The 57,671-nt window shown below is 60.2% G+C and carries 42 protein-coding genes, 4 pseudogenes and 1 riboswitch (2 of these 47 only partly in view); of the genes and pseudogenes, 30 read left to right on the top strand and 16 right to left on the bottom strand.

Going from position 1 to position 57,671, the window contains the following annotated elements:
• The 11 genes and pseudogenes from phnD to ACQ4OE_RS10035 form a co-directional block, all read left to right on the top strand.
• Window positions 1-358, top strand: partial view of a phosphonate ABC transporter substrate-binding protein gene (gene phnD / locus ACQ4OE_RS10085; protein WP_430946551.1) — the end only. The gene continues 509 nt to the left of window position 1, outside the view; the window shows 358 of its 867 coding nt (coding positions 510-867); the start codon falls outside the window, past its left edge; the stop codon is at window positions 356-358.
• A complete protein-coding gene (gene phnC, locus ACQ4OE_RS10080) occupies window positions 355-1,146 on the top strand; it encodes a phosphonate ABC transporter ATP-binding protein (protein WP_430946550.1) in 792 nt (263 codons plus the stop codon). The genes phnD and phnC overlap by 4 nt, the downstream gene beginning before the upstream one ends.
• Window positions 1,147-1,148: 2 nt before the next feature.
• A complete protein-coding gene (phnE, locus tag ACQ4OE_RS10075; RefSeq protein WP_430946549.1) occupies window positions 1,149-1,967 on the top strand; it encodes a phosphonate ABC transporter, permease protein PhnE in 819 nt (272 codons plus the stop codon).
• A gap of 110 nt (window positions 1,968-2,077) precedes the next feature.
• Entirely contained in the window at window positions 2,078-3,169 is a 1,092-nt protein-coding gene (gene psrA / locus ACQ4OE_RS10070; protein WP_430946548.1) for an iron-containing alcohol dehydrogenase PsrA, read from the top strand.
• A gap of 131 nt (window positions 3,170-3,300) precedes the next feature.
• The gene (locus ACQ4OE_RS10065) at window positions 3,301-4,596 is read left to right on the top strand and encodes an MFS transporter (RefSeq protein WP_430946547.1); all 1,296 of its coding nucleotides are present in this window, start codon (window positions 3,301-3,303) and stop codon (window positions 4,594-4,596) included.
• A gap of 10 nt (window positions 4,597-4,606) precedes the next feature.
• Window positions 4,607-5,476 carry a LysR substrate-binding domain-containing protein gene (locus ACQ4OE_RS10060; RefSeq protein ID WP_430946546.1) on the top strand — a complete coding sequence of 290 codons (870 nt, stop codon included), beginning with the start codon at window positions 4,607-4,609 and terminating at the stop codon, window positions 5,474-5,476.
• A gap of 72 nt (window positions 5,477-5,548) precedes the next feature.
• Window positions 5,549-6,376: a phosphonoacetaldehyde hydrolase gene (gene phnX / locus ACQ4OE_RS10055; protein ID WP_430946545.1), complete on the top strand. Its 828-nt coding sequence runs from the start codon at window positions 5,549-5,551 to the stop codon at window positions 6,374-6,376.
• Window positions 6,377-6,612: 236 nt separating this feature from the next.
• Window positions 6,613-6,873, top strand: a pseudogene (locus tag ACQ4OE_RS10050) (Ppx/GppA family phosphatase); the annotation flags it as partial.
• A 42-nt stretch (window positions 6,874-6,915) separates the two neighbouring features.
• A riboswitch (cobalamin riboswitch) is annotated at window positions 6,916-7,109 on the top strand.
• A 142-nt stretch (window positions 7,110-7,251) separates the two neighbouring features.
• Window positions 7,252-8,265 (top strand): ABC transporter substrate-binding protein, encoded by a 1,014-nt coding sequence (locus tag ACQ4OE_RS10045; RefSeq protein ID WP_430946544.1) that lies wholly within the window; start codon window positions 7,252-7,254, stop codon window positions 8,263-8,265.
• Window positions 8,262-9,278 (top strand): FecCD family ABC transporter permease, encoded by a 1,017-nt coding sequence (locus tag ACQ4OE_RS10040; protein WP_430946543.1) that lies wholly within the window; start codon window positions 8,262-8,264, stop codon window positions 9,276-9,278. The genes ACQ4OE_RS10045 and ACQ4OE_RS10040 overlap by 4 nt, the downstream gene beginning before the upstream one ends.
• Entirely contained in the window at window positions 9,275-10,036 is a 762-nt protein-coding gene (locus tag ACQ4OE_RS10035; RefSeq protein WP_430946542.1) for an ABC transporter ATP-binding protein, read from the top strand. The genes ACQ4OE_RS10040 and ACQ4OE_RS10035 overlap by 4 nt, the downstream gene beginning before the upstream one ends.
• On the opposite strand, the gene ACQ4OE_RS10030 is transcribed toward ACQ4OE_RS10035, so the two are convergent.
• Window positions 9,978-10,529 carry a GNAT family N-acetyltransferase gene (locus ACQ4OE_RS10030; RefSeq protein ID WP_430946541.1) on the bottom strand — a complete coding sequence of 184 codons (552 nt, stop codon included), beginning with the start codon at window positions 10,527-10,529 and terminating at the stop codon, window positions 9,978-9,980. The genes ACQ4OE_RS10035 and ACQ4OE_RS10030 overlap by 59 nt on opposite strands.
• 369 nt (window positions 10,530-10,898) lie before the next feature.
• Between ACQ4OE_RS10030 and ACQ4OE_RS10025 the strand changes: the two genes are divergently transcribed.
• The 3 genes from ACQ4OE_RS10025 to ACQ4OE_RS10015 all read left to right on the top strand — a co-directional run bounded on the left by ACQ4OE_RS10025 (window position 10,899) and on the right by ACQ4OE_RS10015 (window position 14,603).
• Window positions 10,899-12,275: a pyridoxal-phosphate dependent enzyme gene (locus ACQ4OE_RS10025; RefSeq protein ID WP_122594247.1), complete on the top strand. Its 1,377-nt coding sequence runs from the start codon at window positions 10,899-10,901 to the stop codon at window positions 12,273-12,275.
• Window positions 12,272-13,444: a cystathionine gamma-synthase gene (locus ACQ4OE_RS10020; RefSeq protein WP_430946540.1), complete on the top strand. Its 1,173-nt coding sequence runs from the start codon at window positions 12,272-12,274 to the stop codon at window positions 13,442-13,444. Before ACQ4OE_RS10025 ends, ACQ4OE_RS10020 begins: the two co-directional genes overlap by 4 nt.
• Window positions 13,445-14,144: 700 nt before the next feature.
• Window positions 14,145-14,603, top strand: coding sequence for a hypothetical protein (locus tag ACQ4OE_RS10015; protein WP_430946539.1), 459 nt, complete (start codon window positions 14,145-14,147; stop codon window positions 14,601-14,603).
• Window positions 14,604-14,884: 281 nt separating this feature from the next.
• Here ACQ4OE_RS10015 and ACQ4OE_RS10010 read toward each other — a convergent pair whose 3' ends face one another.
• On the bottom strand, window positions 14,885-15,883 hold the full coding sequence (locus ACQ4OE_RS10010) for a bile acid:sodium symporter family protein (RefSeq protein WP_430946538.1): 999 nt from the start codon (window positions 15,881-15,883) through the stop codon (window positions 14,885-14,887).
• An 85-nt stretch (window positions 15,884-15,968) separates the two neighbouring features.
• On the opposite strand from ACQ4OE_RS10010, the gene ACQ4OE_RS10005 reads away from it, so the two are divergent.
• The 3 genes from ACQ4OE_RS10005 (at window position 15,969) to ACQ4OE_RS09995 (ending at window position 19,731) form a co-directional block, all read left to right on the top strand.
• Window positions 15,969-16,757 carry an AraC family transcriptional regulator gene (locus tag ACQ4OE_RS10005; protein ID WP_064393003.1) on the top strand — a complete coding sequence of 263 codons (789 nt, stop codon included), beginning with the start codon at window positions 15,969-15,971 and terminating at the stop codon, window positions 16,755-16,757.
• A gap of 124 nt (window positions 16,758-16,881) precedes the next feature.
• Window positions 16,882-18,585: an amidase gene (locus ACQ4OE_RS10000; RefSeq protein WP_430946537.1), complete on the top strand. Its 1,704-nt coding sequence runs from the start codon at window positions 16,882-16,884 to the stop codon at window positions 18,583-18,585.
• Between the two features lie 171 nt (window positions 18,586-18,756).
• Window positions 18,757-19,731, top strand: a complete 975-nt coding sequence (locus tag ACQ4OE_RS09995) for a TerC family protein (RefSeq protein WP_122594240.1) — start codon at window positions 18,757-18,759, stop codon at window positions 19,729-19,731.
• 226 nt (window positions 19,732-19,957) lie between these two features.
• Here ACQ4OE_RS09995 and ACQ4OE_RS09990 read toward each other — a convergent pair whose 3' ends face one another.
• Window positions 19,958-21,058 carry a polyamine ABC transporter substrate-binding protein gene (locus ACQ4OE_RS09990; RefSeq protein WP_122594239.1) on the bottom strand — a complete coding sequence of 367 codons (1,101 nt, stop codon included), beginning with the start codon at window positions 21,056-21,058 and terminating at the stop codon, window positions 19,958-19,960.
• 251 nt (window positions 21,059-21,309) lie between these two features.
• Window positions 21,310-22,716 (bottom strand): cytosine permease, encoded by a 1,407-nt coding sequence (locus tag ACQ4OE_RS09985; RefSeq protein WP_122594238.1) that lies wholly within the window; start codon window positions 22,714-22,716, stop codon window positions 21,310-21,312.
• Window positions 22,717-23,040: 324 nt separating this feature from the next.
• Here ACQ4OE_RS09985 and ACQ4OE_RS09980 point away from each other — a divergent pair, with 324 nt between their 5' ends.
• On the top strand, window positions 23,041-23,526 hold the full coding sequence (locus ACQ4OE_RS09980) for a flavin reductase family protein (protein ID WP_122594237.1): 486 nt from the start codon (window positions 23,041-23,043) through the stop codon (window positions 23,524-23,526).
• 128 nt (window positions 23,527-23,654) lie between these two features.
• On the opposite strand, the pseudogene ACQ4OE_RS09975 reads toward ACQ4OE_RS09980, so the two are convergent.
• Window positions 23,655-24,251: pseudogene (locus ACQ4OE_RS09975) on the bottom strand (methyl-accepting chemotaxis protein); the annotation flags it as partial.
• 309 nt (window positions 24,252-24,560) lie between these two features.
• Window positions 24,561-25,445 (bottom strand): annotated as a pseudogene (locus ACQ4OE_RS09970) (cache domain-containing protein); the annotation flags it as partial.
• 361 nt (window positions 25,446-25,806) lie between these two features.
• On the opposite strand from ACQ4OE_RS09970, the gene ACQ4OE_RS09965 reads away from it, so the two are divergent.
• Entirely contained in the window at window positions 25,807-26,850 is a 1,044-nt protein-coding gene (locus tag ACQ4OE_RS09965; RefSeq protein WP_430946536.1) for an LLM class flavin-dependent oxidoreductase, read from the top strand.
• A gap of 90 nt (window positions 26,851-26,940) precedes the next feature.
• On the opposite strand, the pseudogene ACQ4OE_RS09960 reads toward ACQ4OE_RS09965, so the two are convergent.
• The 4 genes and pseudogenes from ACQ4OE_RS09960 to ACQ4OE_RS09945 all read right to left on the bottom strand — a co-directional run.
• Window positions 26,941-27,144 (bottom strand): annotated as a pseudogene (locus tag ACQ4OE_RS09960) (DUF6911 family protein); the annotation flags it as partial.
• A 144-nt stretch (window positions 27,145-27,288) separates the two neighbouring features.
• Entirely contained in the window at window positions 27,289-27,717 is a 429-nt protein-coding gene (locus ACQ4OE_RS09955; protein ID WP_430946535.1) for a hypothetical protein, read from the bottom strand.
• A 12-nt stretch (window positions 27,718-27,729) separates the two neighbouring features.
• Window positions 27,730-36,120, bottom strand: coding sequence for a DUF637 domain-containing protein (locus tag ACQ4OE_RS09950; RefSeq protein WP_430946534.1), 8,391 nt, complete (start codon window positions 36,118-36,120; stop codon window positions 27,730-27,732).
• 25 nt (window positions 36,121-36,145) lie between these two features.
• Complete coding sequence (locus ACQ4OE_RS09945) at window positions 36,146-37,852, bottom strand: ShlB/FhaC/HecB family hemolysin secretion/activation protein (RefSeq protein WP_430946533.1); 1,707 nt, start codon at window positions 37,850-37,852, stop codon at window positions 36,146-36,148.
• A gap of 266 nt (window positions 37,853-38,118) precedes the next feature.
• Here ACQ4OE_RS09945 and ACQ4OE_RS09940 point away from each other — a divergent pair, with 266 nt between their 5' ends.
• The 5 genes from ACQ4OE_RS09940 (at window position 38,119) to argE (ending at window position 42,949) form a co-directional block, all read left to right on the top strand.
• The gene (locus ACQ4OE_RS09940; RefSeq protein ID WP_430946532.1) at window positions 38,119-38,937 is read left to right on the top strand and encodes an alpha/beta fold hydrolase; all 819 of its coding nucleotides are present in this window, start codon (window positions 38,119-38,121) and stop codon (window positions 38,935-38,937) included.
• Window positions 38,938-39,209: 272 nt separating this feature from the next.
• Complete coding sequence (locus ACQ4OE_RS09935; protein ID WP_430946531.1) at window positions 39,210-40,529, top strand: flavin-containing monooxygenase; 1,320 nt, start codon at window positions 39,210-39,212, stop codon at window positions 40,527-40,529.
• Between the two features lie 59 nt (window positions 40,530-40,588).
• The gene (locus ACQ4OE_RS09930) at window positions 40,589-41,005 is read left to right on the top strand and encodes a RidA family protein (RefSeq protein WP_008086115.1); all 417 of its coding nucleotides are present in this window, start codon (window positions 40,589-40,591) and stop codon (window positions 41,003-41,005) included.
• 121 nt (window positions 41,006-41,126) lie between these two features.
• Window positions 41,127-41,804, top strand: a complete 678-nt coding sequence (locus ACQ4OE_RS09925; protein WP_430946530.1) for a DUF1028 domain-containing protein — start codon at window positions 41,127-41,129, stop codon at window positions 41,802-41,804.
• On the top strand, window positions 41,801-42,949 hold the full coding sequence (gene argE, locus ACQ4OE_RS09920) for an acetylornithine deacetylase (protein WP_430946529.1): 1,149 nt from the start codon (window positions 41,801-41,803) through the stop codon (window positions 42,947-42,949). The genes ACQ4OE_RS09925 and argE overlap by 4 nt, the downstream gene beginning before the upstream one ends.
• An 18-nt stretch (window positions 42,950-42,967) precedes the next feature.
• Here the strand turns inward: argE and ACQ4OE_RS09915 are convergent, their stop codons facing one another.
• On the bottom strand, window positions 42,968-43,879 hold the full coding sequence (locus ACQ4OE_RS09915) for a LysR family transcriptional regulator (protein ID WP_430946528.1): 912 nt from the start codon (window positions 43,877-43,879) through the stop codon (window positions 42,968-42,970).
• A gap of 235 nt (window positions 43,880-44,114) precedes the next feature.
• On the opposite strand from ACQ4OE_RS09915, the gene ACQ4OE_RS09910 reads away from it, so the two are divergent.
• Both ACQ4OE_RS09910 and ACQ4OE_RS09905 read left to right on the top strand, forming a co-directional pair.
• Window positions 44,115-45,530 carry a purine-cytosine permease family protein gene (locus ACQ4OE_RS09910; RefSeq protein ID WP_430946527.1) on the top strand — a complete coding sequence of 472 codons (1,416 nt, stop codon included), beginning with the start codon at window positions 44,115-44,117 and terminating at the stop codon, window positions 45,528-45,530.
• Between the two features lie 98 nt (window positions 45,531-45,628).
• Window positions 45,629-46,252: a glutathione S-transferase family protein gene (locus ACQ4OE_RS09905; protein WP_430946526.1), complete on the top strand. Its 624-nt coding sequence runs from the start codon at window positions 45,629-45,631 to the stop codon at window positions 46,250-46,252.
• 44 nt (window positions 46,253-46,296) lie between these two features.
• Here the strand turns inward: ACQ4OE_RS09905 and ptrR are convergent, their stop codons facing one another.
• The gene (gene ptrR, locus ACQ4OE_RS09900; RefSeq protein ID WP_430946562.1) at window positions 46,297-47,175 is read right to left on the bottom strand and encodes a putrescine utilization regulator PtrR; all 879 of its coding nucleotides are present in this window, start codon (window positions 47,173-47,175) and stop codon (window positions 46,297-46,299) included.
• Between the two features lie 103 nt (window positions 47,176-47,278).
• On the opposite strand from ptrR, the gene ACQ4OE_RS09895 reads away from it, so the two are divergent.
• Window positions 47,279-48,670, top strand: coding sequence for an aldehyde dehydrogenase family protein (locus ACQ4OE_RS09895; RefSeq protein WP_430946525.1), 1,392 nt, complete (start codon window positions 47,279-47,281; stop codon window positions 48,668-48,670).
• Window positions 48,671-48,788: 118 nt separating this feature from the next.
• Here ACQ4OE_RS09895 and ACQ4OE_RS09890 read toward each other — a convergent pair whose 3' ends face one another.
• Window positions 48,789-49,955: a DUF1624 domain-containing protein gene (locus tag ACQ4OE_RS09890; RefSeq protein ID WP_430946524.1), complete on the bottom strand. Its 1,167-nt coding sequence runs from the start codon at window positions 49,953-49,955 to the stop codon at window positions 48,789-48,791.
• Window positions 49,956-50,175: 220 nt separating this feature from the next.
• On the opposite strand from ACQ4OE_RS09890, the gene ACQ4OE_RS09885 reads away from it, so the two are divergent.
• Both ACQ4OE_RS09885 and ACQ4OE_RS09880 read left to right on the top strand, forming a co-directional pair.
• Complete coding sequence (locus ACQ4OE_RS09885) at window positions 50,176-50,772, top strand: paraquat-inducible protein A (protein ID WP_122594221.1); 597 nt, start codon at window positions 50,176-50,178, stop codon at window positions 50,770-50,772.
• Window positions 50,769-51,455 carry a paraquat-inducible protein A gene (locus ACQ4OE_RS09880; protein WP_122594220.1) on the top strand — a complete coding sequence of 229 codons (687 nt, stop codon included), beginning with the start codon at window positions 50,769-50,771 and terminating at the stop codon, window positions 51,453-51,455. The genes ACQ4OE_RS09885 and ACQ4OE_RS09880 overlap by 4 nt, the downstream gene beginning before the upstream one ends.
• On the opposite strand, the gene ydiJ is transcribed toward ACQ4OE_RS09880, so the two are convergent.
• A complete protein-coding gene (ydiJ, locus tag ACQ4OE_RS09875) occupies window positions 51,388-54,414 on the bottom strand; it encodes a D-2-hydroxyglutarate dehydrogenase YdiJ (protein WP_430946523.1) in 3,027 nt (1,008 codons plus the stop codon). The two genes, ACQ4OE_RS09880 and ydiJ, sit on opposite strands and share 68 nt — an antisense overlap.
• A gap of 158 nt (window positions 54,415-54,572) precedes the next feature.
• Here ydiJ and ACQ4OE_RS09870 point away from each other — a divergent pair, with 158 nt between their 5' ends.
• The gene (locus ACQ4OE_RS09870) at window positions 54,573-55,457 is read left to right on the top strand and encodes a LysR substrate-binding domain-containing protein (protein WP_430946522.1); all 885 of its coding nucleotides are present in this window, start codon (window positions 54,573-54,575) and stop codon (window positions 55,455-55,457) included.
• Between the two features lie 90 nt (window positions 55,458-55,547).
• On the opposite strand, the gene ACQ4OE_RS09865 is transcribed toward ACQ4OE_RS09870, so the two are convergent.
• Both ACQ4OE_RS09865 and ACQ4OE_RS09860 read right to left on the bottom strand, forming a co-directional pair.
• A complete protein-coding gene (locus ACQ4OE_RS09865; protein ID WP_430946521.1) occupies window positions 55,548-56,822 on the bottom strand; it encodes a glucarate dehydratase family protein in 1,275 nt (424 codons plus the stop codon).
• A 30-nt stretch (window positions 56,823-56,852) separates the two neighbouring features.
• Window positions 56,853-57,671: the 3' portion of an MFS transporter gene (locus ACQ4OE_RS09860; protein ID WP_430946520.1), read on the bottom strand. It continues 549 nt past the right edge of the window; only the last 819 of its 1,368 coding nucleotides appear in the window; its start codon lies beyond the right edge, outside the window; its stop codon occupies window positions 56,853-56,855.

Here is a 57,671-nt window from a genome sequence, read left to right as displayed (position 1 = left end):
CGTGATTTTCTCCGGTTCCCACGACGCCAGCATCCTTGCGGTCGAGAACAAGAAAGTCGACGCCGCCGCTGTGGCTGACCGCATCTTCGCCAGCGCCGTGGCCAAAGGCGTGGTCAAGCAGGATGACTTCGAAATTGTCTGGAGTTCCAAGCCGATCCCCGAATCGCCGATGGTCTGGCGCAAGGCGCTCGATCCGGAACTGAAGAAGAAAGTCGCCGACGCATTGGCCTCGATCAAAGACGTGCCGTGGGGTGATCAGGGTGTGCTCAATGGCTTCCAGCCCACCACCGACGCGTCCTATGACGTGGTGCGCGAAACCGCCAAGGTGCTCGATCTCGATTTGCGGAGCATGAAATGATCAGCATCCGCCAACTGAGCAAACACTACGGCAGCAACCCGGTGTTGCGCGGCATCGACCTTGAAGTCGCTGCGGGTGAGTTCGTTGTGGTGCTCGGTCAGTCCGGCGCCGGCAAATCGACCTTGCTGCGTTGCATCAATCGCTTGGCGCAGGCCGACAGCGGCACGCTGAGCGTGGCCGGTATCGATGCCCGCACCTGCCCTGACACCAGCATTTTGCGCCGTGAAGTGGCGATGATTTTTCAGCACCACAACGTCGTGCCGCGCCTGAGTGTGTTGAAGAATGTACTGACCGGTCGTCTCGGGTCCGTCGGCACCCTCGCCTCGATTCTGCAACTGTTCCGGAGTGACGATGTGGCGCTGGCCATGCAATGCCTGGAACGCGTCGAGCTGGCACACAAGGCCGGTGAGCGCACCGATTCGTTGTCCGGCGGGCAGAAGCAGCGCGTCGGCATTGCCCGCGCGTTGGCGCAACGGCCAAAGGTGATTCTCGCCGATGAACCGATCGCCAGCCTCGACCCGAAAACGGCACGGCTAGTGTTGCAGTACTTGCGCGATGCCACCCGCGAACTGGGCATCACCGTGCTGTGCAATCTGCACCAAGTCGAATACGCCCGCGAGTTCGGCGACCGTGTGGTCGGCCTCGCCCATGGCAGTCTGGTGTTCGATGGCAAAGCGTCGAGCATGACCGAGGCCGATCTGGCGCGAATCTATCCGGGGCAATCCGCGGAACACTCCGCTGAAGTCCCGGCGCCCACCCTGACCTATCGCGCTGCCTCGAGGGCCTGAACATGCAATCGCAAAATTATCAGTGGGTCGGCGAGCGGCCCCGTGGCACACGCGGTTGGCTGACCACCGCCGGCATCGTCCTGATCGTGCTGTGGACATTGAACTGGAGCGCACAAGGCGCGCAGCTCAGCCTCGGGGAACTGGCGGCGGGATTGCCGCAGATTGGTGACTTTCTCTCGCGCACCTTTCCGCCGGATCTGAGCATTCTTCCGCGCTTGATCGCACCTGCGGTGGAAACCTTGCAGATCGCCATCTGGGGCACCCTGCTCGGCGTGTTGCTGGCGATTCCGCTGTCGTTTCTCGCGGCGCGCAATCTGAGCCGCAACCGTTGGCTGTTTCATACGACACGTCAGGCGCTGAATTTCACCCGTAGCATCAACGAACTGATCCTCGCGCTGATCTTTGTCTCGGCGGTTGGGCTCGGGCCGTTCCCCGGTGTATTGGCGCTGGCGCTGCATGGCCTGGGCATGCTCGGCAAGTTCTTCGCCGAGAGTATCGAAGAGATCGACCAAGGCCCGATTGAAGCGCTGCAAGCGACCGGGGCGCGACCGTTGCAGGTCATCGTTTTTGGCGTCCTGCCACAGGTTATCACGGCGTGGATTGCCGTGATTCTCTATCGCTTCGAGGTCAATCTGCGCTCGGCCACGGTGCTCGGCATGGTCGGCGCTGGTGGCTTGGGTTTCGAACTGGTGAGCAGTCTGAAGTTGTTCAAATATCAGGAAACCGCGACCTGCATCATCGTTATCACCTTCATGGTGATCGTCGCCGACGCCATCTCCAGTCGCCTGCGTGCGGCGATCCAGAGCGGTTCGGCGCGCTGACGTCGAGCGGCTATCGGCTGAGCCGATTCAAACCTGCGAATTATCGATTTGAGCCGTTGTCGACGGGCGCTGAGTATGGCGCCACACGACAACAACAATAAGGATTCATCATGACTGCCCGCTTCCAGAACCCCGTCGATACCCGTTTCGGCTGGGGCAGCCTGCAAGACCTCGCTGCCATTACCGACCAGCAGACCGTGGCCCTCGTCACCTTCCCTGAGGCCCGTGGGCTGGGGCTGGTCGATCGCCTGCAAGCGTTGCTCGGTGAGCGTCTGGTCTACGTGTTCGAAGACGTTCAGCCCAACCCGGACGTCGCTCACCTGCGCAGCACTTATGAGCAGTTCTGGCAGCAGGCCGGCGATTGCGATGTGGTGCTCGCGGTCGGTGGTGGCAGCGCCATCGACACCGCGAAAGCGTTGATCGTCGGCACCGAATCCGGGCATTTCGATGAACTGTTGGCGCTGCTCGCAAGCGGCAAACCCTTCACGCCGCCATGCTGCAAACAGCTGATCGCTGCGCCAACCACCGCCGGCACCGGTAGCGAAGTCACACCGTGGGCGACCATCTGGGACAGCGCCAGCCAGAAGAAATACTCGCTGCACCTGGATTGCACCTGGCCGCGTGTGGCGATCATCGACCCGCAGCTGATGCTGACCGTACCCGCCGGCGTCACCGTGTCCACCGGGCTAGACGCGCTCTCCCATGCGCTGGAGTCGATCTGGAACGTCAACGCCAATCCGGTTTCCGACACCTTCGCCATCTCGGCGATCGAAGACATTCTCGAGTGCCTGCCGAGCCTGCAAAAAGACTTGTCGAGCCAGGAACTGCGCACGCGCATGGCACTGGCGGCGCTCAAGGCCGGCCTGGCGTTTTCCAACACCAAAACCGCGCTGGCGCATTCCATTTCCTACGAGATGACCTTGCGCCATGGCCTGCCCCACGGCATTGCCTGCTCCTTCACCCTGCCGCTGGTGCTCGGTCTGGCGTGGGGGCATGACGCTACCCGCGACCGCGTCTTGCAGCGGGTGTTCGGTGAAGACCTGCCCAAGGCTCAGCAGCAGTTGCGCGAATTCCTTCATGCCTTGGGCGTGAAAACCGAGTTTGCCGACTATGGCGTCTCGGCCAAGGACGCCGAAGACATCATTCACTTGGCGATGCAGGGCGCACGCGGCAAGAACTTCATTGGTTGCCAAGCCGCCTGACGCCGCCCCACACCTGAACAACCCAAGCACAGCCGGCGGCGCAAAACGCTGCGGTGATTTCCTGTCGCACCAAAAAAGAGTGCACCCGCCGACGACACCCAGCGGGAACCCACAACAATAAGGAAAAGATCATGAATCGTGCCCAAACAATGCCTGGTCTCGCCGTACGCTCTGCCTCGTTCCGGGTCGCGCAGTGGCGCATGCTGCTGGCAGCGATGTTCTGTTACCTGTTTTTCTACACCGGGCGGCAGACCTTCGGTTTCGCCATTCCGGGGATTCAGGCTGAATTCGGCTTGAGCAAGGAAACCCTCGGCTGGGCCTCCGCCGCGATGCTTTGGGCTTATGCGATTGGTCAGGCGATCAACGGCAACCTCGCCGATAAGTTCGGTGGCCGGCGCATCATGACCCTCGGCGCAGTGCTGTCTTGCGCGGCGAACTGGGTGACCAGTTTTGCCGGCGGTTTCACCAGTCTGATCCTGCCGTGGGGCGTCAACGGATACTTCCAGGCCTTGGGCTGGGCGCCGGGCGGTCGGCTGATTGCCAATTGGTGGGCGGCGGGTGAACGCGGCAAGGTCTATGGCTTTTACACCTTCGCCGCCGGTTGCGCGTCGATTCTGTCGTACGTTACCTCCATCGTCGTGCTTGAAGTGCTGCAACTGGAATGGCGCTGGATCTTCCGTTTGCCGGTGCTGCTGATGCTGGCCGGCGGGATCATTTTCTATCTAGTCGCCCGTGAACGGCCGCAGGATCTGGGCTTCGAACCGGTAGGCGATACCGGCGTGGCCAACGCTGACGACAAACATCAGGAAGCCGCGCATGGCGAAGTCGAGACCTCGGCGCAACGCTATAAAGCCGTTCTGAAGAATCCGCGCCTGCTGATCGCCGCGCTGTCACTGGGCTTTCAGAACGCGGCGCGCTACGGCTTGATCGTCTGGGTGCCGGTGCACTTTCTCGGCGCCAACTGGAAAAGCGGCGACAGCATGGTCGATCCGAAATGGATCACCGTCGCCCTCCCCGTCGGCATGGCGGTTGGCGCGTTGAGCAATGGCTGGGTGTCGGACAAGCTGTTCGGCTCCAAGCGTTATCTGGCGATCATGCTCTACATGTTCCTTGGCGCCGCGACGAGTTTGTGGATGTGGAGCCTGCCGCCCCAGAGCGTGATCGGCCTGGTGGCGCTGTTCCTTTGCGGCTTCTTCGTCTACGGCCCGGCCTCGAGTTTCTGGGCGCTGTGCCCGGATCTGGTCGGTGCCAAACGCGCCGGCACCGCGACCGGGATCATGAATTTTTCCTCCTATCTGTTTGCCGGTCTGGCTGAGCCGATGATTGGTCGTTTGCTTGACACCACGGCAAACACGTCTCTCATCTTCATAGTGGTCACCAGTGCCTGCCTGTGCAGCGCGGCGGTGGCATTGTTCATCCGACGCTGACGGGGCTTGCATGTACCAGTATCACAAGTGGTTGCGTTCGTTTCATGCGGTGGCCAAGACCGGCAGTTTTACCCTCGCGGCGGAATACCTCAGCGTCGGCCAGCCGACCGTCAGCGAGCAGGTCAACGCGCTGGAAAAAACCTTCTCGGTCGAACTGTTCCATCGGCGCGGGCGCTACATCGAGATGAGCGCTGCCGGGCACAAACTCTACGCGATCACTCAAGGCCTGTTCGGCCAGGAAGATGAGGCTGTGCAACTGCTGCAGAGCTTCAAGCAACGTAAAAACGGCATGCTGCGCCTGGGTGCGGTGTCGCCGCCGATTGCGATGAACCTGACCTACGAGCTGATGCAGCGCCATCCGGACATCGAGTTGGAAACCTCGTTTTCCTCGGAAAAGGAAACCCTTGCGCGGTTGTTCAACTTCGATATCGACGTGGCGATTCTGGCGTTGTCGGAATTCGATGAGCGCTTCCACACGCGGCTATATCACCGCTATCCGATTATTGCCGTGGTGCGCGATGACCATCCGTGGGCCAGCCAGTCGCAGGTTCACATCAGCGAAATCAGCCGCGAGAAATGGGTGATGCGCGAGCAAAGTGCGCGCACCCGGCAACTGGTCGAAGAAAGCTGCAAGCGCCTCGACATCGAACTCAATCGCGTCATGCAACTGAACAGCCGCGAAGCCATCGTGCATGCGATCGTCAAAGGCATCGGCATCGGGTTTGTCTCGGCGGTCGAGTACGCCGAAACGCCCGGCACCACGCCGATCACTTTTGTCGATCACCCGTTCTTCATCGAATACCACCTGTGTTGTCTTGGCATCCGTCGCAACCGACCGGTGATTGCCGAACTGTTCGACTCAGCGCCGCCCATGAATTGATCACCCCTGACGCCCACCGCCGACCCCTGCCTTGAGGGACGGCCAACGCTTACCTGAAAACGGAGATTGACCATGCAGTACCAACAACCGACTCACCTGCAAGCCGCGATCCTTGACTGGGCCGGCACCGTTGTCGATTTCGGCTCATTTGCGCCGACGCAGATTTTCGTCGAAGCCTTTGCCGAGTTCGGCGTCGCGGTATCGCTGGAGGAAGCGCGCGGCCCGATGGGCATGGGCAAATGGGATCACATCCGCACGTTGTGCAACCTGCCGCAGATCGCCGAGCGTTATCGCGCCGCGTTTGATCGCTTGCCGAGTGACGACGATGTGACAGCGATCTACGAACGCTTCATGCCGTTGCAGATCGAGAAGATCGCCCTGCATTCGGCGGTGATTCCCGGTGCGTTCGAAGCGATTGCGGCGTTGCGCGACAAGGGTTTGAAGATTGGTTCGTGCTCCGGGTATCCGGCGGTGGTGATGGCCAAGGTTGTCGAGCTGGCGCGAGAGAATGGTTATGTCGCTGACCATGTCGTCGCCACCGATGAAGTGCCCAATGGCCGGCCGTATCCGGCGCAGTCGTTGGCCAACGTGATTGCCTTGGGCATCGATGATGTGGCCGCGTGCGTCAAGGTTGATGACACCTGGCCGGGGATTCTTGAAGGGCGTAGCGCGGGGATGTGGACGGTGGCGTTGACTTGCTCGGGGAATGCGCTCGGATTGACCTACGAACAGTTCAAAGCGTTGCCGTCGGATCGTCTCGCGGAAGAACGTGAGCGCATCGGCAAGATGTTCGCGCCATCGCGTCCGCATTACTTGATCGACACCATTGCCGAGCTGCCTGAAGTCATCGACGACATCAACGCACGCCTGGCGCGCGGCGAAACCCCGCAAGCCTGCTGACACCTGATCGTTCCCACGCTCTGCGTGGGAATGCAGCCCGTGACGCTCCGCGTCACTGGACGCGGAGCGTCCCTAGAGCCGTTCCCACGCGGAGCATGGGAACGATCAGCGGTCTCGCTCAAATCCCAGGCAAAAAAAAGCTGCCAAAACTGGCAGCAGAAACTTTAAGAACACGCGATGTATTGACCTCAGCATAGGCGCTGAATCATGACAGTGTCATGACAGTCACACCTTCGCTCAAGGCCAATCGGCTCAATGACTACGGCCAGGACGGCATTACCTACGGCGGACTGCTGCGCCTGTCGCTGCTTCTGCTGAAGGTGAGCAACGTCCAACAGCTCAAAATTGCCGGCCTGCAACCCTATCGCCAAAGCATTCTGCCCGCCGGCCTGGTGCTGATGCTGGCCGCCTTCAAAGTCTTCGGCATCGCGCAGATGGCGCCGTCTGAACCGGGCCTGCGCCTGGGCGTATTGCTCGGGTTGATGAACCGCCATTAATCCTCGTCCCGACAGATTCGTCTCCCCTTCAGCGGCCTGATCGACTACCATGCCGCCGCCGGTTTCCACACGGGATTAATAGGGAATCCGAAATGCTTGCACAGCATCAATCGGAACTGCCCCCGCAACTGTAGGTGCTGAGCCTGCTCCACGACTGCCACTGGGTGAATCCCGGGAAGGCCGGAGCGCGGCGATGACGCATCAGTCAGGAGACCTGCCGGCACAGTGACTGACTAACCGGCGGGGTGTCCGGGAAGGACATCGTGCCGCGCGTCTTTGATCAAATGCCGGCCTTGCGCAGGTTTCCCTGACCGCGTTCGAAGGTGTGTTTCCAATCCGTACCCCCCCGCCCCGTACGGAACCCTTGGAGACTGCCCCATGCTGCTGCCTCGCGTTGCTACCCTCATCACCGGTCTGAGTCTTTGCGCCTTGGCTCATGCGGCACCGACGGTCTATCCCCTGACGCTTGAGAACTGCGGCAGCACGCTGACTTTTCAGCACGCCCCAGCACGTACGGTGACCATCGGCCAGGCCGGCACGGAAATGCTCTACGCCATGGGTCTGGCGGATAAAGTCGTCGGCACTTCGCTGTGGTTCAACAATGTGCTGGATAAATACAAGGCGCAGAACGACAAGATCGAACGCCTGGCGGATAACGAACCGAGCTTCGAAGCAGTCATCGGCAAGCGCCCGGAACTGGTTGCCGTGGAGCTGGAATGGATGGTCGGTCCGCAAGGCGCGGTCGGCACTCGGGAGCAGTTTCATGAACTGAAAATCCCCACCTACCTGCTGCCCTCCGATTGCGAGGCCAAGGACAATCTGGTCGGTGCCGACGGCACGCGGCTGGCGCCCTTCAGCATCGACAGCATTTACAAAAGCGTGAGCCAACTGGCGCAAATCTTCGATGTGCAGGATCGCGGTCAACAGCTCAATGGCCAGCTCAAGGCCAGCCTCGCCAAATCCATCGCCACCGCCCAAGGCAAACAGTTGAAGGACGCCAGCGCATTGGTCTGGTTCTCCAGCGCCGAAATGGACATCGAGCCATTTGTGGCCGGGCACAAAGGCATTCCCGATTTCATGCTCAGCACCCTCGGCGTGCGCAACGTTGTGAAGTCCGACGAAGAATGGCCGACCGTGGGCTGGGAAACCATTGCCAAGGCCAACCCGACCTTTCTGGTGATCGCGCGCATGGATCGCCGCCGCTTCCCCGCTGACGACTATGAAAAGAAACTCGCGTTCCTGCGCAGCGACCCGGTGACACGCAACATGGACGCGGTGAAAAACAACCGCATCATCATTCTTGATGCCATGGCGATGCAGGCCAGCCTGCGCATGTTCGATGGTCTGGAACAACTGGCCACGGCCATCAACGGCTATGACCTGTCGAAATGACTCAGCGATTGATCCGAGTACTGCTGGCGTTGGCGATCCTCTCGGTGGCACTGATCGCCGGCGTGGCCATTGGTGAAACCTCGATTGAACCGAGCATCGTCCTGCAAGTGCTGGCCAACAAACTGTGGGGCGCCGGACATGTGCTCGACCCCATCGACGAAGGCATTGTCTGGAACTATCGCCTGACCCGCGCGCTGGTCGCCGCGGCCTGCGGCGCCGGGCTCGCAACGTGCGGAGTGATTTTGCAGTCGCTGCTGCGCAACCCGCTGGCCGACCCGTATCTTCTGGGGATCTCCGCGGGCGCCTCGACCGGGGCGGTGATGGTCGCGTTGCTCGGCGTCGGCGCTGGCGTTATCTCGCTGTCGGTCGGCGCCTTCGCCGGCGCCGTGATGGCGTTCGTGCTGGTGATTCTGCTGGCGCGGGTCAGTGGTTCGGCCAGCGGCACCGGGCAAATCATTCTCGCCGGCATCGCCGGTTCGCAGCTGTTCAACGCATTGACCGCATTTCTGATCACCCGCTCGGCCAGCTCCGAACAGGCGCGCGGGATCATGTTCTGGCTGCTCGGCAATCTCGGCGGCGTGCGTTGGCCGTCGGTGTGGCTGGCGGTGCCGGCGGCTTTGTTGGGGCTGGCGGTGTGTCTGTGGCATCGGCGCGCACTGGATGCGTTTACCTTTGGTGCGGATTCGGCGGCATCGCTGGGCATTGCAGTGCGGCGCGTGCAGATTCTGCTGATCGGTTGCGCGGCGCTGGTGACGGCGGTGATGGTGTCGATTGTCGGCTCGATCGGCTTTGTCGGTCTGGTGATTCCCCACGCCGCGCGCCTGTTGCTCGGCACCGGCCATGGCCGACTGTTGCCGGCCAGTGCCTTGGGTGGAGCGGTGTTTCTGATTGCCGCGGACGTGTTGTCGCGCACGTTGATCAAGGGTCAAGTGATTCCGGTCGGGGTGATCACGGCGCTGGTCGGCGCGCCAGTATTTGCCTTGATTCTGGTTGGCCGCAGGTCCGCGCGATGAACAGCGTCCTGAGTTGTAGCGGATTGAGCTTCAAGGTGCGCGGCGCCGAACTGCTCAACGGCGTCAGGCTTGAGGTCCGGCGTGGCGAAACCCTCGGCATTGTCGGACCGAATGGCTCGGGCAAATCGACGCTGCTGAAACTGCTCGCCGGGCTGCGCGAACCGAGCGCTGGCGAGGTGCTTATTGACGGTCAGCGTCTGGGTAAAATGCCCCGCCGACGCATTGCGCAAACCCTCGCGGTGGTCGAGCAACAGGCCGACACCGACGACGGCATCCGCGTGTTCGACGCCGTGGCGCTGGGGCGCACACCGTGGCTGTCGGCGCTGCAACCGTGGTCAGCGGCGGACGATGCCATCGTCGAGCAGGCGCTGATCGATGTGGACGCCCTGCACCTGCGCAATCGTCTCTGGCGCAGTTTGTCCGGCGGTGAACGCCAGCGCGTTCACATTGCTCGGGCACTGGCTCAGCGACCGCAGATGCTGTTGTTGGACGAGCCCGCCAATCACCTCGACATTCAGCATCAATTGAGCATTCTCAACGTGGTGCGAACGCTGCCGGTGACCACGCTGATCGCCTTGCATGATCTCAATCAGGCGCTCAACTGTGATCGACTGGCGGTGCTGGAGCGCGGGCGACTGGTTGCTCTGGGCAAGCCGCTGGAGGTGCTGACGCCTGCGCGACTACAAGATACTTTCGGGGTCAGGGCGCATTACCTGACGGACCCGTTTGATGGCGCGCAGATCCTGCGTTTTCATTGATGCTCTTGTGCATGTGCGTGGTCTGCCACACCGGGTCAGAGTCGACATCAGTAATCGAGAAGCCCTGCCGCTGCCAAAACGCGATGGCACCCGGCAAGAATGGATGCGTGTGTAAATAGACCACCTCGACACCGTCGGCGCGCGCGTACTCTTCGAGTGATCGATACAACGCACCAGCCAACCCCGAACGCCGCTGCGATGGCAGGACGAACAGACGCACGACTTCCACCACTTTGCGGTCGGGATAGCCAAGGTGCGGGAAGCGTCGGTCATAGGGCAGATAGCCGATCGAGGCAACGATCTGTCCGTCATGACGAGCAATCAGAAAACGCCCCTGCCCGTGGAGATAAACCTCGGCAAAACGCGCCAGATCGTCAGGCGTGCCCGCAGCGCTGAGCTTAGGGAAAAGTTCGGCACGGGCCTTGAGAGCGAAATCCAATACCTCAGCAATATCTGCCTCGGACACGGCCTTAATGGTCGGTTGATGAGTCATGAAACGGCAAACACCTTGATTGCGGCTGACCACCTTAACAACGGCTCCCTATGGGATGCCAACAATCTCGGCACACCGCTATCGCCAGCACTACCAACCTTACCTTCGGTCCCGTTTTCGCTGCAGGAAATCTCTCCACAGATCAAGCCATTGCCATCGCCGAAGACGCCCTTTGGATACTCAATGGCGCCTCGATATAAACGCATACAAACCGAGCCCTGCACGCCTCCGATTTCGTTCTATCGTTAGATCGAATTGGCTGTATTTCGAACGGACTAATGGTTGCGACAGAGGGTGTCTGAGCCTATGTTGCACGCGAGTCTTTTCCCCGCGAATGGAACGCGATCAACACCACAAAGAGGTGAAGAAATGTCAAAGGAATCACGCCCTGCCGTGCTTGGGCTGATAGGCAACACTCCGCTGGTTCAGGTGACCCGTTTCGATACCGGGCCATGTACGCTGTTTCTCAAACTGGAATCGCAAAACCCCGGCGGTTCGATCAAGGACCGCATCGGTCTGGCGATGATCGACGCCGCTGAGCGCGATGGTCGCTTGCAACCGGGTGGCACGATTGTCGAAGCCACCGCCGGCAACACCGGTCTGGGGCTGGCACTGGTTGGCCGCGCCAAAGGTTATCGCGTGGTGCTGGTGGTGCCGGACAAAATGTCCACCGAGAAAGTTCTGCACTTGAAGGCCATGGGCGCCGAAGTGCACATCACCCGCTCCGACGTCGGCAAGGGTCATCCCGAGTATTACCAGGACGTCGCCGCCCGTTTGGCGAAAGACATTCCCGGCGCATTCTTCGCCGATCAGTTCAACAACCCCGCCAACCCGCTAGCCCACGAATGCAGCACCGCGCCGGAGATCTGGGCGCAGACCGAGCATGATCTGGATGCAATCGTTGTCGGTGTCGGCTCTGCCGGCACGCTGACCGGTTTGAGCCGCTTCTTCAAACGCGTGCAACCGGATCTGGAAATGGTCTTGGCCGACCCAGTCGGCTCGGTCATGGCGCAATACAGCCGTGACGGCACGATGCCGACGCCCGGTTCATGGGCGGTGGAAGGCATCGGCGAAGATTTCATTCCGTCGATCACCGACCTCTCCAGCGTACGCCACGCCTACTCGATCAGCGATGAAGAGAGCTTCGATCACGCTCGCCAGTTGCTCAAGGCCGAAGGCATTCTTGGCGGCTCGTCGACCGGCACCCTGCTCGCCGCAGCACTGCGTTATTGCCGCGAGCAGACCGAGCCGAAACGCGTGGTGAGTTTCGTCTGCGACACCGGCACGCGCTATCTGTCGAAGGTCTACAACGACCAGTGGATGACCGATCAAGGCCTGCTGCAACGCAAGGGTTATGGTGACCTGCGCGACTTGATCGCCCGTCGTTTCGAAGACGGTCGCGTGATCAGCGTCGGCCCCGACGACACCCTGCTGACCGCGTTCCAGCGCATGCGTCTGGCGGATGTTTCGCAGCTGCCAGTGCTGGTGGAAGGCAAGCAACTGGTCGGGGTGATCGACGAGTCGGACATCCTGCTGCCGGTGCACGAAGATGCGTCGCGCTTCAGCCAATCGGTGTCCAGCGTGATGACCGACAAACTGCAAACCCTCGCCCCCGGTGCCAGCCTGTCTGAACTGGAATCGGTGCTCAACCGTGGCCTCGTCGCAATCGTTGCCGACGCGTCTGGCTTCCACGGCCTGATCACCCGCACCGACATGCTCAACCAATTACGGAGATCCCTTGCATGAGTCAACACGACGATAAATCCCAAGGCTTCGCGACCCGGGTGATCCACGCCGGGCAGACGCCGGACCCGACCACTGGCGCGCTGATGCCGCCGATCTACGCCAACTCCACCTACCTGCAAGATAGCCCCGGCGTGCACAAAGGCTTCGATTACGGGCGCTCGCACAACCCGACGCGTTTTGCCCTGGAACGTTGCGTGGCGGATCTGGAAGGCGGCACCCGCGCATTCGCCTTCGCCTCCGGGCTGGCGGCGATTTCGACGGTGCTGGAATTGCTCGATGCAGGCTCGCACATTGTCTCCGGCAATGATTTGTATGGCGGCACCTTCCGTTTGTTCGACAAGGTGCGTCAGCGCAGTGCCGGGCACCGCTTCAGCTTTGTCGATCTGACCGATCTGTCGGCGTTCGAGGCGTCGCTGCAGGACGACACGCGCATGGTTATGGTCGAAACCCCGACCAACCCGCTGTTGAGCCTGTCGGATCTGGCCGCCATCGCGCGGATTTGCCGTGCACGCGGCATTATCTGCGTGGCCGACAACACCTTCGCCAGCCCGTATATCCAGCGGCCGCTGGAGCTGGGCTTCGACATCGTGCTGCACTCGACCACCAAATACCTGAACGGCCACTCCGATGTGATCGGCGGTATCGCCGTGGTCGGGCAGAACGAAGAACTGGCGGAAAAACTCGGTTTCCTGCAGAACGCGGTAGGCGCGATCAGCGGGCCGTTCGATGCGTTTCTGACGTTGCGCGGGGTGAAAACCCTGGCGCTGCGCATGGAACGTCATTGCAGCAACGCGCTGGATCTGGCGCAGTGGCTGGAGCAGCAGCCGCAGATCAAACGCGTCTACTATCCAGGCCTTGAGTCACACCCGCAGCATGAGTTGGCCAAGCGCCAGATGCGTGGTTTTGGCGGGATGATTTCCGTCGATCTGAACAGCGATCTGGCCGGCGCGCGGCGTTTTCTCGAGAACGTAAAGATCTTCGCCCTCGCGGAAAGTCTGGGCGGCGTGGAAAGCCTGATCGAGCATCCGGCGATCATGACCCACGCGACCATTCCTGCCGAGACTCGCGCAAAACTGGGCATCGGTGATGGTCTGGTGCGTCTCTCGGTGGGTGTTGAAGACATCGAAGACCTGCGCGCCGATCTGGCGCAGGCGCTGCAATCGATCTGACCTGGCAAGAACGACAAAGCCCGCACGAAGCGGGCTTTGGTGTTCGAGTAGGCGGCCAGTGCTGGTCTCTGGCTTACAAGGTTTATCGGGCTTCCCACAGTACCGGGCCAATTTAAAAGGTGGTGCCTCGGCTGCTTCACACGGCATAAGGGCTGGATCTCAGCGCGGAGATCTTTCTAACCGTGTACCTTTCGGAGCGCGCCCCACGCCCCCTTGCTATCCGATTGCGCATCAGTCTGCGTCTTCGCCTACACCTTTGAGCCTAGCAAAGCCTCGCCGCCACGCTTGTCTATTTTTAGACTGAATTCAACTTTGCCGGCCGGGTGAAGGAAAAGAAACGCCTAACGCCCGTCGATCCCCCCGCCCTACCGCGTCCGCGCAGCGATCTATACTGGATCAGTTCGATACTGTTTACGTCGACACCCGTGCGCCTGACGGTGCGCCCGTGCCTTTCGCCAACCAGACTGACCCGAGCCGATGAATCAACGCGCCCGCCACTGTGCGGCGCACGATGCGCTACCGCTAAGCGGCTGCCGGGACGTGGAGAAAATCATGAAATACAGGCTTTTGTCAGGCGTGGTCATTGCAGTCGCGGCAGCTGTGGTGATACCCGGGGCGTGGGCGGGACAACCGCAGGCCGTGGCTTCTGATGGCGCGGATCATGTTGGGGCGGCTTCGGTGGCTTCTGACGGTGCCGATCATGTCGGCGCAGGTGCAGTGGCTTCTGACGGTGCCGATCATGTTGGTGCGGGGTCGGTGGCTTCTGATGGTGCCGATCATGTTGGCGCAGGCGCGGTGGCTTCGGATGGCGCTGATCATGTCGGCGCAGGCGCGGTGGCTTCTGACGGTGCCGATCATGTTGGTGCGGGCGCGGTCGCTTCCGATGGTGCCGATCATGTTGGCGCGGGCGCGGTGGCTTCTGACGGTGCCGATCATGTTGGCGCAGGCGCGGTGGCTTCTGACGGTGCCGATCATGTCGGCGCGGGCGCGGTGGCTTCTGACGGTGCCGATCATGTTGGCGCAGGCGCGGTGGCTTCTGACGGTGCCGATCATGTCGGCGCGGGCGCAGTGGCTTCGGATGGCGCTGATCGTACGGGCGTCAACCGGGTTGCCTATTCTCGTGTCGGCGTTGGCTCGGATCGGGTCGCTTCGGCACTGATGACCGGAAGTTACTCCGACCAATTCAACAGCCCTCAATGATCCTTGGCGCCTTAGGCCATGCTATCGAGCGGCCTATTACTGTGCTGGCCAAATCGCTGGCAAGCCAGCTCCCACAGAGGTTTTTGGTGTGGCTGAGGTTGCTGGCATTGCACAAAACCTGTGGGAGCCAGCCCTGCTGGCGATGGCAATGGATCAGTCAATTGAGATGTCGACTGTGCTGCCCGGATCGCTAGCAGTGCTAACCCCACAGAAATTTGCGATGCGCGTTGAATCGTGGAGTTATGGATCCACCTGCGCCATCAGATCCGGCACCGATTCCGGGCGTTTCGCATAACGCTGGGCCAGAACGGCACACACCATCAACTGGATCTGATGAAACAGCATCAGCGGCAGAATCAGCACGCCGATGGTGCTGCCGGCAAACAGCACCTGCGCCATCGGCACGCCGGTGGCCAGGCTCTTTTTCGAGCCGCAGAACAGAATGGTGATGCGGTCTTCCTGATTGAAACCGAAGACCTTGCCCAGCAGCGTCGCAGCCAGTAGCACCAGCGCCAGCAGAATGCAGCACACCACCACCAGGCCGAGCAGGTCGACCACCGGAATCTGATGCCAGATGCCTTCGTTGACCGCCTCGCTGAACGCGCCGTAGACCACCAGCAGAATCGAACCCTGATCGACAAACTTCAGCCAGTTCTTGTTGCGTCCGACCCACGCGCCGATCCAGCGACGGGCGATCTGCCCGGCAATGAACGGCAGCAGCAACTGCACGCTGATCTTCAGGATCGCATCGAGGGTCGAGCCGCCGTCGCCATGCACGTTAAGCAGCAGCGTCACCAGCAACGGCGTGAGGAAAATCCCGAACAGGCTCGACGCCGCTGCACTGCAAATCGCCGCCGGAATATTGCCCCGCGCCAGAGAAGTGAAGGCAATCGCCGATTGCACCGTGGCTGGCAACGCGCAGAGGTAGAGCATGCCCATGTACAGCTTGTCGCCGACCAGCGGTGACAGCAGCGGTTTCAGCGCCAGACCGAGAATAGGGAACAGCACAAAGGTCAAACCAAACACCAGCAGATGCAGACGCCAGTGACCGGCGCCGGCAATGATCGATTCGCGGGACAGCTTGGCGCCGTGCAAGAAAAACAGCAGCGCGATGGCGAGGTTGGTCAGCCAGCCGAAGCCGACCGCCACCTGACCGCTGGCCGGCAGAAAACTGGCGAGCAGGACGACGCCGATCAGGGTCAGGGTGAAGTTGTCGGGGAGGAATCTTGGGCGCGTCATGGTTTACTCATCCGGGGGGTTGCCAGTACGTGACGGCGACTCTAACGTGACTGCAAATTACCGACTAACGCCGAAGATCCTCCAGATGCCGCCAAAAGGACACGACAAAAGCGTCAGACGCAGCATTCCCGGGCTGCCCAGCCTGCCGCGTCCGCTGTACGGGCGCACCGAATCGCTGCCTAATCGGGCGCTGACCCGCCGTCACAGTCACCCGTGGGTGCAGTTGTCCTACGCGATTCAGGGCGTGCTCGAAGTGCAGACCAGCGCCGGGCGTTTCGTCGCGCCCCCCGAGCGCGCGGTGTGGATTCCGGCGGGCGTGCCGCATCGGGTGTTCAGTTCGCCGCACACCGAGATGCGCAGCCTGTACATCGATTGCAGCGTCGCCGGTTGGGCGATTGAGCGTTGCCATGTGCTGGGTGTCAGCGATTTGCTCCGTGAGTTGATCCGCGCTTTCAGTCAGGTGCCGGTGGAATACGACCAGAGCGGCGCGCACGGGCGGCTGGCGCAGGTGATCCTCGACCAACTCGCAGAAGCACCCCAAATCGACCTGATGCTACCGCTGCCACAAGACGCCCGCCTCAAGCAGATCTATCAGAGCCTGGAGCAGCATCCGGAACAGCAGACCACGCTCAGCCACTGGAGCGAGAAATTCGGCGTCACCGAGAAAACCCTCACACGGCTGTTTCTACGTGACACTGGCCTGACCTTCCGCGCCTGGCGGCAGCGCTTGCGCCTGCTCGGCGCGCTGACACCGCTGGAGCGCGGTGAACGCGTCACCGACGTGGCATTGGCGTGCGGATATGACTCGACTTCGGCGTTCATTTCAGCGTTTCGTCAGCAGTTCGGTGAGACACCGGGAGAGTTTTTCCGCTGAATAACCCGATAATTATCGAACTTGCACATGCCTTTGCTTACAGTTCAGGGTAGAGTGACGCCCATTGAAAACTTTGAACATTCCACAATAAAAACCACTTTGAGAACCTGACGGCGGTAATCACATGATCGAAGTCACTGAAGTTTCCATTGCTCAATTGCGCGCTGCGCTGGAATCCGGCCAGACCACTTCGGTCGAGCTGGTGCAGGCTTATCTGGCGCGAATCGATGCCTACGACGGTGCTGACACTGCCACCGCACTGAACGCCGTGGTGGTGCGTAACCCCGATGCGCTGAACGAAGCGCAGGCCGCCGACGAGCGTCGCGCCAAGGGCGAATCCCTCGGCCCGCTCGACGGTATTCCCTACACCGCCAAGGACAGCTACCTGGTCAAAGGCCTGACGGCAGCGTCCGGAAGCCCGGCATTTGTCGACCTTGTCGCCCATCGCGATGCGTTCACCATCGAGCGCCTGCGCGCTGCTGGGGCAATCTGCCTGGGCAAGACCAACATGCCGCCGATGGCCAATGGCGGCATGCAGCGCGGCGTCTATGGCCGCGCCGAAAGTCCTTATAACGCCGACTACCTGACGGCGCCGTTTGCCTCCGGTTCGTCCAACGGCGCCGGCACCGCCACGGCCGCGAGTTTCGCCGCATTCGGTCTGGCCGAAGAAACCTGGTCGAGCGGTCGCGGCCCGGCGTCGAACAACGGTTTATGCGCCTACACGCCGTCGCGCGGGGTGATTTCGGTACGCGGCAACTGGCCGCTGACCCCGACCATGGACGTCGTCGTGCCCTACGCGCGCACCATGGCCGACCTGCTCGAAGTGCTCGACGTGGTGGTCGCCGAAGACCCCGACACCCGTGGCGATCTGTGGCGTCTGCAGCCGTGGGTGCCGATCCCGAGCGTGATGTCCGTGCGTCCTGCTTCTTATGCGGAGCTGGCGGTGAAGGCCGACGCGCTGGCCGGCAAACGTCTGGGCGTGCCGAAGATGTACATCAACGCCGACCCTGAGGCCGGCACCAGCGCCGAACCTGGCATCGGCGGGCCGACCGGGCAAAGGATCAATACCCGCGAGTCGATGATCGATCTGTGGAAACAGGCGCGCGCCGCGCTGGAAGCCGCTGGTGCTGAAGTCATCGAAGTCGATTTCCCGCTGGTCTCCAACTGCGAAGGCGACCGCCCTGGCGCGCCGACCGTGTTCAATCGCGGCATCGTTTCCAAAGAGTTTTTGCACCACGAACTGTGGGATCTGTCGGCCTGGGCGTTTGACGATTTCCTGCGCGCCAACGGTGATCCGAAGCTCAATCGACTGGTCGATGTCGACGGGCCGAAAATTTTCCCCCACGACCCGGGCACTCTGCCGAACCGCGAAGGCGATCTGGCCGCGGGCATGGACGAATACGTGCGCATGGCTGAGCGCGGCATCACGCAGTGGGATCAGATTCCGACGTTGCCGGACGGCCTGCGCGGTCTGGAAAAGACCCGCAAGCTCGATCTCGAAGACTGGATGGATGCACTGAAGCTTGACGCGGTGCTGTTCCCGACGGTGGCCGATGTCGGCCCGGCGGATGCCGATGTTAATCCGCAATCGGCGGACATCGCCTGGAGCAACGGCGTCTGGGTGGCCAACGGCAACCTTGCGATCCGCCATCTCGGTGTGCCGACCGTGACCGTGCCGATGGGCGTCATGGCTGACATTGGCATGCCGGCCGGTTTGACCTTCGCCGGTCGCGCTTATGACGATTCAACGCTGCTGCGCCTGGCCTCGGCGTTTGAGTCGACCGGTTCCAAGCGCCAAGTGCCGCCGCGCACGCCGCCGCTGACCTGAAACTGAAACGGTGCCGGGATGGATCAATCCCGGCACCGCAGGCGCGTAACACGCCCTCAATACTTCGTTTTTTACGAACTGTTGCGCAGAAATAAACGATTTTTCTTTGCCGCAATGTCGTCGCTAGCATGACCCCGTCTGACTCTAAACCAATAAGACAGGGAGCGTGACATGCCCGCCACGAACATCAATATCGGCGAGCCCTGGATGTGGGGCGCCTTCATCGTTTTCGTTCTTGCCATGCTGGCATTGGACCTATTTGTCTTCGGCGGCCGCAAGGCGCATCGCGTGTCAGTGCGCGAAGCCCTGTCGTGGGTCATTGCCTGGTGCCTGCTGGCCCTGAGCTTCGCCGGTTTGCTCTGGTGGTATCTGCACGGTGAGTTCGGCGCCGACATCGCCCGGCAGAAAACCCTCGAATTCCTCACCGGCTATTTGATCGAGCAATCGCTGTCGATCGACAACATGTTCGTCTTCGTGATGATTTTCAGCTATTTCGCCGTGCCGCCCGAGCTGCAACGCCGCGTGCTGTTGTACGGCGTGCTCGGGGCGATCGTGATGCGCGCGGTGATGATCTTCGCCGGTGTCTGGCTGGTGTCGCAGTTCGAATGGCTGCTGTACGCCTTCGGGGTGTTCCTGATCATCACCGGGATCAAGATGCTGGTGTTCGCCGAGCAGCAACCGGATCTCGACAAGAACCCATTGCTGCGTTGGGTGCGTGGGCATATGCGCATCACCAGCGGCTTTCATGGCGAGCGGTTTTTCATCCTGCAAAACGGCGTGCGCTGGGCGACGCCGATGTTTCTGGTGCTGGTGCTGATCGAGGCCAGCGACCTGATGTTCGCGGTCGACAGCATCCCGGCGATCTTCGCCGTCACCACCGATCCGTTCATCGTGTTTACGTCGAATATCTTCGCGATCATGGGATTACGCGCGCTGTACTTCCTGCTGGCGGACATGGCTGACCGCTTCCATTTGCTCAAATATGGCTTGGCGATTGTGCTGGTGTTTATCGGCGGAAAAATGGTGTTGATGCCGTGGCTGCACATGCCGGTCGAGTGGTCGCTGGCGGTAGTAGGTGCGGTGATTTTCGGGTCGGTGCTGCTGAGCCTCGTCATCACCCGAGACGCCGAACGCAGCACTGAATGACACAACGCAAAAACCTGTGGGAGCCAGCCCTGCTGGCTGGGATGGCCCCAATCGCTAGCAGGGCTAGCTCCCACAGGGATTTGGGGTGGACCTGCGATTGATGGCATTGCACAAAACCTGTGGGAGCGAGCCTGCTCGCGAAGGGGTTGGTTCAGTCAACATCTGAGTTGACTGACACACCGCTTTCGCGAGCAGGCTCGCTCCCACATTTGGCCTGCGCTGGTGGTTACTTGTCAGACTTGATATTGGTCCACACACGAGTGCGCACGCGTTCAATTTTCTGCGGCAACGGCTGGACGACGTAGAGGTTTTTCAGGGCTTCCGGGGTTGGGGTCAGGTTCGGGTTGCCGGTGATTTCCTTGTTGATCAGAGGCATCGAATCCTTGTTGGCATTCGGGTAGCCGAGGAAGTCACTGATCGGTGCGATCACTTTCGGATCGAGCAAGGTGTTGAGGAATTCATGCGCCTCTTCAACGTTCTTCGCGCTCTTCGGAATCGCGAAGGTGTCGAACCAGATCGGCGCGCCTTCCTTCGGCAAACGCCAGTCGACCGTTACGCCATTGTTCGCTTCTTTGGCGCGGTTGCCGAACTGATAGAAGCTGCCCGAATAACCGATGGCCACGCAGATGTCGCCGTTGGCGATGTCGGTCATGTATTTGGCCGAGTTGAAGTAGGTCACGTAAGGGCGGACCTTGAGCATCAACTCTTTGGCTTTTTCATAATCGGCAGGGTTTTGGCTGTTGGGATCGAGGCCGAGGTAATGCAGGGCCAGCGGCAGAATTTCCGTCGGCGAATCGAGCATCGCTACACCGCAGGATTTGAGCTTTTCCATGTTCTCCGGTTTGAACACCAGATCCCAACTGTCCACCGGCGCGTTGTCGCCCAGTGCCGCTTTGACCTTGGCCGGGTTGAAGCCGATCAGCACCGTGCCGACCATGTAAGGCACGCCGTACTGGTTGCCCGGGTCGTTCTTGCCCAGCAGTTTCAGCAGTTCCGGATCCTGATGACTCCAGTTCGGCAGTTTCGATTTATCGAGCTTCTGAAACACGCCGGCCTTGATCTGCGTTTCAAGGAACTGGTTCGACGGCACAACGAGGTCGTAACCGGAGTTGCCGGTCAGCAGTTTGGCTTCCAGGGATTCGTTGGTGTCGAAGGTGTCCCAGGTCACTTTGATGCCGCTTTTTGCAGCGAAATCCTTGGGCACGGACGGCAGGATGTAATCCGCCCAGTTGTACACGCGCAATTCGCGCTGCTCGGCCTGGACAGCGCTGGCCAGCAGCGTCAGCCCACACACAGTGGCACCCAGAATGCGTTTGATCGTGACCATGGTTGTTTCCCCAAAATGCGGCGTGAGTTCGATGGTTTTTATGTTCTGTACACGGCAGCGGCTTGAAAGGTAGCCAAGGGCAAAAATAGTCCAGCGTTTAATTGTGGTTTTGATTCTTGCTGACAGCGTAGCCGGTTCACAGTGGGTGATTGGCCAAAAGGGGATCGATGTGGCCAATATGAATGACCGCTGGGATGCGGACAAAACAATGCCCGGCGCAGGGCCGGGCATTATTGTTTACGCTAACTTCGTCAATCGGTGTAACCCAACTTCGCTGCCCTGCTCTGCTGACTCTGGCCGCGTGTCGCCAGGCAGTAATACAGCGGAACGGTGACCACCAGACCGACCAGCCATGACAGGTCTGCGCCATCGACCAGATTGGCGTAAGGCCCGACGTACAGCGACGTGTTGGCGAATGGCAGCTGCACGATGATGCCGATGAAGTAGGCGATGATCGCGTGCAGGTTGAAGCGCCCGTAAATGCCGCCGTCAGCGCGGAAAATCGAAGCAATGTCGTAGCAGCCGCGCTTGATCAGGTAGAAGTCGATCAGGTTGATCGAGGCCCACGGCACCAGCACCAGCAGCAGCGCCAGAATCAGCCCGATGAACTCGGAAATGAAATCCGCCGAAGCCCCGAGCGCCACCACACAGCAGCCCGCCAGTACCACACTCGACAGCGCCACACGCACCTTGATGCTCGGCGTCCATTGGCTGGCGAAGGTCTGGATCGAGGTGATGATCGACAGCACCGCACCGTACAGATTCAGCGCGTTGTGGCTGATGATATTGAGCAGGAACAACACCATCAGAATCGGCCCCAGCCAACCGGTGGATTGCTTGACCGCGACCATCGCTTCAGTGCCTTCCGGCGTCGCCAGCACAGCCACCGCGCCGAAGGTGAACGACAGAATGGTGCCGAGCGTCGCGCCCAGATAGGTTGCCCAGAACGGCTTGGCAATGCCGATGTCGGCCGGCAGGTAACGCGAGTAGTCGGAAACGTACGGCGAGAAGCTGATCTGCCAGATGATCCCCAGCGACACCGTCGCCAGCCAGCCGGACAGGTTGAAGCTGCCGCGAGTGAAGAAGTCCGCCGGCAGATCGTGGGCGAAGATGTAGATGAAACCGGCCAGCAACGCGCTACCCATGACCCAGGTGCCGATGCGGTTCAGCGTATGAATGAAGTTGTAGCCGATCACGCCGATGGCCGTGGCCGCCAACGCACCGATCAGGATGCTCAACGGCGCCGGCACTGACGGCGCAATGCCGACGATGGATTTGCCGGCAAGGACAATGTTGGAAATGAAGAAACCGATGTAGATGATCGCCGCGAAAAACACGATCAACAGCGCGCCGTAACGCCCGAACTGGCCGCGACTCTGGACCATCTGCGGAATGCCCATGCGTGGCCCCTGCGCCGAGGCCAGCGCAATCACCACGCCGCCGATCATGTGCCCCAGCGCTATCGCCAGCAGCCCCCACAGCAAATCAAGATGGAACACCTGAACCACCATGGCGCCGGTGACGATGGGCAGGGGCGCAATGTTGGTGCTGAACCAAAGGGTGAACAGGTCGCGGGCCTTCCCGTGGCGTTCCGCGAGTGGGACATAGTCGACCGTATGGTTCTCGATCAACGGATCTTGCCGGGACATCTGGGACATATGCATGAACTCAAGTTTGTCTGTTCTTATCGTTGTATGAAGCCAAACCGGGGGGACTCTTTGGCCGCCCCTCAGATGCCGACCATATTATGGTATTCCAAACTTTGCACAAGACTGATCCGCTGATTTGCACGCGATCTGCACCGCTATCCTCGCTGATACGGCCGGGCTCTGGCTAGGGTAAAGCCCCGTAAACATTGGCTTTCCGACGAAAGTCGTACGTTTATCGGTTCACCTGAAAATCCCTTGCAAAGAATGTATTACGGTATACCATCAGACCTACAAACACATAAAAACCGCGTCACAACACCCGAGGACCACCCAATGATCGATGCTGCCATCTACAAACAAGTCATGGGCTCGTTCCCGTCCGGCGTCACCGTTATCACCACGCTGGACGACGACGGCCAGATCGTCGGCCTGACGGCCAGCGCATTCAGTTCATTGTCGATGGACCCGGCGCTGGTGCTGTTCTGCCCCAACTACAGCTCCGATTCCTACCCGGTTTTGATCAAGAACAAACGCTTCGCCATCCACGTTTTGTCCGGCGGCCAGCAAAGCGAGGCCTACGCCTTCGCCCGTAAAGGCAAGGACAAGGCGCAAGGTATCGAGTGGACGTTGAGCGAGTTGGGCAACCCGATCCTGGCCAATGCGACGGCGGTGATCGAGTGCGAGTTGTGGCGCGAATATGAAGGGGGCGACCATGCGATCATGGTCGGCGCGGTGAAGAATCTGATCGTGCCGGAACAGGTTGCCGGGCCGTTGGTGTATTGCCACGGGAAGATGGGTGCGTTGCCTGCGGTGGCTTGATTCCCTAACACTGTGGGAGCGAGCCTGCTCGCGAAGAGGGTGTGTCAGACAACGATGGGTTGAATGACACACCGCTTTCGCGAGCAGGCTCGCTCCCACAGGTTTTTAGGGTGTTTGGGCTATCGGGATCAGGTGCGGAAGCGACTCACCAACTGATTCAACGTCTGCGACAACGCTGTCAGATTCTGCGCATCCTGCCGCGTCGAATCCGCCAGACTCGCCACCAACTGTGCATCGCCATGAATCTGGCTGATGTGCCGATTGATGTCCTCGGCCACTTGATGCTGTTCTTCCGCCGCGGTGGCGATCTGCGTGTTCATGTCGCGGATCACGTCCACCGACTCGCGAATCAATTCAAAACTCGCCCGTGCCTCATTGATCGACACCACGGTGTCCTGCGACACCTCAAGACTGGCGTGCATCTGCTTGCCCATCTGATGAGTGCGCCGCGCCAGATTGCCGAGCAAGGCGTCGATCTCGCCGGTGGAGTCTGCGGTGCGCTTGGCCAACGCACGCACTTCGTCGGCGACCACGGCAAAACCGCGGCCCTGCTCCCCTGCCCGCGCCGCTTCGATCGCCGCGTTCAACGCCAGCAGATTGGTCTGTTCGGCGATCGAACGGATGGTGCCGAGAATCGACTGAATGTCGGTGCTGTCCTGCTCCAGTTGCTGCATCGACTCGGCGCTGTGGCCGATCTCCTGACTCAGACGCCCAACGTTGTTCACCGCCGCGTCGATCTGCTGTTGCCCGGCGTGAGCCTGACGCTGACCGTTGTCAGCCGAATCCGCCGCCTGGCTGCACGAACGCGCGACTTCGTTGGAAGTGGCGACCATTTCATGGAACGCCGTGGACACCATGTCCACCGCCTCGCGCTGCCGTGAGGCGACTTCCGCCATTTCCGCCGAAACCTCGGTGGCGCTGCCCGAGCTGCTGTGAATCTGCCCGGCCGCCTGACCGATGCGCTGGATTAACGTGCGAATCGCTTCGAGAAACTGGTTGAACCAGCCGGCCAGTTGCGCCGTTTCATCCTGCCCGCGCACATCAAGACGTGCAGTCAGATCGCCGTCGCCCTGCGCGATCCCTTCCAGACCACTGGCGACGCCACGAATCGGCTTGACCATCAACCCGGCAAACCACGCACCGGCCATGGCAAACAGCAGCGCACACGCCACAGCGATGGCGCCGATGATCCACGTCAGCCGCGTGGCGCCGGCCATGACTTCACTGGCCTTGACCACACCGACGAAGCGCCAGCCCAGCGACTCCGACGGCCAGACCAGCGCCATGTAGTGCTCGCCGGCCAATTCCACTTGCACCAGACCTTTGCCGGCCTCTGCCAGTTGTTTGTAACCCTCGCCCAGATCGGTGAGTTGCTTGAAGTTGTGCGCCGGGTCGCTCGGGTCAACCAACACGGTGTTGTTGGCTTCCATCAGCATCAGATAGCCGCTGTCACCGAGGCGGATCTGCTTGACCAGATCGGTCAGTTGCTTGAGCGACACATCGATATTCACCACCCCGGCGTTGCTGCCCAACTGATTGTTGAAACTGCGCACGGTACTCACCAGCACCACGTCATCGGCCGCCCAGTAATAGGCGTCGGTGCGCAGGGTCTTGCCGGGATTGGCCATCGCGGTTTTGTACCAGGGCCGCGTGCGCGGATCGTAACTGGCCAATTTCGGATCGCCCGGCCAGAACAGGTAACCGCCCTGCTCGGTGCCCAACGAGAGATAGGTGTAAGCCGGATGGGCCTTGGCCAGCCCCGCAAACAGTGCGAAAACTTGCTGATCCTGCGGCCCCATCGAGATCTGTGCGGCGTCACTGCTCAGGTAGCGCTTGAGGCTGCCGTCAATCCCCTGCAACTGCGGATGCTCAGCCAGATAGGCAACGTTCTGGCTGATGCCTTCGAAGAACAACTGCATGGCGTTCTCGACCTGGCGCACCTCCCTCCCGGTGCTGTCAATGAAGTTGTCACGCGCCCCGTCGCGGACATTGAGGATGATCAGCACGGCTACCAGCAACACCGGCAGGCTGGCGATCACCGCGAACGCCAGAGTCAATTTTTGTTTTATGTTCATGTTTACTGCGCCTTCCTTGTTCGAAGTGTCGGTCAGAAATATTTTGCGGATATTCCGTATTATGGTATACCAATATTCAATCAACCGACCAGCCGTCCTCGAAGGCGTGCTTGAATGGTGAGAAGACTTGCGAGCGTTCATCGCTCATGCCAGTAACACAGGCCCGCGAACGACCGGCCATCAACAAAAGATCCGAGGTAGCGTCATGAAATTTTCCCTGTTCGTACACATGGAACGCTGGGACGAAAGCGTCAGCCACCGCCAACTGTTCGAAGACCTGACCGAACTGACCCTGATGGCCGAGGCCGGGGGTTTCAGCACCGTGTGGATTGGCGAACACCACGCCATGGAATACACCATCTCGCCGAGTCCGATGCCGCTGCTGGCCTACCTCGCGGCGAAAACCACGACCATCCACCTCGGCGCCGGCACCATCATCGCGCCGTTCTGGCACCCGTTGCGGGTGGCCGGTGAATGCGCTCTGCTCGACGTGATCAGCAACGGTCGCATGGAAGTCGGGCTGGCCCGTGGCGCTTATCAGGTTGAATTCGACCGCATGGCCGGCGGCATGCCTGCCTCATCCGGCGGCCAGGCACTGCGCGAAATGGTCCCGGTGGTCCGCGCCCTGTGGCAAGGCGACTACGCCCACGACGGCGACATCTGGAAATTCCCCACTTCGACCAGCGTGCCGAAGCCGATTCAAAAACCGAATCCGCCGATGTGGATCGCCGCCCGCGACCCGGACTCGCACAACTTCGCCGTGACCAACGGCTGCAACGTCATGGTCACGCCGCTGATGAAAGGCGACGAAGAAGTCCTCGACCTGAAAAACAAATTCCAGACCGCCCTGGACAACAACCCAGACGTACCGCGCCCACAACTGATGGTCCTGCGCCACACCCACGTGCACACCGCCGACGACCCGGACGGCTGGAAAGTCGGCGCGAAAGCGATCTCGCGTTTCTACCGCACCTTCGATGCGTGGTTCGGCAACAAGGCAACGCCGGTTAACGGCTTCCTCGACCCAAGCCCGGAAGAGAAGTTTGCCGGACGTCCGGAGTTTGAACTGGAAAGCCTGCACAAGACCGCCATGATCGGCACGCCGGAAGAGATCATTCCGCGCATCAAGTATTACCAGGAACTGGGCGTGGATGAGTTCAGCTTCTGGTGCGACAACAGCTTGCCGCATGCGGAGAAGAAGAAATCGCTGGAACTGTTTATCAAGCATGTGGTGCCGGCGTTTCGGTGAGCGTCCGGAATTCAGTGTTCGATAAATGAAAAACGCCCCGGTTAATTTGGGGCGTTTTTTTGTTTTGGCAGGAGTCGCTCGAGTTCAACTTCAGTTCATGAGCGCTGACGACACTCGGCCACTGTCGAAGAGCTGCTTGAATCTCCACGACAATTCAAAATTTGAGCAGATGGCTGAACCAGCAACGGCATCGCCTTGGTTATGCATGATTCCGCCACGTTTTTTATCGCCGCAAAATACTTTGACATCGTAGTCATCGCCATCGTCAACGCTGAGAGTAAGTGCGTACTTTCCTGTCTCTGCAACAACCTACAATGTCAAGAGTTCGAAGCCTGCTATTTCTTCAATATCCAGGGTTACACTCCCCAAATTTCGGCAGGACTCTTCAAGGTGCGCAACGACATCATTCCAAGATGGATCTCTTTGCGTGCCACCTATTCAGCGGTCAATTATCACTAATGAGACATCATCTCCCAAACTACATATGCCGTCAGAAAATTTTAGACAACCATCGTCTTCCAACACACTAAACCCATCACGTTCACAATCAAAATAGACCCCCACGCATCCTTCATCTACGCCTTCCATCCGATACTCATAAATACGGGATATTTTTTTACCTACATATTTAAGCAAACAACCAACAACCCTTACCGGATACGCGAATTCCTCATCAACACCCTCACTCAACTGATATTCAGTGTCTTGTAGACCATGAGAAAAAATTGCAAGGCCCTCTCCAATACTCAATGAGATCCACCCCATCTTCTCAAGTTTAAAGAAGAGCAATACCACCTCGCAGATTTTTTGTCCTTCAACATAAAATGACCGCGCGCGAAACTCACAAAATTCATCACTCACATACATATGCAACCACCATTAAAACTTAGAGGACTTTTCCGGAATCAAAGTATCAAATTCATACTTACCATTTGGCATAACCCTCAGACTCACGGTGCGATCCGTAAACGCACTATACACATGCACCAAATCATAGTCGCCTCGCAGTTGTGACTTGGGAATCACGCCACTTATCTCCGTCGCACTTTCAAGCGTAGCTTTAACATCAAGCTTCGCTTGGTCGATGCCAGCTCGTCCTCGCTCGTAGGGTAGGCGTCCTTGGCCAATTTTCTCGCCCAGTTTTTTATTCAGATTGGTCAACTGTGAGGTTATAAAATCTTCTACGTCGCCTAACCCTGACACTGGTTTAACTCCACTCGCACCAGATGAAAGGTTGAGCGGTTCAGTTCCGGAGTAATTCTTCCAGTCCGGATGATAAGGATTAGCCTTCATCTCATCCGAAATTTTGGTAATTACACCATCAGCCCCTTTGGTGGTGGTAAGCAGTTCATCAGCCTTCCCGACCAATTTGGTACCTGCGCCGATCCCTCCAGTGAGAATGGTCCCAGCGATCTCAGCATGATCACCCAGCATTGTTTTATGGTGAGAGTTGAGCTCGTCCGTGTGGTTCGAGTCCTGGAAGTCTTGGACAATTCCTCGCTCCTCAGCATTCAAACCGCCATTGGCGTCATAGTTCTCCAGTGCCAGCGTCCCGCCTTCAGCAGCGTTCGTTTGACCATTGCACTGATCGAACCCCTCGCACTTGAACAGTTCAGATCCGCTGGTCTTAGCGCTAAGCTTCGTGTAGCTATCCTTTACTTTCTCTCGACAAGCGGCTGGATCTTGGCTAGTCCTGCAGCCCTTGAGGTCCTTGACGAGGTCGTCTGCCTGCTGGTGATTCAGGAAGTTAAACTGTGTTGCGTTGTTGGTGATCCAAGAGGCGACCTCCAAGGACTCTTGGTCAGTATCGCCAAGTGCAGTAGCCGACAGAACGCCAACAATCTGCGACCCCATAAGCAATAGACCAGGGTTGCCCTTGAACCATTTGTTCATCTCGCCGACGAGCGCTTCGTTCGCGCCAGCCGCCAGTGCACCCGTCGCAAAATCCCCACCGGTCATTTCTGACAGCAAGCCACCAACAGCGGCATGAATGATGACTTTGCTCGCCGAACCATCATCCAGAACGCCCTGTGTGAGATCGCCCACCATGTTGAAACTGAACGCAGCCACGGTATTGAACAGAGCAGTTTTAAGAACGTCACCGGCGCTCGCATCGCCGCCGACGACCTTGGTGATGAGTGCGGAAGTACCACCTTGGATGACTTGGCTTCCAGCAAACCTGCCAACACCCTCCCAAGTGGCTAACGACGGGCCAAGCAACTTGCCGGTATTCGGGTCGTATTTCAAACCCGTCAGTTGGTTCAGATACTCAGCCATCAATCCGGCTGTTACTCCGGAAATGACATATCCCTTCAGGGCATCGGGTGAAGTAACGTCCGCAAATACCGCCCCAAGATCACCACCATTATTGATAAAACTGGTCGCGGCATTCGTCGCTGCGCCCGTCGCTACCGCAGCGAGACCTGCGGCCCAAACGGTGCCCATGCTCGCGCTCAGGGATGCGAACGCAGCAGGCCCTACAAAGGCGGCCATGACAATCGCGATGATCATCTGCGAAGCCGGACCCAGCCCCGAATTCTCATACTTGAACGACTCGTGAATCTCCTTCACGCGCCGCCAATCCACATCCCCTCGCGCCTCGGCGTCCTTCAACCACGCCAGTTGCGGATCGGCCTTAACCATCGTGTCGATCGTCTGGCTCACGGACTCCTGATTGACATCCTTGATATCAATCTTCAGCCCATCGACCGCTTTGATGATGATGTTGCCCTTGGCAATCATCTGCGTCTGACGCAGGGTTTCGTCGGTGTTGCCGCGACCCTTCGCCGAGACCCACGCGGCGTTGTTGTTGGTTTTGGTATGGCTCTCATCGTGCAGATCCTTCACCCCTTCAAAGGTGATGGAGCCGCCGCTGTCGAGGACGATGTCCTTGCCGCTGTCGAGCTTGGCCACCTGGTAGCGCTGGTCGCCCTTGCTGACCAGTGAGAGGTTGCCGCCGGTCTTGATTTCGCTGCCGACGTAGGTGGTGTCGGTGACTTCGTCGCGTTGCAGTTTCAGGTTGCCGAAGCCACCCTTCTCCTTCATGTCATAAAGGGTGTAATCCTTGTTCTGCGCCGCCAGCAGGTTCAGGTCATTGCCGGCGTAGACGTAGGCTTCGTTGCCCGCGCTGATCTTGCTCGCGACCAGTGTGGTGTCGTGGCCGGAGTTGGTTTTTACGTCGCCGCCAGCGATGAATTCAGCGGCCTTCTGGACGGTGTGGTTGTCTTCTTCGTGGACGCGTTTCTTGCCGTCCTTGCTGTGGGTTTCGACGTTGTTTTCGTCGCCGGCCGAGGACATGAAGATGTCGCGCTTGGCGTCGGCGGTGAGGTTGCCTTTGGCTTCGGCGGAGCTGGCGACGACGTTGATGTCGCGACCGGCGTCGAGCTTCAGGTTGCCACCGGTTTTCACTGTCGAGGACAGATTGTCCACGGTGGTGGTAATGGTTGAGCGATGGCCGCCATCGAACGATTCATGCAGTTCATTTTCTTCGCGCGTCGCCAATAGATTGATGTCACGGGCGGCGCTCAGGCTGGCATCGCCACCGCTGCTGACGGATGACGAGTTGACTAGATCGTTGCCCGATTTGATGGTCAGGCTGTCACGCGCGCTGATGTTGCCCCCGTCATCGACGAGGGTGCGCATGCCGTTGCCGTCGCGCACGGCAATGGCGGTGCGATCGTTGACGATGTCGCCTTTGAGGCTGGTCAGTTCGACTTGGTTGCCACGGATTTCGCCGGCCAGTGCGTTGCGAATGCTGTCGGTGGCCATGAGCTTGATGCGCTCATTGGCTTCGACCAGGCCGCCCTGATAGAGGCTGCCCTTCACATCGACGGAGACGTCCTTGCTCGCACTCAGGGTGCCGACGTTGACCAGGTCATTACCGGCGATCAGTTCCAGGTCGCGGCCCTGAATCAGGCTGCCGCCGCGCACGTTGCGCGATTCGGCCTGGGCCAGATACAGCACCGGCACCAGCACTTTCTGGCCGTCGACGATGCGCTCTTCCATCCACACGATGTCGTGGGTCAGTGCAGCGACCTGTTCCGACGTCAGGCTGACGCCGACCGACAGGTTCAGTTCGTTCTTGCTGGCGAGCGCGTTATCCATCAGGTAACGGAATTGCTCGTAGTCATTCTCCAGGCCGCCGGCAAGGAAACGCTGACCGGTCTGGGCCATGACGGCGTCGCTGATCAGGCGCGATTCATAGCGGCCATCGCCGAGGCGGCGTGCGGTTTCATCGGCGCTGAAATTGAGTTTGCCGAGCAGGTAGTCGGAACTCATGAACGGCGCGGTCTGGGTCAGCTCCGGGTTGGTCTCGATCAGGTAACGGCTCTGCGGATTGCTGCTCTGCACGAACATGCCGTACGGGCCTTTCGGCAAACGGAACGTCGACGACGCCGTTGGATCGACCGCTGCAAACGGCACGCCTTTGAAGTCCACGGGTACGAAGCTGATCTGCTTCACGCCATCGGCGTCGATGTGTTCGATACGGGTGACGGATTTCGGCGTCTGCGCGCTGGCGTCGGTGCTGTGCTTACCGAGGTTGATGTTGATGCCACCAACCGCGTCGGTCTGGTCGCTGGACAAGGCGCCGGTCAGTTGGCCATAGGTGTTGTCGTACAGCGTGCCGTTCTGGATGCTGTTGGCGACGTCGAGTTTGACCTTGCCGCCGGCCTGCATCACTGCCGAGTAGACGGTGTTGCCGTTTTCATTCCAGGTAGTGACGTCACTGGTCGGCGCGAACCGCGAGTCGCTGGAGCGACTGACCAATTCATCGAAACGCGCCTGATCGAAATTGCCCGCCGCCGTCGCCGCGTTGAACGCCGGGATATCGATGAATTCCATCTGATCCCACAGGCTGTTGGCGATGTGCTCCGGTGTTCCGATTTTCAGCACACGTTGGCCCGAGCGCGAAGCGGCGCCCTGGTTCAACAGGCTGTCGGCAGTGACCGTCAGATCACCGTTGGCGGCCAGCAGGCTGTAGCGGTTTTCCACCCGATTGGCGTGGATATTGAGGTTCTTGCCGGCGACGAAGCGTGCCGCCCGCGAATCTTTGAGAACCTGATCGTTGAAGTCGGTAATGATGGTGATGTAACCGCGTTTCCAACCGTCACCGCCACCGCAGTGCTGACCGCACACCCAGCTGAGGCTGCCGGACGACTGCCCCGAGGTCAGCTCGAATTCAGCCTTGGCGTTTTCCACCGAGACCGCGTTGATGTCGATGTCACCTTCGCCTTCGACGGTGCCGGACAGGTTGCTGAAGACCGCAGCGCGACCACCACCGACGGCGTCGAAGCTCAGGTTGCCACGGCTGTAGATGTCGCCGTAGAAGTTGTTGAGGCTGTTGCCGTGCAGCTTCATCGTGCCGCCGCTGAACAGCAGCGTATCGGCGCCGTTGTAAATGCCGTTGGCAGCGGTGAATTCGAGGTTGCCTTGGGCACCGAGGGTGCCTTTGTTGTTGATCTGCGCCGCCGTCACCGTGAGGTTCTGGTTGGCGATCAAGCGGCCAAGGTTATCCAGCGTGCCGCGCAAGGTCATGACGGTATCGCCACCGCTGACCAGTCGACCGTCCTGTTGAATCACGTCGTTGGCGTTGATCGTGAGTTTCTGCTGCGCCGAGACTTTACCGCTGTTGAGCAGATTGCCGCCCAGGTTCAGGGTCAGGTCACCGTCGCTAGCCAATTGCCCTGCGTTGCTCAGGTTGCCGACATTCAGATTCAGCGTCGACGCACTGGCGATGCGGTCGCCGGCGTCGAGCGTCAGGTCCTGCGTACTGGTGTAAGTCAGCCCGCCGTTCAGCTGCCAAGTGCCGACGCCATTGACTGCGCCGACATCCCACGCGCCCTTGCCCAGACCGGTGAGGCTGCCCTGAGTGCCGGTCAGTTGAGTCAGGTCCAGATCGAACAGACCCTGCGCCGCGTGGCGCACGCTGCCGCTGACGTTGTTGAGCTGCGCGCCGGACAGCACCAAATCCTGGCTGCCGATTTCGATGACGCCGCTCTGGTTGTTGAGGTCGCCGGTCAGTTTGATCTGGCTCGACACACCACCGAGCGCGCGAACCTGCCCGCCGGCACTGTTATCCAGGCCGCTGGCCGTCAGCTTGAGACTGCTGGCCGATTCGATCAGGCCGCCCTGATTGAGAATCTGCCCGACTGCTTCGAGGCCCAGTTGATTGCCACTGATCTCGCCGCCGGTGTTGTCCAGGCGGGTGCCGTTGAAGATCAGTTGATCCTTGCCGAACAGTTTGCCGGCGCGGTTGGTCAGGCGGGTTACGGTCAGCGTCAGGTCATCGATCAGGCTGGAAATCAGCCCGGCCTTGCCGTTGACTGCGCTGTTGTCGAGGTCGGCGCTGGTGATGTTCAACGAATCGGCTTGCAGGGTGCCGCCTTGGTTCTGCAGGTTGCCGGTGCCCAGTGCCAGTTCGGCGTGGCTGCCGCTGGCGAGAATGATGCCCTGCTGATTGAGCAGGGTCTGGCCGGTGATTTTCAGGCCGTCGCTGCCGGCGACGATCTGCCCGCCAGCGTTGTTGTTGATCGCCGCGCTGGTGATGTCCAGACGCCTGCCTTGCAGGGTGCCGCCACGGTTGTCCAGCGACGTGAGCTCATCGAGCAGCAGACGCTGATCGCCGGCATCGACCACACCGGTCACGTTGCTGAAAACACCGGCGATGTTCAGAACAACATCACCACCGTTGCCGACGATAGCGCCCTTGTCGTTGTTGCTCAGTTGCGTGGCGTTGATGTCGATGGTGTTGCCGAGCAGGACGCCAGCGCTGTTATCGACGACAGCGCTTTCGATGTGCAGGTCGGCCTCGCTCTGGATCCGGCCCTTGTGGTTCAGCAATTGCGATTGACCCGGCGCGGTTTGCGTGAGGATCAATCGCGCGCCATCGGCACCTGCCGCCAACAGACCGCTGTCACTGTTATCGAGGGTGGCCGCGTGCAGCTGCAGACCGTCGGCGATCATGCGCCCGCCACGGTTGTCGATGTGGCCGTCCTTCGCCACCATCAACAGTTGTTTTGCGGCAACCACACCGCCACGGTTATCGACTGAACCGGCCTGAATATCCACGTCAGCCTGACTGGATTGCAGACGACCCAAAGCGTTGTTCAGGTGCTGCTGCACCACCAGCGTGAGTTTGCCGGTTTCGGCGCTTACCGTGCCGTCGTCGTTGCCGGTGAGATTGCGCAGGTTGGCATCGACCACGCCGCCGAGCAGCTTGCCGCTGGCGTTTTGCACATCCTGCGCGGTCAGGTTGAGGCGATCGGTGCCTTGAATCAGACCTTGGCGGTTGTCCAGGTCTGCGCTGGTGACCACCGTTTCAGTGGAGGAAATCGTGCCTTGAGTGTTGTCGAGCGTGTCGACGCTGGTCACCTCAAGGGTTTTACCGGTCAGGCTGGCGTTGCGGTTGTTGATGCTTTGCGCGGCCACCGTCAGGCGATCCGAGGCTTGCAGCTTGCCGTCGTGGTTATCGAGATCCTGAGTGAGCGTCAGTTCGGCCGTACCGTTTTCGGCACTGATGACACCTTTGTCGCTGTTATCGAGGCGCGCCGCCGTGACCTTGATCTGGTCGGCCGCCAGCGTGCCGCCCTGATTGAGCAATTCGCCGCCAGACACCGCCAGCGTGGTTTTCGCCTGAAGCTTGCCTTTGCCGTTGTCCAGACGCTCACGGGCGACCACTTTGGCGTCGCTCTGGCTGGCGCCGATCAGGCCGCTGCTGTTGTCGAGTTGGCGGGCGTCGATGTCCAGGCGCCCGGCGATGACTTTGCCGTCGGTGTTTTTCACTTCTCGGGCATTGAGCTTGAGGCTGCCGCCGGCGATTTCGATGCGGCCGTGACGGTTGTCCAGACTGTCGACCACCAGGGTCGCTGCTTGGTTATCGGCGAAGCGAATCAGACCGTTGAGGTTAACGATGGCCGGAGCGCTCAACGCCAGGCGCGTCTCACCGTAAATGCGTGCATTGACCCCTTGGTTGACCAGACGCGCAGCGTTGAGGGTGACGGTTTTTGCCTGGACGATGCCGTTCTGGTTGTCCAACACAGTCGCTGCCGTAGCATTCAGGGTGCGGCTGGCCAAGACACTGCCAGTGTTGCTCACGGCGGCGCTGTTGATGGCCAGATCACCGGTGGCATTGCGACTGTTGTCGGCATTCACCCCGGCTTCGATCACGCCGTTGTTGGTCAGCTTGCCGCCGCTGCTCAGGCTGACGCTGTCGCGGGCAGCCAGGCTTTGGCGGTTGATCAGTTGCTCGGCGGTTTGCACGTTCAGTTGCGTGCCGGCGTACACCGGCCCTTGAGCATCGAGGCTTTTCGCTTTGATGGCGACGGCGTTGCTCGCCGTGACCTTGGCCATGCTCAACTGGCCACTGGCGTCGATCTGGATATCACCGGCGCTGGCCGCGAGATCGCCCGCCAGCTTCACACCGACGCCCTGCTCGGTGCCCACCAGTTTGATCGCACCGGCATACATGCCGCCGAGCGCCGAGGAGTCGATGGCCAGTTGTGGTTTGGCGCTGCCGTCGTCGGCGCGCGCGGTGGCAGCGAGGGTGTCAGCGTTGACGTCGTTGCGGCCGGTGGTGATGTTGAGGTTCTTGGCGTGGATCTGCGCGTTGATCTGCGCACTGCGGGTGATGATTTCGAAGCTGTCGACGCTGCTCGCATCGAGGCCGACGCCATCGATGGAGATGCTGCCCTGATCCACTTGAAAGTGATCCAGCCGACCGTTGTCGAGCACCGGTTTACCAGTGGTCAGCGTGACGCGCGGGGTGTTGATGAAGCCGCAGCCGTTGCAACTGATGCCATAAGGGTTGGCCACGATCACCCGTGCTGACTGCCCTGCCACTTCGGTGTAACCGCGCAACTGACTCGGGCTGCCGCCGTTGACTTCGTTGAGGATGGCTTGTGCCGCCGCACCACGCAGATTCGGGTTGCCGAGAATGATCCCGCCCAGTTGCGTCAGCTGCGTGCGCGCCGTGGCGTTGTTGAGGATGACGCCCTGCGCGCCGACGTTGTAATCGTGAAACTGGTTATGCGACAGCCCACTGCCGTTGGGTGCGGCGATGTTGACGATCGGCACGCCATTGCCCGCGCGATCCAGACTGGTGCCCGGCGCATTGACGACGATGCCATCGGCCTGCGCCCACATCGGTTGCCAGAACATGACGTTGGCCAGCAGGAACGCGAGGCCGCGTTTAGGCATGCCCCAGAAGCGTTCGCGCGGTTTTACGGCAGCAGAGGGTTGGCCGGCCATGAAGGTCAGGTGGCGAATGTCCATATCAGAATCTCGGGGCAGGCAAAAATTAGATGAAGAAATCCAGGCGGAAATAGATCGGTGCTTCGCGCTCGGTCAGCGCGTCCGGTCGTTCCAGGGAATGGGCAAACGTCACGCTGGCGGCGACGTGCTGACCACGGGCGAACAACTCCACGGAGTTGCTCGACATGCGCCCGTGCTGATCACCGTTGTAGCGATCGCCACGAATCACGCCTTGGTCGTAACCGAGGCTGGTGCCGTATTCGGCGAATACGGGTTGCAGCCACTCGACCGTCACCGGACGGCTCCAGCGCAAATCGTTACGCCAGTAACCGCCGCTGTCGCCGGACAGCGACTGGTCCTTGTAGCCACGAATCGACGACGAACCGCCGAGGCTGGTGCGCTGTGGGCTGAACAGCACGTCTTCACTGCGCTGACCGGTCATCAAACTGCTGAACGTGAACGACTCGCCCCACACTTTGAAAGGCTGCAAGTAGCTCAGGGTCGCGGTGTATTTGCGGTAGCGCGCGTCCGGCTCGCCGGGGCCCGGATCGTGACTGCCCTGCGCGTCGAAGGCGCCGATGCCTTCCTGCATGCCGGCATCAAAGTTGACGAACGCACTGCCGACCCGCCGCCCATGGTTGAAGCCGAACTGCGCTTCGCTGATGCGGTTGCTGCTCAGTTTGAGTTTGCTGTCTTCAATGAAACTGTTAGTGCGCAGGTACGACAATCCGGCGTTGAGCGAGGTTTTGCTCAGGGCGTCGCGATGGATCACGCGCTCGGCGCGCAGTTGGTGGTTTTCGCTGTCGCCGGTCTGTTTAAAATTGAAGCCGTTTGCAGCGATCAGCGAGCGATACTCGCTCTGGCTGTAGGTGTAACTGAAATTCCACCAGCCCCACGGCACGCTGTAATTGAGCATGGCGTTGTTCGAGGTGTGCTGGTGATCGGTCATCGCATCGTGACCGCCGCGCAGGTTCAACTGATCGGCCAGGCCCAGCGGGCTGTCCCAATCGAACGACGTGCCCCATTGCTGCTCACCGGTGCTGCGCTGGCCGTCGTTGTTGCGCGACAACCCGGCGCGCCAAGGTTTCTGCGGCGCATTGGTGACCAGCACTTCGCTGCCGCCGACATTCTTGCCCGGTGACAGCTCCATTTTGGCTTGATTGGACGGCAGCCGATTGAGCTGGTCGACCATCTGCTCGATCTCGCGCAGGTTGATCAGATCCCCCGACTTGCCGGGAAAAGCCATCGCCAGTTCGCGCTCGGAAATCTTGCTGTTCTCGGCGCCCTTCAAACCTTCGAGCTTACCTTCGACCACCAGCACTTTCAGATGCCCGCCGGAGAGATCCTGCTGCGGCAAGTAAGCGCGACTGGTGACCAGACCCTTCTCGATGTAGTGATCGGTAATGACTTTCAGCAGTTCGTTGAGCTGCGGCACGCCGAGGCATTCGCCGATGTAGGGTTTGAGCAGACGGGTCTTCCCACGCTCCGACAGGCTGTCGGCGCCCTTGAGTTCGATGTCTTTGATCGGGAAGCAACGGGTGTCCGCAGGGGCTGCCGGCTGCACAGGCTGAGCGTCCTTGCCCGGTAATTCCTTGAGGTCGTCGAGACGCCGCTGCTGCTCTTCGAGCAAGCGGTTCTGGCGTTCGCGAATCAGGTCGGTGTCACCGGGAGTGGGTGCAGCAGCAGCGATTTGAAGTGGAGAAAGGCACAGCAAAGCCAGGCACAACCTCGCCGCAAGGGCGGGTGAGGACATGATCGTTCCCTCGAAACATAAAGTAACATCAAAATAGTGGCGCGATATTAGACGGCCATCATTTTGACGTCAAACAAACGTTTCGTTGTTTTGTCGGGTTTGTATCAAGGAATCAACAAATCAAGGCGCTGCAAACCTCTCTTTACCCCTTCACCCGAATTGCCTGCCAAACCAGCACCTGCATACAAGTGACACCCGCCCTTTGCGTGGATAGTGAGAACGGCCATTTCGGCCTTCATTGATGCCCCCTGACGCAAGGAGTTTGCATGAGCACGTTCACCACCCAAGACGGCACCGAGATCTATTTCAAGGACTGGGGCAGCGGCAAGCCCGTGCTGTTCAGCCATGGCTGGCCGCTGGATGCCGACATGTGGGAATACCAGATGGAATACCTGAGCAGCCGTGGCTACCGCACGATTGCCTTCGACCGCCGTGGTTTCGGTCGCTCCGATCAGCCGTGGACCGGTTATGACTACGACACCTTCGCTGACGACATCGCGCAACTGATCAACCATCTGGACCTGCGCGATGTGACGCTGGTGGGCTTTTCCATGGGCGGTGGCGATGTCAGCCGCTATATCGCCCGCCATGGCAGCGAACGCGTGGCCGGGCTGGTGTTGCTCGGTGCGGTGACGCCGCTGTTCGGCAAAAAAGCCGATTTCCCGCAAGGCGTCGACACCTCGGTGTTCGACGGCATCAAGGCTGGTTTGCTCAAGGATCGTGCGCAATTCATCGCTGATTTCGCTGCGCCGTTCTATGGCACCAATCAGGGCCAGACAGTCTCCGCCGGCGTGCTTACGCAAACCCTCAACGTCGCCCTGCTGGCTTCGCTCAATGGCACGGTGGATTGCGTTACCGCGTTCTCGGAAACCGACTTCCGCCCGGACATGGCCAAAATTGATGTGCCGACATTGGTGATCCACGGTGACGGCGACCAGATCGTGCCGTTCGAAACCACTGGCAAGCAAGCCGCCGCACAAATCAAAGACGCCGAGTTGAAAGTCTATGCCGGCGCGCCCCACGGTTTTGCAGTCACCCACGCCCAGGCCTTGAACGAAGATTTGCTGGCGTTCCTCAACCGATAACCTCGATCAATCCAGGCTCTCGTTGAACCTGTGGCAAGGGAGCCTGCTTCCTTGCCACGAAATGTTCATCCATCAATCATCCTCCGCACACGAAGACTTGCGCCAAAGTCCCGTATTTAAAGGCTTCCAGCCCTCTGCATCAGAATTTTATCTTCACATCCCAGCTTAATAATATTTTACCGATACCCCCCCTCTCCCTAGTCTGACCTCAAGCAAAACGGACAAGCCAACAGCGGCCCGAATCCCACTGCCTTGCTAGGAAGGATGTAGAGATGACCACTGCAATAATAAAAACAGACACGCTGATCGTGGGTGCCGGCCAAGCGGGCGTGGCGATGAGCGAGCACCTGAGCAAACTCGGTGTGCCGCACCTGGTGCTGGAGCGCAATCGCATCGCCGAGCGCTGGCGCACCGGGCGTTGGGACTCGCTGGTCGCCAACGGCCCGGCGTGGCACGACCGCTTCCCGGGTCTGGAATTCGATGACGTCGATCCCGACGGTTTCGCTCCGAAAGAACGTGTAGCCGACTACTTCGAAGCGTATGCGAAGAAATTCAATGCGCCGGTCCGCACCGGCGTTGAAGTGAAAAGCGTGGTGCGCAATGTCGGGCGTCCGGGTTTCACCGTCGAGACCTCCGAAGGCGTGATCGAAGCCAGCCGCGTAGTCGCCGCCACCGGTCCGTTCCAGAAACCAGTGATCCCGGCGATTGCCCCGCAAGACGAACGCTTGCTGCAGATCCACTCCGCTGACTACCGCAACCCGCAGCAACTGCCGGAAGGCGCGGTGCTGGTGGTCGGTGCAGGCTCTTCGGGCGTACAGATCGCCGATGAACTGCAACGCTCCGGCAAGCGCGTTTACCTGTCCGTCGGCGCCCATGACCGCCCGCCTCGCGCTTACCGTAACCGTGATTTCTGCTGGTGGCTGGGCGTGCTCGGCGAATGGGATCAAGCGGCGATGAAACCCGGCCGCGAGCACGTGACCATCGCCGTCAGCGGCGCCCACGGCGGGCGCACCATCGATTTCCGGGGTCTGGCCCATCGCGGCATGACGCTGGTCGGTGTCACCGAATCGTTCAACAACGGCGTGGTGACCTTCAAGCAGGATCTGGTCGGCAACCTCAATCGTGGCGATGAAAACTATCTGGCGCTGCTGGATGCCGCGGATGCCTACATCGAACGCAACGGCCTCGATCTTCCAGAAGAACCGGAGGCTCGCGAAACGTATCCGGAACCTGAGTGCGTGAAAAACCCATTGGCCGATCTGAATCTGGCCGAGGCTGGTATCACCTCGATCATCTGGGCCACCGGGTTTGCCGTGGATTATTCCTGGCTGCAAGTCGCCGCGTTCGACGACAAGGGCAAACCTGTGCATCAGCGCGGTGTGTCGAGCGAGCCGGGGGTGTATTTCCTTGGTTTGCCGTGGCAGTCGCGTCGCGGTTCGTCGTTCATCTGGGGCGTGTGGCACGACGCCAAGCACGTCGCCGATCACATCGCCACCCAGCGCAAATATCTGGATTACCGCGATGCCGAGCAGCGTGAAGCCGAGCTGCATTCGCCCACGCACAACCCAGTCGCTGACACCGTCGACGCTTGATATCCCTCTTTCGCTCCGGCGCCGATTGCGCCGGGGCACGCCTTCTTCAGGAGCTGCACATGAGCAAGCCAACCCACACGCGCATTCGTATGTTCAACACCAAAGACACCTACCCGAACCAGACCCTGGACAATGATTTGTGCCAAGCCGTCCGCGCCGGTAACACCGTGTATGTCCGTGGCCAGGTCGGTACCGATTTCGACGGCAACCTGGTGGGTCTCGGTGATCCGCGTGCCCAGGCCGAACAGGCCATGCGCAACGTCAAGCAACTGCTGGAAGAAGCGGGCAGCGACATGAGCCACATCGTCAAGACCACCACTTACCTGATCGATCCGCGGTATCGCGAGGCGGTGTATGGCGAAGTCGGCAAGTGGCTCAAGGGCGTGTTCCCGATCTCCACCGGGCTGGTGGTGTCGGCGCTCGGGCAACCGCAGTGGTTGATGGAGATTGATGTGATTGCGGTGATTCCTGAGTAAGTCAGGAAACCGAGTTGTGGCCTTCGCGAGCAGGCTCGCTCCCGCATTGGAATGCGTTTTCAAATGTGGGAGCGAGCCTGCTCGCGAAGAGGCCAGCCCAGACACCCAAGGAGTTCATTAGATGACCTTTTCAATCGCAGCCCGCTGCGCCGAAACCGGCCAGTTCGGTGTCGCCATCAGTTCGTCCAGCATCGCCGTCGGCGCGCGCTGCCCATGGCTGCTGCCGGGCGTAGGCGCGGTGTCGAGCCAGAACATCACCCTGCCGTCCCTCGGCCCGGAAGTGCTCGCGCTGATGGAGCAAGGTCTGGCGCCGGATGATGCGCTGGACAAAGTCCTCACCCGCAACGGCTACAGCCAGTACCGCCAGATCACCGCGATCAACCACCTCGGCCAGACCGCGCACTTCAGCGGCGCACAAACCCTGGGCGTGCACAACGCGGTCTCCGGCGAACAATGCGTCGCCGCCGGCAACATGCTCGCCGGGCGCTCGGTGATCGAAGCGATGGTCAGCGCTTTTGAAGACGGCGAAGGCCAACTCGCCGACCGTTTGCTCAAGGCCCTGCACGCGGCGCAAGCCCTCGGTGGCGAAGCCGGCCCGGTGCATTCGGCGGCGGTGGTCGTAGTCGGCGAGCAGACCTGGCCGATCGTCAATCTGCGCGTGGACTGGGCCGATGAAAACCCTATCGGCCAACTGCAAAAACTCTGGGACGCCTATCAGCCGCAGCTGCAGGACTACATCGACCGCGCGCTCGATCCGGCCAAGGCCCCGGGTTATGGCGTTGCCGGTGATGATCGATGAACAGCGTCGAGTTGCTCAAGGCGCTGGTGGCGTTCGACACCACCAGCCGTGAATCCAACTTGCAACTGATCGAATTCGTTCGTGATTACCTCGAAGGTTTCGACGTGCCCTGCGCGCTGATCTACAACGATGAGCGCAGCAAAGCCAACTTGTTCGCCACGATTGGCCCGGCGGATCAACCGGGCATTGTGCTGTCCGGGCACACCGATGTGGTGCCGGTCGACGGCCAGCCGTGGACGCTGCCGCCGTTCGAACTGACCGAGCGCGACGGCAAATTGTTCGGCCGTGGCACGGCGGACATGAAGGGCTATATCGCCTGCGTGCTCGCCTTGCTGCCATCGCTGGTGAACGCGCCGCTGCGCATGCCGGTACACATCGCCCTGTCTTATGACGAAGAGGTCGGCTGCCTCGGTGTGCGCTCGTTGCTCAAGGTGCTGCAGCAACGCCCGGTCAAACCGCTGTTGTGCATCATCGGCGAGCCGACCGAGCTGAAACCGGTGCTCGGCCACAAAGGCAAACTGGCGATGCGCTGCGATGTGCACGGCCATCCGTGCCATTCGGCCTACGCGCCACTCGGCGTCAACGCCATCGAATACGCCGCCGAACTGATCGGCGAACTGGGCCGCCTCGGCCAGCAACTGAAAGCGCCGGAGCTTCACGACAGCCGTTTCGACCCGCCCTACAGCACCGTGCAAACCGGGGTAATCAGCGGCGGCAAAGCGTTGAACATCGTGCCCGCCGATTGCCGTTTCGACTTTGAGATCCGCGCCCTGCCCTCGCAGGATCCGGCGCGGGTCGCCGAGGCGCTGAAGAATTATGCCGAGCGCGAAGTGCTGCCGCGCATGCGGGCGATCAGTGAACACAGCGACATCCGTTTCAGCGAGTTGTCGGCGTATCCGGGGTTGGTCACCAATGCGCAGAGTCAGGCCGCCGAGTTGATTGCGGCGTTCTGCGGTTCAACGGATTTCGGCACGGTGGCGTTCGGCACTGAAGGTGGGCTGTTTGATGCGGTGGGCATTGCGACCGTGGTCTGCGGGCCCGGCAGCATGGATCAGGGACACAAACCCGACGAGTTTGTCAGCCTCGATCAACTCAAGGCTTGCGATGACATGCTGCAACGTGTGCTGAAATTCATCGGCCACTGAACCGTGGTTCGACTGTGCTTATGCGTACAGTCGAGCCAACTCTTCACGGCAATGGTCGACGAACAACTGCACCGGTTTGGTCAGTTGCACGCGCCGCAACCACGCCGCCGACAAGCCTGAACCCGTCACGGTTTCTGCCAGCGGCACACACACGACCTGCTGACCGTCGTAGGTGTAGTCGCTGAACGGTTTGGTCACCAGAATCGAAAAGCCGAAACCGTTGCCGACCATGCCGCGCACCATCTCGATCGACGGTGAGCTGAAGACGATGTTCGGCGTCAGTCCGCGCTCCTCGAAGATGCTCACGAAATAGGTTCGACTCGGCACCACGTCGAGCAAAATCATCGGTTCCAGCACCAGATCATGCAGCGAAACCTTGGCCTGCTGGGCGAAACGGTGATTGGCCGGGAGCAAGGCGTATGGCTGCTGCGGCGGCATCAACGGCGTGGTTTCGATAGTGCTGTCGAGGTCGTGTTCGAACATCATCGCCATGTCAATGCTGCCGGCGGTCAGGGCCTGCACCAGCTCCTGTTGCTCGCCGTCGCGAATGCGGATTTCCACGCCGGGCCAGCGCTCTTTGAATCCGGCGATCAGCCGTGGCAGGTACAACGGCGCGACGGTTTCGAAACAGCCGATATCGATTTGCCCGGTGACGACGTCGTTGTCGGCCAGAGCGTTCTGTTCAAACTCATGCGCCACCCGCAGCAGCTCCAGCGCCTTGCGATAGAAGCGCGAGCCACTGGGCGTTAACGAAACGCCTTGAGCGTGATGACGAATGAATAACTGCACACCGAAGCTTTCTTCCAGGTGCTTGATCGCCGTGGAGACCGACGGCTGCGCGATATAGAGCTTGCGCGACGCTTCGGCGACGCTGCCGCAATCGGCGGTGGTGACGAAATATTTGAGCTGGCGCAGGTTGTAGGCAGCCATGTGAACCTCCCGAGGAGCGCTGATTTTCGCCCTGTTTCCCTGGCGCACGATCAAGCTTGAACATACCGGACGGCGCCCCTGGCCGGAGCATATTTTTTTTAAGGTCTGTAGCAACAAACTTACTAATTTATCTATGCCGATGCTTTGCACATGATCACTTCAACAAGAAATGCGCCGCCCGTGCCGGCGCTTGCCGAAGTACGTCCACGTACTCATCCTTGCCTTGGAGTTCGTCATGGCTACCCCTGCAGCATCCTCCGCTCCGCTGATTGAAAAACACACGATAGGATACGTGCCCCCCGAAGATCGCCACGGAAAGGTCAGGGATCTGTTCACGCTCTGGTTCGGCGGCAACATCGCGCCGTTGCCCATCGTCACCGGTGCGCTGGGCGTGCAGTTGTTTCACTTGAATCTGGTCTGGGGCATTGTCGCCATTCTCGTCGGCCATCTGGTCGGCGGCGTGCTGATGGCGCTGCACTCGGCGCAAGGCCCGCAGATGGGCATCCCGCAAATGATCCAGAGTCGCGCGCAGTTCGGCTCCCTCGGCGCGCTGCTGGTAGTGCTGATCGCCGGGCTGATGTACATCGGTTTCTTCGCCTCCAACATCGTCCTCGCCGGCAAGTCGTTGCATGGCGTGGTCGACAGCGTTCCGGTGCCGGTCGGCATTGTCATCGGCGCCGTGGGTTCGGGGATCATCGGCATCATCGGCTACCGCTTCATCCACGTGCTCAACCGCATTGGCACCTGGGTGTTGGGGATCGGCATCGTGGTGGGGTTCGGCTACATTTTCACCCACATTCAAACTGACGACTTCCTCACCCGTGGCAGCTTCAACCTCTCTGGGTGGCTCGCCACCGTGTCGCTGGCCGCGTTGTGGCAGATTGCGTTTGCGCCGTACGTGTCCGATTATTCGCGTTACTTACCGGCGGACGTGAAAGTCTCGTCGACGTTCTGGACGACCTATCTGGGTTCGGCGCTCGGTTCGAGTCTGGCGTTCATTTTCGGTGCCGTTGCCGTGCTCGCCACGCCGGTAGGCATGGACACCATGGACGCGGTGAAAATGGCCACAGGCTCGATTGGCCCGTTGATGCTGGTGCTGTTTCTGCTCAGCGTGATCAGCCACAACGCCCTCAACCTGTACGGCGCGGTGCTGTCGCTGATCACTCTGGTGCAGACTTTCGCCTACCGCTGGATCCCCACCGCCAAGAGCCGCGCAGTCATCTCGACCATCGTCTTGCTGGCCTGCTGCTTCGCCGCCGTCGGCGCCTCGAAGGACTTCATCGGTCACTTCGTCGACATGGTCCTGGTGCTGCTGGTGGTGCTCGTGCCGTGGACGGCGATCAACCTGATCGACTTCTACGCGATCCATAAAGGCAAGTACGACATCCAGTCGATCTTCCAGGTCGACGGCGGCATCTACGGGCGCTACAACCCACAGGCGTTGCTGGCGTACGCGATCGGCATCGCCGTGCAAATCCCGTTCATGAACACGCCGCTGTACGTCGGTCCGGTGTCGGCGCATATCAACGGCGCGGATCTGTCATGGCTGGTGGGCTTGCTGGTGACCTCGCCGCTGTACTTCTGGCTGGCGAATCGGGATACGTCTTATCGTCGGCGGATGATGGGCGGGAAACTGGCGAGCAGCCTGTGATTTGATTCGATGAAAACGGAAGGCCCGCCATGTGCGGGCCTTCTTCGTTTCGGTGTGGTATTTCTTTACGCCCGACGACCTGATGGAAAGGACATCCGATGCTGCGAATACTGGGCAAAGCCTCATCGATCAATGTGCGCAAGGTGCTGTGGACCTGCGTCGAATTACAGCTCCCGTTTGAACGTGAGGATTGGGGTTCAGGATTCAAAACGACGAATACCCCGGAATTCCTCGCGCTCAATCCCTGCGCCATGGTGCCGGTGATTCAGGACGGCGATTTCACCCTGTGGGAATCGAATACGATCATTCGTTATCTGGTGTCGCGCTACGGTGGTGCGCAGCTGTATCCAGTTGATCCGATGGCTCGGGCGCGGGTTGATCAGTGGATTGACTGGCAGGCTTCGGAACTGAATCGCTCGTGGTCGTATCCGCTGATGTCGCTGGTGCGCAAGTCGCCGGAGTATCAGGACAGCGCTGCGCTCGCCGTCGGGATCGAGCAATGGTCGAACAACATGGAGATCCTTGATCGACAATTGGAATCGACTGGCGCCTATGTCAGCGGCGAGGAGTTTTCCCTGGCGGACATTCCGATCGGTCTCTCGGTCAACCGCTGGTTCGAAACCCCGCTGGCGCATCCGCACTTGCCCGCTGTCAGCGCCTACTACGACCGCCTGAATCAACGCGAAGGTTATCGCCTGTACGGCCGAAACGGCACGCCATAACGCAAAAACCGCTGACCCCGAATCGCGCGGTCGTGCAGGGTTATTTACGCCTCCGCCCGCACCACTCCGCGCTCTTCCAGCAATCTCACAAACATGCTCAAACTGCGCGACACCGTACCGCGCCGCCACACCAGCCACGTGGTCAGATAGCGGAAATCTGCCGCCAGCTGCCAGACGCTGACGGTCGCGCTGCCGGGCATGCTCTGCAGCATCTTGCGTGGCATCAGGGCAAGACCGGCGCCGGCACTGACGCACGCCAGCATGCCGTGATAGGACTCCATTTCGAAGATCTTGCCGGGCACGGCGGCGTCGGTGCTGAACCATTTTTCAAAGTGGTGGCGATAGGAACAGTTGGAGCGGAAGGCGTAGATATTCTCGCCATTTACATCTGCCGCGCGTTGCACCGGCGCGTGATGAAGCGGCGCGATGATGACCATTTCCTCTTCGAATGCCGGCACGCCTTCCAGCGTCGGGTGCAGCACCGGGCCGTCGACGAATGCGGCTGCCAGACGCCCGGAGAGCACGCCGTCGATCATCGTCCCCGAAGGCCCGGTGGACAGGTCGAGATCGACTTTGGGGTGCAGTTGGTTGTACGCCGCGAGTAATTCTGGAATGCGCACCGCCGCCGTGCTTTCCAGTGAACCCAACGGGAATGCGCCCTGCGGCTCTTCGCCCGCCACGGTCGCTCGCGCTTCCTGCACCAGATCGAGAATGCGCCGCGCGTATTCAAGAAAACTCCACCCCGCCGGCGATAGGCGCAAACGGCTTTTCTCGCGAATAAACAGATCGACGCCCAGATCCTGCTCAAGCTGCTTGATCCGCGTGGTCAGGTTCGACGGCACGCGATGAATCTGCGTGGCGGCGGCACTGATGCTGCCGTGTTCGGCAACGGCTTTGAAGATTTCCAGCTGCACCAGATCCACAGTCATTCTCCAATCGTGAAAGAAACGATCTTTATTATTCAGTTTCCAGAAAACAAACACCACCCTACTCTAGGCTTATCCGACGAACATGCAGGACACGACCATGAGCCAGATTTCCAGCCAGACCCACGCTATTTCGATCAACCCAGCCACCGGCGAACAGATTGGCCATTACGCCTTTGAATCCGCCGCCGCGCTCGATTCTGCGTTGACCCGCGCCTCTTTCGGTTTCGGCAAGTGGAAGCGCAAGCCGCTGCAGGATCGCTCCCGTCTGCTGACCGCCCTCGCCGGCGCACTGCGCGAAACCGCTGAAGCCATGGCGACCATGATCACCCAGGAAATGGGCAAGCCGATTGCCCAGGCCCGTGGCGAAATCGAGAAATGCGCCAAGCTCTGCGAGTGGTACGCCGAACACGGCCCGACCATGCTCGACGCCGAAGCGACTCAGGTTGAAGGCGGCAAGGCGCGCATCGAATACCGTCCGCTCGGTCCGATCCTCGCGGTGATGCCGTGGAACTTCCCGATCTGGCAAGTGCTGCGCGGCGCCGTGCCTGCGCTGATCGCCGGCAACACCTACGTGCTCAAGCATGCGCCGAATGTGATGGGCAGCGCTTATCTGCTGCGTGATGCGTTCACTCGCGCCGGTTTTGCTGAAGGCGTGTTTGAAGTGATCAACGTCACCCCGGAAGGCGTCTCGACCGCTATTGCCGACCCGCGCATCGCCGCCGTGACCCTGACCGGCAGCGTCCGTGCAGGCATGGCCATCGGTGCTCAGGCCGGTGCGGCGCTGAAGAAATGTGTGCTGGAACTGGGCGGTTCCGATCCGTTTATCGTGCTCAACGATGCTGATATCGACGAGGCCGTACAGGCAGCAGTGATCGGACGCTACCAGAACTCCGGGCAGGTGTGCGCCGCAGCCAAGCGTCTGATTATCGAAGAAGGCGTGGTCGAAGAGTTCACCCGCAAATTTGTCGAGGCCACGCGCAAGTTGAAGGTTGGCGATCCATTGGCCGCCGACACCTACATCGGCCCGATGGCGCGTTTCGACCTGCGCGATGAACTCGATCAGCAAGTGCGCGACACCCTCGAGGAAGGCGCGACCCTGTTGCTCGGTGGCGGTAAAGGTGAAGGCGCCGGCAACTATTATGAGCCGACCGTGCTGGCCGACGTGACCGACCGCATGACCTCGTTCAAGCAGGAACTGTTCGGCCCGGTTGCGTCGATCATCACCGCCCGCGATTGCGCCCACGCGGTAGCACTCGCCAACGACAGTGAATTCGGCCTGACTGCGACGATCTACACCGCCAACGTGCAACTGGCCCAGCAACTGACCAGCGAGCTGGAAACCGGCGGCGTGTTCATCAACGGCTACTCCGCCAGCGACCCGCGCGTGACCTTTGGTGGCGTGAAGAAAAGTGGTTTCGGCCGCGAACTGTCGCACTTCGGCGTACGCGAATTCTGCAACGCACAAACCGTATGGCTGGATCGCAAGTAATCCAGACACAAGACATCCTTTGCAGGAGCGTGCCTGCTCGCGATTGCGGCGTGTCAGCCAACACATCGGTTACTGACCCACCGTATTCGCGAGAAGGTTCGCTCCCACGATCGGCTGCCTACAGGTATTTCAACCAGGCGATGTCGCGGCGACGCGCCTTCAACGTCGAGAACCAGCGTACGGCCGGGAACAACGCAATCGCCAGAATGATTGCGGCGAGCCAGATCGACGGCACCGACGAGAAACCGAAATAGCTGCCCTGATTCAAACCGAACAGCGCCACGCCGATCACGTACAACACTTTCAACGCATACAAATGCAGCAGGTAGAAAAACATCGGCGCCGAGCCGAACACCGTCAGCCAGCGAATCCAGCGACGATCCTGCACGCGTTCGAACGCCAGAAGCAGCAACAATCCAGCACTCACCGTCAACGCGATAAACAGCAACGAGGGCGGATACTTGGTGATGTTGAAAAAACTCATCAGCGCTTGCACCCACGAATCACCCACGCCCCACGGCTTTTCGCCGTAACCGTTGAACAGCCGCAGCGCGACGAAACCCAGCAGCCCCGCGACACCTGCAATCAGCAAACGCCGTTGGCGCACGCTTGCTTCGACACCGCGAGCGAACCACGGCCCCAGCGCATAACCCAGACCGATCACGCCGATCCACGGCAGCAGCGGATAGGACGTGCGCAAACGCAGCGTGTCGCTGACGTCGATCCAGCCGCGATCATGCAAAATCGCCCACGGCACATGCAGCGCTGACTCCACCGGGAAGTGCAGGCCATCAAGCAAATTGTGCCCGGCGATAATCGCCAGGCTTAACGTGAGCAACAGCCCGCGCGGCAACCAGACCAGTATCGACAAGGCAATCATGCTCAAGCCGATCGCCCAGATCACTTGCAGATAAATCACGCTCGGTGGCAGCTGGAACGTCCAGGCGAAGTTGACCAGGGTGAACTCAAGCGCCACCAGAAACAGCCCGCGCTTGAACAGAAACGCACTGACGTCCGTCTTGCCCGCGTATTTCTCGCCGAACAGCCACGCCGACAACCCGGTCAGCAAGACGAACACCGGCGCACACAAATGCGCGAGGGTACGACTGAAAAACAATGCCGGCTCGGTGCTGGCGATGTCCATCGGGTCGCTGACCTGACGGTGCAGCAGGAATGTTTCGCGCACGTGATCCAGCAGCATGAACAAAATCACCAGCCCCCTGAGGGCATCGATGGACAGCAGCCGGCCAGTCACCGGGGCAGAACGGGGAAGCACAGTCGTCATAAGCATTTCGCAATCGAAGTGATAACAGCGGGCGCCCCACTCGAGCACCCTGAAATTTTCGTTACCTTATAACACTGAAATACGAAAAACCAAGCCCAATCGATAGCAATTCTCAGCAACCCGACGCTGATTTATGCCACGCAAGTTGCCGTCCGGCCTCAGGCTTCTATAGTGATCAGGTCTGCCCCTGCCCTCTGCGGCCTGTTGTCGAGCGTTGTCCATGGCCAACACCGAACACCTGATCATCTGCGAGCACTGCGACTGTGTGTATGAAAAAGCCGTGCTCGGCAAACACCAGAAAACCTCCTGCGTGCGCTGCGGTGGCGTGCTTGAGCGCTTCAATGGTTTGACCGTCGAACAGCGTCTGGCCCTGACGTTCACGGCGGCGATGCTGTGGCTGTTCGCTAATTTCTACCCGGTGATGAGCATCAGCATGAAGGGCCTGAAAAACAGCGCGACGCTGTGGGATTCGGTGCTGGCGCTGAGTCAAGGGCCGATTACATTCATCGCCATGGTCGCCGCCATCGCGATCATCATTGCCCCAGCGTTCCAACTGGTTCTGCTGATCTGGGTGTTGAGTTTCGCCCTCGGCGGGCAGCGCGCGCCAGGGTTCAAGCTGAGCATGCGCTGGCTGGAAACCTTGCGCCCGTGGAGCATGCTCGAAGTGTGTCTGCTGGGCGCCATGGTGGCAGTGTTCAAACTCGCCGGGCTGCTCGATGTGTTGCCCGGCATCGGCCTGTTTGCATTGGCCGTGCTGAGTTTGATGATGATCCGTATCGCCGGCCGCGACATCCGCGACCTCTGGGACATTGTATGAAGCGACCACCGACCGCCAGCGAACTCAATCTGTGCCTGTGCCACAGTTGCGGGCTGGCGTGCGACATGAGCGACGAGCCGCACGAGTGCCCGCGCTGCGACGCGCCGTTGCATCGGCGCAAGACCAACTCGCTGACCCGCACTTGGGCCTACATGTTTGCCGCCCTGGCGTTTTATGTGCCGGCCAATCTGCTGCCGGTGATGAACACCACCATGCTCGGCAACGGCGCCGACAGCACGATCATGAGCGGCGTGCTGGAGTTCTGGGAGGCAGGTGCGTGGGACATCGCATTGATCATTTTCATCGCCAGCATCGCCGTGCCCGGGATCAAATTCGTCGCCCTGACCCTGCTGTTGACGACCGTGCAACGCGACAGTGCCTGGGCGCGCAAGGAGCGCTCGAAGCTGTACCGTTTCGTCGAGCTGATCGGCTATTGGTCGATGCTCGACGTGCTGGTGGTGGCGCTGGTCGCGGCGCTGGTCAAGTTTCAGGCGCTGGGCGATATCGAGCCACGACCGGGCATTCTGTTTTTCGGCCTGGTCGTGGTGTTCACCATGCTCGCGGCGATGAGTTTCGATCCGCGCCTGATCTGGGACAAGGACACGGGCAACGACCTCAGCGACGTTGAACCTCAAGCAGCACCTGCAACGGATGGCGCAGCGCCTGATCCGACTGGCGCTTGACCTGACTGCGGCAGGAGTAACCGGTGGCCAGTGCTTCGCCCTTCTCCGCCGGCGCCTCGACCTGACGCGCCCACGACTGTTCGTAGATCAACGCTGACGTCTCGCGATTGCGCGCTTCGTGGCCGTAAGTGCCCGACATGCCGCAGCAACCCGTCGCCTGCGTCGCCAGTTGCAAACCGGCGCGCTCGAACACTTGCTCCCACTGGCGGGTTGCCGCGGGTGCGTTGGTTTTCTCGGTGCAATGGGCGAGCAAGCGGAACGACGCAGAGTTGTCCTGCTTCGCCTGCTCCGGCATTACCTTGAGCAACCACTCCTGCACCAACGCGACTTCCGGGCACTGGTCCATACCGGGCACTTTCAGGTATTCCTGGCGATAGACCAGCGTCATCGCCGGATCCAGCCCCAGCAGGGGCACACCCACACCCGCCAATTCGCGCAACTGCCCGGCGTTGCGCAATGCCGCGCGATTGAACGCCGAAAGAAAACCCTGCACGTGCAACGGCTTGCCGTTGGCACTGAACGGCGCCAGATACACCTGATAGCCAAGACGCGAAATCAGCTCGACCAGATCGGCCAACAGCGGCGCTTCGAAGTAGCGCGTGAACGCGTCCTGAACGATCACGACGCTGCGTTCGCGCTGCGCCGGGGTCAGTGCCGACAACGTCGAAACCGTGGCCGGTTGCACCTGCCAGCGTCGCATCGCAGCATGGAAATCAAAGCGACTGAGTAACGGCACATCGACCATGCCACCGACCCGTTCCAGCAAGCCGCGAACCCACATTGCCCCCATCAAACCGTTATACAGCGCGGGAATCCGCGCCATGTACGGAATGCTGTATTCCAGCGAAGCGATCAGATAGTCGCGCGCCGGGCGCAGATAACGGCCGTGATACAGCTCAAGAAACCGCGAACGAAACTCCGGCACATTAACCTTCACCGGGCACTGGCCCGCGCAGGATTTGCACGCCAGGCAACCGGCCATGGCGTCGTAGACTTCATGGGAGAAATCCTCGGACTGCTGACGCGTGTTGCGCCAGCGCTGCCACAGCGTGCTGAAAAACGCCGGTTTACGGATGGCCTCGGACAACACATCGACACCCGCCTCGCCCTGCAAACGCAGCCACTCGCGGATCAACGATGCACGCCCCTTGGGCGACTGCGCGCGCTCGCGGGTAGCCTTCCATGACGGGCACATCGCATCATCCGGATCGAAGTTGTAGCAGGCGCCATTGCCATTGCAGTGCATGGCCGGTCCGTAGTCCTGCCAGACCTTTTCGTTGATCTGCCGATCGAATTCACCGCGCAGGGTGACTTCGTCGATCTTCAGCAACGCCGCATCGGTGTTGGCTGGGGTGGCGATCTTGCCTGGGTTGAACTGGTTGAACGGGTCGAACGCCGCTTTCAGCGCTTGCAGCGCCGGATACAACTCACCGAAAAATGCCGGCGCGTATTCCGAACGCAAGCCTTTACCGTGCTCGCCCCACAGCAGACCGCCGTAACGCTGGGTCAGCGCCGCAACGCCATCCGACACCGGCCTCACCAGCGCGGATTGCTGGGGATCTTTCATGTCGAGAATCGGCCGCACATGCAGCACGCCGGCATCAACGTGACCAAACATGCCGTACTGCAGACCGTGGCTGTCGAGCAGGTCGCGCAACTCGGCGATGTACTCGGCCAGATGCTGAGGCGGCACCGCCGTGTCTTCGACAAATGGCTGCGGCCGCGCTTCACCGGCGACGTTGCCGAGCAAGCCCACCGCGCGTTTACGCATGCCGTAAACCTTGTTCACCGCTGCGTGCCCAACCGCCAGCGTGTGGCCCAACCGCTCAACGGTTTGATCGCCGGTGAGGTGTTCGATGAAGGTTTCAACGCGGCGTTGCAACTCTTCGGGATCGTCGCCGCAGAATTCAACGAGGTTGATCCCCAGCGTAGGCCGCTCGGCACTTGCCGGAAAATATTCAGCGACGCCATGCCAGACGATGTCCTGCATCGCCAGCAGCAACACTTTCGAGTCGACGGTTTCAATCGACAACGGCTTGAGCGCCATCAAGGCCCGTGCATCGCGCAGTGCGTCCATGAACCCGGCGTAGCGGATGTTCACCAGCATCGTGTGCTTGGGGATCGGCAGCACATTCAGCCGCGCCTCGACCACAAAACCCAGCGAGCCTTCGGCACCGCACAGCACGCTGTTGAGGTTGAAACGTTGGTCAGCCTCACGCAGGTGCGCCAGGTCATAACCGGTCAGGCAACGGTTGAGATCGGGGAAACGCTCTTTGATCAAATCGCCTTGCTCATCAATGATCTGCCGGGCGCAACGATAAACCTCACCCACGCGATCTTCGCGGGCACAAAACGCTTCCAGCTCGGCCTCTTCCAACGGTTGCCCGTGCAGGCGTTCGCCGCCGCGCAGAATCATCGCGAGTTCGAGGACATGGTCGCGGGTCTTGCCGTAGGTGCAACTGCCTTGGCCGCTGGCATCGGTGTTGATCATGCCGCCGACGGTGGCGCGGTTGGAGGTCGACAGTTCCGGCGCAAAGAACAGCCCGGCAGATTTCAGCGCAGCGTTGAGCTGATCCTTGACCACCCCGGCCTGCACGCGCACCCAGCGTTCCTCGACGTTGATCTCGAGGATGCGGTTCATGTGCCGCGACAGGTCGACGACGATGCCATCGGTCAGCGATTGGCCATTGGTGCCGGTGCCGCCGCCACGCGGGGTGATCACCACTTGCTGATAGGCCGGCTCGGCAATCAGTCGGGCTACCCGCGCCACGTCCTCGGCATCCATGGGAAACACCGCCGCTTGCGGCAGGCGCTGATAGATCGAGTTGTCGGTCGCCAGCACCACGCGGCTGGCGTAGTCGGCGCTGATTTCACCGCGAAAGCCGCTGCTTTTCAGGGCTTTAAGGAACTGTTGGTAATCGCTGGTCAGTACTTTGGCGGGGGACAGCTGGGCAATCATCGGTCAGGGTATCTCGGTCAAAATCGGGCCGTGTGGCGGTGAACAGTTGTACGCAATGAATGATTGCGTCAGGCTCCGCCATCTCATGACGCCCATGTTCATTGTTGCCAGGCATTGGGACAACCGTAAAATCCACCCACTATCCATGACTTTTACGAATGAATCCGCGCACGCTCACCCCATCCATGTCGCTATTACTCGCCTTCGAAGCCGCTGCGCGTCACGAAAGCTACACCCGCGCCGCCCATGAACTGTCGCTGACGCAAAGTGCGGTCAGCCGTCAGGTGCAGATTCTCGAGAAGATGCTCGGCATGCGCCTGTTCACTCGCGAAGGTCGGCAAGTGGTGCTGACCGATGTCGGGCGCATGTATCAGCGCGAACTGGCGGAGGCGCTGGGGCAGATCCGCAGTGCCACCTTGCAGGCGATGGCGTTTGGTTCCGGCATCCACAGTCTGCGCCTGGCGACGCTGCCGACCTTTGGCTCGAAATGGCTGCTGCCGCGCCTGAAGGATTTCTATACCGCGCATCCGGGCATGACCGTGCATTTGCATTCGCGCATCGAAGCGATTGACTTCGATACCAGTGAAATCGATGCAGCCATTTGTGTGGGCGGTGGTGACTGGCCGGGGCTCACCGCCCTGCCCTTGCACACCGAAGAACTGGTGGTGATTGCCAGTGCGCAGCTCTCGGCTGCCGAGCGCGACGATGCCGAAGCGCACATCGCCGGGCAACTGCTGCTCAATGTCAGCAGCAATGCGCAGGCGTGGGCCGAATGGTTCAGCCATCACGGTTTGCCTCACCGCAGCATGCGCATCGGCCCGAGTTTCGAGATGACCTCGCACTTGATTCAGGCAGTGCGGGCGAATATTGGTGTGGGGTTGGTGCCGCGGATTCTGGTGGAGGATGAATTGCTCAGCGGTGAGCTGTTGCAATTGGGCCAGCCGATTACCAGTCGGCGCAGCTATTACCTGGTGTATCCGCCGCGCAATGAGAATTTGCCGTCGCTGAAAGCGTTTCGGGATTGGCTGGTAGAAACGTTGTAACCGAGAGGACGCCAATCGCGAGCAGGCTCGCTCCCACACTTTGGAATGCGTATCCCCTGTGGGAGCGAGCTTGCTCCGGCACAGACGACCTCAAAACCTCGGCTTAACCGCTTTCCAATCCGGCTTATAGCGCTGCATCTGCCGCACATCATCACGCTGACGAATCCCGCACGTCAGGTACTGACCATGCAGCTTGCCCAACTGATCATGATCCAGCTCCAGCCCAAGCCCCGGCGCCCGAGTGATCTTCACGCAGCCATCGACAATCGGCAGTTTGCCGCCCTTGATCACTTCCTCATCCGGTTCCTGCCATGGGTAATGCGTGTCGCAGGCGTAATCCAGATTCGGCACCGCTGCCGCCACATGCGCCATCGCCATCAGGCTGATGCCCAGGTGCGAGTTGGAATGCATCGACACGCCCACGCCGAACACATCGCACATCTTCGCCAGCGTCTGCGTATCACGCAGGCCGCCCCAGTAATGGTGGTCGGCGAGAACAATCTGCACGCTGTTCTGCGCCACGCTGCGGCGGAATTCGTCGAAATCGGTGACCACCATATTGGTCGCCAGCGGCAAACCAGTGCGCTTGTGCAGCTCGGCCATGCCGTCCAGACCCGGGGTCGGGTCTTCGTAATACTGCAGATCATCGCCGAGCAATTCGGCCATGCGAATCGAGGTTTCCATCGACCAGTTGCCGTTCGGATCAATGCGCAGCGGATAGCCGGGGAAGGCTTGTTTCAGGGCTTTGATGCACGCCACTTCATGCTCCGGCGGCAACGTGCCGGCCTTGAGTTTGATGCTCTTGAACCCGTAGGCCTCGATCATCCGCGCGGCCTGCGCAACGATCTGTTGCTCGCTGAGCGCCTCGCCCCAGTTGTCCGGTTTGTACGGTGAGTCCACGTGCTGCGCGTACTTGAAGAACAGGTAAGCGCTGAACGGCACTTCATCGCGAATCGCGCCACCGAGCAAGTCCACTAGCGGCACGTTCAGGTAATGCGCCTGCAAGTCGAGAAAGGCCACTTCGAACGCCGAATAAGCATTGCTCACAGCCTTGCTGGCGTGGGAACCGGGCGCCAGTTCAGCACCCGCAATGCTTGCCGGTTTGTTGGCCGCGACGGTGGCTTGCACGATCGCGCGCAATTGGTTGAGGTTGAACGGATCCAGGCCGATCAGCTGCGCCTGCAATTGCTGCTGGATCGCCAGCGCCGGGGCATCGCCATAGCTTTCGCCGAGGCCGATGTAGCCGTTGTCGCTTTCGATCTCGATGATCGAGCGCAAGGCGAAGGGTTCGTGGATGCCGCTGGCGTTGAGCAACGGCGGATCACGGAAAGCAATCGGGGTCACGGTTACGCGGGTGATTTTCAAGATAACGCTCCTGACAGATCAACAATCAATTCAGTGGCTCGCAGCCGGGTTAGCCGTCGCGACAACGGCGGCCTTGTCATGGGGCTTTGACGGGGTTTTGCCTTTGGCACTCGGTGCCGTGCGGGCGAAGAAAATCACTACGGCAGCGATCAACGATGTGCCTGCCAAGCCATACAGGCCGCCCTCGATGGAGCCGGTGGTTTGCTCAAGAAAGCCGAACGCGGTCGGCGCCACAAAGCCGCCAAGGTTGCCGATGGAATTGATCAGAGCGATCACCGCAGCGGCGATGCGCGCATCCAGATAGCTTTGCGGAATCGGCCAGAACAGCGCCGAAGCAGCTTTGAAGCCGATAGCGGCGAAACAGATCGCGACGAAAGCGAAGATCGGCCCGCCAGTGGTCGACATGAACATGCCGATGGCGGCGATCACCAGCGTCAGGGCGACCCAGGCCTGCTGGAATTTCCATTTGCCGGCCACCGCTGCGAAGCCGTACATGGCGACAATCGAAATGATCCATGGAATCGAGTTGAGCATTCCGACCTGGAAGTCGCCGAGATTGCCCATCTTCTTGATCATGCTTGGCAGCCAGAAGGTGGCGCCATAAATGGTCAGAGCGATGGAGAAATAAATGAAGCAGAACAGCGCAATCTGCCGATCGGCCAGCAGCTTGAACATCGACGGTTTGGCGACCTGCACCGCTTCACGGGCACGTTGCTCTTCAGCAATTGCGGCCACCAGCGCTTCGCGCTCCTCTTCGGTCAGCCATTTGGCCTGACGCGGGTGTGATTGCAGCCAGAACCAAACGAATGCGCAGAGCACGACTGACGCCGCGCCTTCAATCAGGAACAT

This window comes from Pseudomonas sp. WC2, assembly GCF_050586545.1.
Classification (GTDB): domain Bacteria; phylum Pseudomonadota; class Gammaproteobacteria; order Pseudomonadales; family Pseudomonadaceae; genus Aquipseudomonas.
This window is presented reverse-complemented; position numbering and strand designations above follow the sequence as displayed.

What these genes read in the sequence shown, in the direction of transcription:
- phnC (WP_430946550.1), top strand. Translation starts at nt 355, where the DNA reads ATGATCAGCATCCGCCAACTGAGCAAACACTACGGCAGCAACCCGGTG.
- phnE (WP_430946549.1), top strand. Translation starts at nt 1,149, where the DNA reads ATGCAATCGCAAAATTATCAGTGGGTCGGCGAGCGGCCCCGTGGCACA.
- psrA (WP_430946548.1), top strand. Translation starts at nt 2,078, where the DNA reads ATGACTGCCCGCTTCCAGAACCCCGTCGATACCCGTTTCGGCTGGGGC.
- ACQ4OE_RS10065 (WP_430946547.1), top strand. Translation starts at nt 3,301, where the DNA reads ATGAATCGTGCCCAAACAATGCCTGGTCTCGCCGTACGCTCTGCCTCG.
- ACQ4OE_RS10060 (WP_430946546.1), top strand. Translation starts at nt 4,607, where the DNA reads ATGTACCAGTATCACAAGTGGTTGCGTTCGTTTCATGCGGTGGCCAAG.
- phnX (WP_430946545.1), top strand. Translation starts at nt 5,549, where the DNA reads ATGCAGTACCAACAACCGACTCACCTGCAAGCCGCGATCCTTGACTGG.
- ACQ4OE_RS10045 (WP_430946544.1), top strand. Translation starts at nt 7,252, where the DNA reads ATGCTGCTGCCTCGCGTTGCTACCCTCATCACCGGTCTGAGTCTTTGC.
- ACQ4OE_RS10040 (WP_430946543.1), top strand. Translation starts at nt 8,262, where the DNA reads ATGACTCAGCGATTGATCCGAGTACTGCTGGCGTTGGCGATCCTCTCG.
- ACQ4OE_RS10035 (WP_430946542.1), top strand. Translation starts at nt 9,275, where the DNA reads ATGAACAGCGTCCTGAGTTGTAGCGGATTGAGCTTCAAGGTGCGCGGC.
- ACQ4OE_RS10030 (WP_430946541.1), bottom strand. Translation starts at nt 10,529, where the DNA reads ATGACTCATCAACCGACCATTAAGGCCGTGTCCGAGGCAGATATTGCT.
- ACQ4OE_RS10025 (WP_122594247.1), top strand. Translation starts at nt 10,899, where the DNA reads ATGTCAAAGGAATCACGCCCTGCCGTGCTTGGGCTGATAGGCAACACT.
- ACQ4OE_RS10020 (WP_430946540.1), top strand. Translation starts at nt 12,272, where the DNA reads ATGAGTCAACACGACGATAAATCCCAAGGCTTCGCGACCCGGGTGATC.
- ACQ4OE_RS10015 (WP_430946539.1), top strand. Translation starts at nt 14,145, where the DNA reads ATGTCGGCGCAGGTGCAGTGGCTTCTGACGGTGCCGATCATGTTGGTG.
- ACQ4OE_RS10010 (WP_430946538.1), bottom strand. Translation starts at nt 15,883, where the DNA reads ATGACGCGCCCAAGATTCCTCCCCGACAACTTCACCCTGACCCTGATC.
- ACQ4OE_RS10005 (WP_064393003.1), top strand. Translation starts at nt 15,969, where the DNA reads ATGCCGCCAAAAGGACACGACAAAAGCGTCAGACGCAGCATTCCCGGG.
- ACQ4OE_RS10000 (WP_430946537.1), top strand. Translation starts at nt 16,882, where the DNA reads ATGATCGAAGTCACTGAAGTTTCCATTGCTCAATTGCGCGCTGCGCTG.
- ACQ4OE_RS09995 (WP_122594240.1), top strand. Translation starts at nt 18,757, where the DNA reads ATGCCCGCCACGAACATCAATATCGGCGAGCCCTGGATGTGGGGCGCC.
- ACQ4OE_RS09990 (WP_122594239.1), bottom strand. Translation starts at nt 21,058, where the DNA reads ATGGTCACGATCAAACGCATTCTGGGTGCCACTGTGTGTGGGCTGACG.
- ACQ4OE_RS09985 (WP_122594238.1), bottom strand. Translation starts at nt 22,716, where the DNA reads ATGTCCCAGATGTCCCGGCAAGATCCGTTGATCGAGAACCATACGGTC.
- ACQ4OE_RS09980 (WP_122594237.1), top strand. Translation starts at nt 23,041, where the DNA reads ATGATCGATGCTGCCATCTACAAACAAGTCATGGGCTCGTTCCCGTCC.
- ACQ4OE_RS09965 (WP_430946536.1), top strand. Translation starts at nt 25,807, where the DNA reads ATGAAATTTTCCCTGTTCGTACACATGGAACGCTGGGACGAAAGCGTC.
- ACQ4OE_RS09955 (WP_430946535.1), bottom strand. Translation starts at nt 27,717, where the DNA reads ATGTATGTGAGTGATGAATTTTGTGAGTTTCGCGCGCGGTCATTTTAT.
- ACQ4OE_RS09950 (WP_430946534.1), bottom strand. Translation starts at nt 36,120, where the DNA reads ATGGACATTCGCCACCTGACCTTCATGGCCGGCCAACCCTCTGCTGCC.
- ACQ4OE_RS09945 (WP_430946533.1), bottom strand. Translation starts at nt 37,852, where the DNA reads ATGTCCTCACCCGCCCTTGCGGCGAGGTTGTGCCTGGCTTTGCTGTGC.
- ACQ4OE_RS09940 (WP_430946532.1), top strand. Translation starts at nt 38,119, where the DNA reads ATGAGCACGTTCACCACCCAAGACGGCACCGAGATCTATTTCAAGGAC.
- ACQ4OE_RS09935 (WP_430946531.1), top strand. Translation starts at nt 39,210, where the DNA reads ATGACCACTGCAATAATAAAAACAGACACGCTGATCGTGGGTGCCGGC.
- ACQ4OE_RS09930 (WP_008086115.1), top strand. Translation starts at nt 40,589, where the DNA reads ATGAGCAAGCCAACCCACACGCGCATTCGTATGTTCAACACCAAAGAC.
- ACQ4OE_RS09925 (WP_430946530.1), top strand. Translation starts at nt 41,127, where the DNA reads ATGACCTTTTCAATCGCAGCCCGCTGCGCCGAAACCGGCCAGTTCGGT.
- argE (WP_430946529.1), top strand. Translation starts at nt 41,801, where the DNA reads ATGAACAGCGTCGAGTTGCTCAAGGCGCTGGTGGCGTTCGACACCACC.
- ACQ4OE_RS09915 (WP_430946528.1), bottom strand. Translation starts at nt 43,879, where the DNA reads ATGGCTGCCTACAACCTGCGCCAGCTCAAATATTTCGTCACCACCGCC.
- ACQ4OE_RS09910 (WP_430946527.1), top strand. Translation starts at nt 44,115, where the DNA reads ATGGCTACCCCTGCAGCATCCTCCGCTCCGCTGATTGAAAAACACACG.
- ACQ4OE_RS09905 (WP_430946526.1), top strand. Translation starts at nt 45,629, where the DNA reads ATGCTGCGAATACTGGGCAAAGCCTCATCGATCAATGTGCGCAAGGTG.
- ACQ4OE_RS09895 (WP_430946525.1), top strand. Translation starts at nt 47,279, where the DNA reads ATGAGCCAGATTTCCAGCCAGACCCACGCTATTTCGATCAACCCAGCC.
- ACQ4OE_RS09890 (WP_430946524.1), bottom strand. Translation starts at nt 49,955, where the DNA reads ATGACGACTGTGCTTCCCCGTTCTGCCCCGGTGACTGGCCGGCTGCTG.
- ACQ4OE_RS09885 (WP_122594221.1), top strand. Translation starts at nt 50,176, where the DNA reads ATGGCCAACACCGAACACCTGATCATCTGCGAGCACTGCGACTGTGTG.
- ACQ4OE_RS09880 (WP_122594220.1), top strand. Translation starts at nt 50,769, where the DNA reads ATGAAGCGACCACCGACCGCCAGCGAACTCAATCTGTGCCTGTGCCAC.
- ydiJ (WP_430946523.1), bottom strand. Translation starts at nt 54,414, where the DNA reads ATGATTGCCCAGCTGTCCCCCGCCAAAGTACTGACCAGCGATTACCAA.
- ACQ4OE_RS09870 (WP_430946522.1), top strand. Translation starts at nt 54,573, where the DNA reads ATGAATCCGCGCACGCTCACCCCATCCATGTCGCTATTACTCGCCTTC.